We start from the raw sequence: 57671 nt of genomic DNA on the forward strand, positions 1-57671 counted from the left end.
AGGGAATTAAATACGTTGAAGAAGGTGGCGTTAAGATCGGAATCTACAATTCGATGTATGGAAAGATTGTTTTTGATAAGCGATGTATTTTTACCATCTACTGATTTTGAAACCACACTGACCGGATGGCCGAGCGCCGCCATTGCATGTGCAAGGTTGTAAGTGTGTGTGCCTATCCCTCCCCACCCGGTTTCCGGAGGAAATTCTTCCGATACAAGGCATATTTTCATAGCGGCACGATCATATACTTGACGAGTTCCCCACCGTCAACAAAGAATATGTTATATATGAAAAGAGTCATTTATCAATCATGCTTAACAAATTTACCAGCCAACCACCTTAAAGGAGCCGTCAGCCTCCAGCTCTTTGAATCATAAAGAGCATTGATGTGCTGATCCTTTTCTTCTATTCGAGCACTATGTTCTCTTATTCGTTGCTCTCTTTCATTAATTGCCTTATCTCGCTCGTCGATCCGCCTTTCTTGTTCCGCGATCACTCGATCTTTCTCAACAATTTGACGGTCCCGTTCACCAATAAGCCGATCTCTCTCGCCCATCTGTCTGTCCCGTTCACCAAGCAGTCGATCTCTCTCACTTATTTCCCTCTCCCGCTCACGAATCAACCGGTCTCTTTCCGTTATTTGCCTGTTTTTTTCTTCCAGTTGTTCATTCATGAAACGATTAATACGCTTATTCTCGTCAATCCGCCAATCGACATCTTTATGGTAATCGATGATATGGTTAGCGTAACTCTCAATGATATTGGACGCTCCGGCTGCACCTCCGTGCTTTAAAACCAATCTCAGGGTTGTGATATCGGATTCGTGCATCCATGCGGACGTCTTGGCGTTTTCGTGCCTCAAAGTCGTCGAAAGAATTGTTTCCGTTGTGGCAAACGTATATCTTTTTGCAATCTTGAGCCACAGATCCAGATCCATCGCCAGAGTCAGCGATTCATCCAATGGCCCGCATGAATTCCAGACCTCTCTCCTGAAAAAACAGGAGGGTTGCCAGAAATAATGATTGTACCAGCCGGATATGGATTCAAGATCTACTTTCTTTCTAACAGTCGTTGTTAATAACTGACCATTTTCACCCACATAATCCCCCCCACCCACCAGCGCTCCGGCTTCCGGATGGGCAGCGAACCCCTCTACAACGGCCTTCAGTGCCCCTGGATGATACCAGTCATCCGAGTTCAGCCAGCCAAAGATATCCCCGGTCGCCCGCTCAAATCCCTTGTTGATGGCATGGCTCTGCCCTCGATCCGGCTCGCTGATCCAGTAAGCCAACTGTTTTTCATACTTTTTGATGATCTCAACGCTGCCGTCGGAGCTGCCGCCGTCAATGACGATATATTCAATATTTGGATAATCCTGCTCAAGTACGGAAAGGATGGTTTTTTCGAGAAAACGGCCCTGGTTGAAGGAAGGCGTGACAACGCTGATTTTAGGTATATTTTTCATAGCACTCACGTTTGAACAGATAGTCAATTCATTATTCTTTTGCATATCTCCACAGATTTCATAATGCAGCCCTCATTAATAATAATTTCTTAAACATTTTTATTTGTGTTTTACAGTCCGTTTTCCAATGTTCCCTTAAGAGATAGCTTGTTAACCTGTCTGGTTTTATATCGGCAGGCATTTTATACATGCCCGTTCCCGTATAGATTTCCTGCCCCTTATAAATGTCATTCTCCAGTGTGCCACAATTAAGGCCGCTTCCATCATGTCCCATATTTCTGACGCGACTCACTGCCGGGAAAATAGAATACATGTTATGGGTAAACTGGTAAAGACAGATATAAACATCTTCATATAAACAATTTTGTTCGATAACATGAATCAAAGCAGGAACATAATGATTTGCTATTCTGTTCAGCTTCAGTACCGAGGTAAGATTAAAAAGAAACTTTCTTATGATACCAAAAGCATAATCTTCTGAAAAATTGATTTTATTCCACTTTTCTTTCCAGATCCCATTTCCCCAGGCACAGAAACCAAGCCATGCATATACGTCTTTCTTATAAATATCCGGAATATCGATAGGATCGGTATGGCCATTAACCGTTAAAATATCTTCTCGATCCTTATATACTTCAAGACCAAGATTGACAAACCTGAGAAAATCACTCGAGAATATATTGTCATCTTCCGATACGATCAATCTATCGTGATGTTCAAATATTTGTGATGCCGCATCAGACACATTTTTTGAAGGCCCATAGTTCTTATTTCTTTTTATGATATTCACAGAATTGAATCCATGTATATAATGAATATAATCGTTAATTTTCACATACCCTTCAAGTTGATCTTCCTGAAAGGGATAATCAAGTGCAATGTATAAATCTGTTTTATCAGCAAAGACACATGCGGAGAGTGAATCAATGCAATTTTTCAGGTGTAGAAATCTATTGAGAGTCGGTATTACTATCGGTGCAAAATTTTTCATCGATATTATTATTTTAAGATTTCACGATACCAATTAAGATACTCGTCGGCCATCCTATCGATATTAAATCTGCTTTTCGCATCTGCAGCAGCACTCCGCCCCATGGTTTCCCTCAATGACACATCGTCAATCAATTGCTGAATACGGAAGGCCATCATTTCCGGATCACCCGGAGGTGTCAGAAAGCCTGTCACTCCATCATTTACCTGTTCTGGAATGCCGCCAACCGAGGTCACCACGACGGGCGTTCCGCATGCAAGGGCTTCCGTTATCGTCAACCCCCAAACCTCAGCATTTGATGCATGGATGTAGATATCCGCCGCTTGGTGGTATTGGGCAACAACTGCTGGATCTTTTTGATATGGGATAAATTGCACCTCTGCCTCATCAATCTTTTCCGCTGGTGCATCAGCTCCAAGTGCAAGAAATATTAATTTGTGATCGTGCTTTCTCGCGGCAACCAAAGCCACTGCCTTCCTCATTGTCAGATAATCCTTAAAGACATTGTTCTGGATGCCGTTGGCTACGAAAAGCAGAACGACCGCTTCCCGCGGAAGCCCCAATGCAATGCGAACCTTCTCTTGATCGGCGGTCTTGAATACGGAAAGGTCCACACCATTTGGAATCACCCTGGCAAGAACAATCGACTGCGCCAGCATCGATTCCATAACTTTGTTCATCAGCCATTGGGACGGAACAACAACATAGAATCTACTTCTTGAATATATCTTTCTTTTTCTTCGCCAGTTGTATGTTGTAGCATCGCTTCTGATGGCCGGGTATATCGTCAGGTCAGGACATTTTCCACAGCCGGTCTGCCAGCGCTCGCAGTCAAAAGAATGAGCACAGTGCCCACTTAATAGCCAGGCGTCATGAAGCGTGAGAAGTAATGGAACCTGTTTGCTTATCCATGGAATCAGCCTCAGGTCAAAGTAGCCGCCATGAAGATTATGGCAATGAACAATATCTGGATTTATCGCTTTATGATCAAGCAGTTGCCTGGTACCCGGATACTCAAAATCTTCATATCCCTTTTGTATTTTTTTTTGCCTGATCGAATGGCGTTTTTTTTTGACAATGCTTTGAAGAAATCCGAGCCCCTTCAGAAGCATATTGCCGGACATGTATCTCAGGGGCGGATCGGCGTCTCGATAATCATCATTGGGAACCGAGAAGACATCCTCATCATCGCTGTGCCTGAAACCAACCGCCAGTTTTGAAAAATGCCCTTTCGCTCTGTAGGCCTGAAAAAGATTAAACGCAATCCTCTCGGCGCCACCGCCTATATCCCGCGTACTGACTTGAAGAACATGCATTGGCCTGTCAGCCATTGAAGAATTCTTCCAGTCGATGTTCAAATTCTTCATCCGACCAATTCCGTATCAGGCAACGGGGCAACTGAAAGGAATCGCTGTCTCTGGAGACGACTCCGGGGAAATTTGAACAGGCGCATTGAAATCCTGCCTGCCTGACAAGCGACACGGTATCATCCGTGTAATCGGTTTCCGTACCAAAAGGATATGAGAAACTATTCACCGGTCTCCCAATGATCTTCTCCAGTTGAGCCTTGTTTTCTCCGATATCCACCCGCTGCATGTCCAGATTCAGTTTCGAAAGGACGGGGTGTGACATCGTATGGGACCCTATTTCCGCAAGACGAGATTCCGACAGTCTCTTTATCTCTTTCTCTGAAAGGATGCCGTGTGTTGGCCTGCATATTGGTTCAGCACCCGCCCATTTTAAGAATTCATTAATTATTCCTTGACGTTCCGCATCACCTAAAGGTTGAATCAACTGGCAAATCGATCTGTAAATATGCTGGCGGCTGGTTGGAGCATCGCTTTCAAGTACATTCCAGAGACGGTTTTGCTGATAATCGCTTTCATTATAATATGTTGCATCATTTAAGGTCCAAGAATAGCTGCTTCCATCTATTTTCAAATCAAGGGTCCGCGGAAGCAACCCGGGCTGAAGCAGCACCCGGTCCAATTCGTCCCACCAGAATTCTCGTCCCCTGTCGACGTAACCTGTCGAAATAAAAAACGTAGCAGGACAGTGGCTTTGTTCGAGCAAAGGCAGCGCATTGTGGAGATTGTCCGAGTATCCGTCATCGAATGTTATGGCGATCGACCTGGCCGGAAGACTGCAGGAGGGAATCGCATCAGCAATCCGACGAAGGGAAACCACCTTTCCGTGTTTCTTCATCACTTGAAGATGTCGAGCAAAATTATCCCGCGTAACGCTCAGCAACTGAGGATCCGTACTCAGTTCCGTCACCCTGTGGTAAAGCAATATCACAGCCCTCCACTTGGTATCGCGAAACTGACGCCTTGTATAACTTGATAGCGCTTTGATCAAATGCACGTATCTTTGTCCTATTCCTCGGGCTTTACAGCCCTGACGGTAATCAGGACCTCGTAATCCGGGTCGTGAAAGTCCAGTTCATTGCTGGTGAGTTCTTCCGTCGCCAATCCATGAAGGAAAGAGACAGCCACGAGTACATTCCCGTGTGCCTTAACCTCGATCATCTCCGGCGGGAAAACATTGCCGAACATTTTTTGGGCGGACAATGTTGTAAAGCGCCAGTAATCTCCCCAGCGGTCCATGTCATAACGGCTGATCTGGCTGATACCCGGGAATGTAGCCAAAAGAACGCCGCCCGGTTTGAGTGCCGAATACACATTGGCAACTGCCTCCCGGACTTCATAGATACATAGCAGAGTTTGCGTTAATATCATGCAATCGAATGCACTTCTGGGGATGCCCTTGCCGGTGCTCAGATCACCGACGATTGTCGCCTCCGGATTCCCTTCAATCGCATGAAGCACATCCGCTCTCTCAACTTTGCTTCCTCCAAATTCGCGCGTGTACCCAGGGTCACCTATCTCCAGCACCCGCCCCTTGATATCATCGCTATGGCGTTTCAGAAACGATTCTATGTAATATCGGTCTATCGGCTTTCCTCGATCATAACCGAAAACACGGCTTACAGGATTGAGGCGACGCAGATTGCCCCACTTCAGATGATCTTTTGGGCATCGATGGATTATAAACTCTGTTGCTTTCCGCAGACTTTTGGGGATCATGGACATCCGCATTATCACCCTGTCTCATCCGGATTCATGTTCTTCCTGATATCTTTCCCATGAGCTACTGCCAACCGGATAATGTTGCAAATCGTCTTTATGCTCTCCGGGTCGATGGATGACCCTGTCGGCAGCACGAGAACCCTCTTGCAGATCCTCTCCGTTTCCTTCAACAGCAGACGGGCATGAGGGAAACAGGAACGATACGGTTCCATCCTGTGGCATCCCGGGTAGAAGTATCGCCTGGCCAGGATGTTCTCGGCCCACAGGACGTTCTGCAGTTCATCCCGGCTCAATCCGGCTTCTTCCTCGTCCACTTCCAGAATGATGTAATGGTAATTCCGCTTTTCTCCCTCGTCATATTCGAGCAGGGATATCCCGGGGATTCCATCGAGCCATGACCGGTAGCATTCATAATTTCTCCTGTTGGCAGCGATAAATTCCTCAAGGTTCGCCAGGTTCGCCAGACCCATGGCCGCCGAGGCCTCGCTCATCTTGCCGTTCGTGCCGATGTAGATAACGCTGTCCAGCCCGTCAAATCCGAAGTTCTTCATCAGGCGCATCTTGCCTGCCAAGGCGTCATCATTCGTGACAACCGCCCCGCCCTCCATGGTGTTGAAGAACTTCGTCGCATGAAAGCTGAAGACCTCGGCGTTCCCGAAATTGCCGATCATCCTTCCCCGATGCGAACAGGCAAAAGCGTGAGCCGCGTCAAACAGGAGCTTCAGCTTGTTTCTTTCCGCAATCTCCGACAAGGCCTCTATATCGCAGGGTCTTCCCCACGTGTGAACGCCAAGAATCCCGGTCGTTCTCGGAGTAATCATCTTCTCTATATGCGTTGGATCCAGGTGATGGGTGGCAGGATCGATGTCGCAGAAAACAGGCGTGATCTCCTGCCACTGAAGGGAGTGTGCCGTGGCAATGAAGGTAAACGACGGCACGATCACCTCCCCCTTCAACTCCAACGCGCGGATTGCTATTTCCAGAGCAATGGTTCCATTACACATGGCAACGCAATGCTTTATTCCGAGCATCGAGGCAATTCTCCGCTCAAACTCCTGCACATAAGCACCTTGATTGGTGAGCCATCTCCGGTCCAGCATGTCGTTGATCAATTCGAGGAAGCGCTCCCGATTCCCGATATTGGGGCGACCGACGTGCTGATGTTCGATAAATGATGGTTTACCGCCGAATATGCCGAGATCATTACAGGATAGTTTCATCTTTCTGTTCATACTTTCTGAAACGACGATCGACCAGTTAATAGTTTGTTTTTTCTTCTAATCGTTCCCTCCAAACAACATCTCTCGAAATGGACTCGTATTTTCTTCTTAATCCTAGGAAATACTCAACGTTCGGCTTCCAATCACTGTTTATACTCCGCAAATCTTTGTTGATTTTCTGAGTCGCAAATAAATAGCGAAAGGCTTCCTCAGCTTGAAGTTCATAAAAACGATCAGGCTTATCAGGCCAAAGCGCAATACTTAGCTCCTCCAATCGTTGGCCATCGGAATAAAATGGCTCAGTTGCCGCAAAAAACAATGATGAATGAACCTTCACAGGAGCGAATACAGAGGCAATGGTTCTTGAAATAATTTCTCGCTCATTTGCCCACATACTAAACACTCCATATGAGGATAGATGATTTTTTACAACTTCAAAGAACTGCTTCGAATGAAGATTATTACTGTAAACAGTTGTTACCAATAAGGGATCCGCAATAATGAGATCATACTTTTCCTTGGATCGCAACAAGTATCTTCGGCCGTCATCAATAACTAAATGAAGTCGGGGATCCATTAACATTTGATTAAATATAGATATTTTGCGTAAATTCTTAATAAGCGTTTCGTTAATTTCAACTATGGTTACTTTTTTGACTTCACCTAGTTTTAGAATAGCCTCTGTTGTGGATCCCGTACCATATCCGATGATTAGTACATTATGGACTCTCCGTGCGTGCCTGGCAGCTTCTATAGCCTGATAATAAAAGACATTGCCGGGGAAGCGGCCGCCATGAGCAACACCATGAATATAATTCTCTATATATTCTCCTTTTTTAAAAGTTCCGACTACTCCTTCAACTCCTTCTTCAAAAAATAAATCCATGTCCTTTCCTTGCGGGAAATACATTGATGAATACAATTGTCCCTGTTTTGGAAAAATCAGCAATACGATAATTATGATCAGGGCAACAAGAACCCTTTTTGAGAGAACCATCAGCCTGATGGCATTACGCCTCAATGATAAATAACCGAGCAGTATTCCAATTGTACAAAATCCGAGAAGTGTAATTTCTGTTCCCAGAACAGGAAACAGCACAAAACCTGTTATGATGCCGCCTGCCACATTACCTGCAATGTTGAAGAAATATACGTTTCCAATGCTGCGCCCTTCATTATCCTTTTTCCATAATGATAACGAAGCAAGTAATGGAAACGTTGCCCCCATAAATAGCGTTGGAATAAATTCGAAAAATAGAGGCCATAAGAAAATATCACACTGAAGGAATAGACTATCAGGTAATGCGATGGATGGGGGAATTACAGTAAACAGATGATTCATCCATGGTGGATGAACTTCTGTCTGAAACGACAGTCTCGTCAATTCGCTCACCAGAGTCATCTTCGTCGCATAATAATAACCGATGAAGATAATCGATACAGTAACACCAATCAGGAATTGCAGCTTAAAAAACAATCTACCCTGATCAACTATCGGATTCTTCCGAAGATACAGGCTCATGAAATAGCTTCCAAGCGCAATACCAAGAAGATAAACGGATAAAGCGCTGCTGAACGCATAGGGAGAGTCCTTCACCAGGAAGCTTGTTATTCGAATCCAGATCAGTTCATAGCCAATGGCCATAAACCCCGTGAGAAAGACCCACAAGTATGCCTTCTTACCCCAAGATGAAACCTTTTCCCCAGCCTTTGTTCTTAATATGCCTGACGTTTCTTGAATCGTCCCGACACTCGCACTCTTTGCAATATAAATACAAGCTGCCATGAAGATGTTAAGAGCTGCTGCAAAATATACAGCTGTATCCAGCCCCCAGAATGATATCAAGAAATAACTAGTAAAGACCGCCCCCAGAGCCGCACCTAGCGTATTAATAAAATACAGATAGCTTACAGTCTGAAAATAATCATTTATGTATTGATTAAATATCTTTGTAAGAAGCGGCAGGGTTGAACCCATTAGAATGGTAGGAAACAGTAAATATAACGATAGATAAATGCAAGTAAGCGGATATGGACTTCCCGCTGTACTTTTTCCCAATGCATCGAGCAGATATGGACTTGCAATACCAAAAACACCAAGTATAAGCTCAACGAGACAATACAACTCCAATCGTCTTTTTATCCGCTCGGATATTTGTCCACCCCATAAAGCACCCAACCCTAGCCCGGCCATGTAAATACTTATAATAAGGGTGATTGAGACGGCCCCAACGCCGTAATAGACAGTCAGCAAGCGTTGCCATACCATTTGATATATAAGAGCAGTAAACCCGGAAAGGATGAATATGATTGATAATACAGTTATTCGTTTGTTTATATTCACTTGATTCTATTGTTTCGGTTCATTTTTTTGCGATGAGAAGATATAGTATTATATATAAATTCATTTCTCCATAATAACATCGAATCTGTAATGAGAATTTATTTGAAATGGCGGTTGATCAAGTATCTGGCATTTCTTAAACCCAATAAACGAGGCCAGTTTCTCAAAATAATCTCTTTTAAACCACGTGCCAATAGACCTCCTTGTAATTATCGAATTGAAATACTCTTTTTGCCATTTTTTTGTTCTATAGAAAACAAACTTCTTATCTATATCCAATATATCACCAATAAAGAACAATCCCCCTGGCCTAAGCCAATTATAAACAGACTTGACAATTAAAATGGACTCTCGTTCACTGAAGTGCTGCAATGCAAAATATAAAATAGCCTTTGTATAGGAATCATTCTCGAATTTAATGTTTCTTAAATCACCTTCGATTTTCACAATATTTTTATATTTATTTGTGTCGATCCTGTCCAATAATTTCTTTGAAATATCAACAGCGATAACCTGTTTACATCTCTGTGCTAACGGAACTGAAAGCAAACCATTGCCGGAGCATAGGTCAATGATATTATCGTGAGCATCTAAATCAATTATCCTTTTTATATCTTCGACCGTCTTTTCCCATACATTTTGATCTACGGGAACTTTATTGATCGTTCTACCGATTTGCTTTTGCAAATTCTCATTCTCGATAATAGGATTATTATTCCAGAAATGGATCCAATAATCGACATGATTATCATCTATTTCCATACCATTCATTTCTCCTTGTAATACAAATATTCAGATATACTTCCAAGTAGCCTTCTTAAATCAACTATATCTATTCAATCAGGATATGATTTTTGTAGTATTACCATTTGCTTCATTGCTTTATCCTTTTGTCCGCTATAAATATATAATTTTGTGAGACTTATCATCAATACATATTCTTCAGGGTGGTATATTATTGCCTTCTCAAGATGCTTTATAGCATCATATATTTTCCCTTTCGAAATGAAAAGATCGTTTATTGCCCTGTTTGCGAACTCACTGCTACACAATTTTATCATAGGAATCAGGAATTGCTCCGCAATTCCATCTTGTCCCCCCTCCAAGAAAACTGCAGCGGCATCAAGATACACTTTCATATTGAGCGGCTCAGCTGTAATAATTGCTTTATACTCTTTGGCAGCCAAGGCATACTTCCCCTGAGATACGTAATATTCAGCCAGCTTGCGATGTGCATCTTGAAAGGATATCTCATTATAAAATACACTCATAGCCCAATTACCGGCCACTGAATCGGAAACGCGGTACTTCTTCGCACTGTTTGCCATAATGTCCCGCCTAAACGGCCAGCGATCTTTTAACTCCATTACTCTAAGTGCCACTAAATCGCGATCTAATTCTGTATTATCCCAAGTCTCTCTATAATGTGCATCCGACAAAACCAAGTCTTTATTCCACTGATCCTCTATAATTCTATGCAAATACATTGCTTTATAAAATGCATCACTCATCATAAATTGCCCGCTCTCATTTGGATGCACGTGTTCTAACATTAGCGTTTCCCCAATCAACTGATTCGGGGATGCATTCTCGAAGTATTGCTTCATTGGAACAAATATGGCATTATATTCTTCAGCAACTTGCCTAATAATCAGATTAAATTCCTCGGGTCCTCTAAAGCGCAACACATCAAGGTCTTTAGCCTTGTAATATGCGTCGCGGGCTTCTTGAATCCTATTTTCTCTTTCCAATTTCTGCGCTTCGGAATATACTAAACTTGCAGGCGGGTTATTAGGTGTGCTTAGCGACACAAATGGCGAAAGATCTCTGACATTACTGACTAATTCGCTAATCATAACAGGAACACCTGCATTTTTTGCTTTTTGCAATATATCTTTCATATTCTCACGAAATTGATTGCAACCATCAGAATAAGTAGAACTATTTAATGGAATGACTTTTTGTCCTACGACAACATTCATGAAATTATACTGATCAGCTCCATCTCTCGGTAGTTCCCGGCTCACCCATGTTTTTACATACAATATAATATCCCTCAGCAAATAGAACACTCGCAATTTTTGAAGCTTCAGATACATATTCACAATCCAACGAGACTTCCCAAATGAAATTGATGATCCTTGACCAAGAGCCCCATAGAATTCATTATGCCCTGCGTAGATCAACAAGACATCGGGTTTTTGCTCCAGCACCTCATCGATAATATCTAAAAGAGTGTATGTGTTAACTGCACCAATCGCTGTATTGATTATTTCGATCACTTTTTGGGGAAACGTATCTGATAACCTTTTTTCTAGAATTTTAGAAAATATCATATTTTCAGGATGAGGCCATCCTGCTGCAGTGGACCCTCCCATGATTACAATCCGACATCCATTCTTAGGCTTGTTTGATAAAAAATATCCATTGGGTGGTGTCGGAACATATGGATATTTGGGAAAGTAGCGTTCTGCTACCTTGGGATTAACCATCATGTATTTTTCAGCCACATTGTCTACCACAGCCGGTATAAAAAGGGCCGGCCTTTTACCATAATCAAGAATATAAAGGATACCCTCGACCAACAAAAATGTCAGGACTGGAATAAATAATATCGCAATAATATAGAAGAATGTTCTTTTCCGGTTAGACATTTCTTATAGAAGATCAACCTTTACAGAAGTTGATAGTCATCAAGCATTGCCCTGATTTCAGACGGCGTATTGAACATCATTACATCTATTATTGAAAGGGCCTCTTCAAAGATGCTCCTCCCTTGGTGATAGTTTTTTAAATTGACTTTTAGAAAACGTAAATCAATATGAGATTTATCATATTTTGATTTATCATAAAAGCTTTCGCCACCAGGAGGATTAATATATGTACTGTATCCAAGCGCTTTACAGGTATTAAGAGCCCATTCGTCAGCTTTCATTGCATCAGCTATGTCTAAATCGAGTTCAGAAAACCATTTACTGTTAAATGGAATATCAATATATCTGCATGTTTCGTCTAGTAAGTGAGTATTTAGAATGGAAATATTGTCTGTATTGAGGGACAAGGCAACATGCAGAAACGAGATTACTTGCTTATAATATGGTGCGATTCTTTTGTAATGTTCCAGTTGGCGATAGATTCGATCTCTCCAGGGTTCATCTACCCGAATTTCTACATCTTTAATCATTATTTTGTGGGAATGCTTAACCAATGGCACCCTAATATATTGCCAACCGTCTCCTGGCTTCAAAATTCTATTTCTATCAATCCACCCCCTTTCAATATACTGAAAAGAGTCCGCTATAATAAATAGATCACTTAGCTTAATGAGTGCAAAATATCCGAGATATGGGAAAAAATAGGGTTGCATCCCTGCCAGCATCATAATGTTCCCCAATAAATATATTTATTTAATCCATGATAACATAAAAATATTGGCATGGTGTTGGCATTCAACGCCCAACAAATTATTATACTTATTTATAAATAATGAATTGTCCTAAACTCCATGGTTACTTTGTGATGTCTATCAGCGACGATGTATTTTCAAAACAAGGATACCAAGGGAATCAATATCTTTTTCAGGACGTACAATGGTATTGAATCATTTTGAAAAATTAAGTCTTTTTCTCCCATATGATTCTTCTATCCATTAATTCATCTTTCATCCACTCGAGAAAAGATTGGTTTCCTGATTCATCATTCACTGAACATAACGCCGCATATATTCCTACGCACTGGGCAAAAGATTTATATACCATAGCAATAAAATCATTCATCAGGAAAAGGTCTACCTGATCATTTGTAATCTTGAGATACTCCATTGCTGTTTTCAGGAAATAGGTTACACCTCTTGGACCATTCAGGATAAGGCCTCTCGATTGATAGCGGTCGGGATCATTATTGTATTGCTCAAAGATCCGCTCCAGGAAAGAATCGAATTGTGGGTCGGTATATTCATTACGGATGAATAAATAGCGTTCAAGAGGCTTTGTCTGGCTCTCCTTCTTAATTTGATCGGCAATTGCCTCCAATTCAGAAACAGGAATGCATTCCCTGCCGGAAAAGATATCATCCATGCAGAGAGAAGAAATTGTTTGATATCCTGCGACGATATCTCCAACGAGTTCATTGTAATGGATCACGCCAGATTCAAGCTCTTCTCCGAGAATATCCGCAATTACAAGCGTATCGACATATGATCTCTTCAAATGAAAATAAGGTGGACGGTTGTGAGAATGAATAACCGGGTTCGAAGCCAGCAGAGCGATCTTCCTGCCATCAGCCAGCAGGCGGACCCCAAGATCCAGATCTTCCGCATAAATATGCCTGAATCTATATTTGAGGAAATCCTCCCTTCCTATGAGCAGGGCCACACTGGTAAGTTGGGCATGGCGACGAAGTGAGGCTGGATCGCGCTCATCCGGCATCGAATAGGTTTTATCCTCGTTGTTCGTTTTTAGAATGTGCTTTTCGTGCAAATATAGAACAACGCGAATGAAGAGATCTGCATCACTTCGGGGAATCTCCAGACAACTGACTGCAGTCACGCCATCCTTGTCAATTGCGGCACACATGCTGTAAAGCCAGAGATCCGAAGAGGGTAGCGCATCTGCGGATGTGAATAAAACAACATCATGAGAAGCGGATTCGGCACCCAGGTTTCGAGCGTATGAATATGTGAATTCATCAGGCTTTATTTCGACAATCCTGGCATCAAACTCCTTTGCCAGCTTGACCGTATCGTCTGTGCTCCCCGAATCCACGACAACAATTTCGATATTCTTGAATCCTTTCTGATTTCTAATCGCAGACAGAAGCCTTAGCAGATTCCCGGCCTCGTTGAAGGTCGGAATGAGAACGGAGATCCCCGGTTTTTCATCCAGAATGCATTCATCGTCTAACAGTGGAGAAACATTAAGAGAAGGGGTTTTTACAAGGAAAGGAACGTGGCTCGTGCTGACCGATCCGCCGTTCAAGGCGATTCGAATCGCCCCCATCGCACCTCCTATTCCACTCTGATCGAAATGATATTTCAGTTTCGCCATCGAGAGTCGATAATTCAATAGTGCGTTTAAAATCAACTTTCTCTTCGATCCATCCGGGAACAGTCTTCCATTAAAAGTGCTGCCAAATGCCTTCGGTGCGGTCAGGGTTTCCTCTCCTTCCGGCAAATAGACAGATTTTCCAGTGGCTGCACTTGCTAACTTACCATGATGAATCGCGGTTGACTGGTATTCCTGCAGATAGGCGAATGCTTCCTGTTCGGCAGTCAACAAGGCCTTTGGGCTGCTTTTAATTTTGTTCAATATAAACGGCTCTTCAATAATTTTGCTCAATACCTGGTACAAATGGTCGGTATCGCCCATGTTGAAAATGAAGCCGTTTTCACCGTCCCTGATTACCTCCGTCATTCCTCCTGCACTGGATACAACAACAGGAACGTTGCACGCCAATGCCTCCCTCATGACAATGGTGTTGTTCTCATGCCAGTTCGATGGGATGGTGATAACATCAACATCCTTCATTATTTCACCGACCTGGTTTTCCGAATACACACCTTTAAAAACGATTCGTGGATCATTTGCGGATATTTTCTTCAAATAATGTTCATGGTCGGAAGGCCCGGACCCGTAAAGGTTCAGTGTAACGTTTCCCGACGATATTCTTTTGAACGCCTCGATCAATACATGAACTCCTTTATGGTAAGCCAATTGGCCTGCATAGGTAAAATTCAGTCGGGCGGCATCGGTACCATAGCGCTTTGAATTCCTTTTTATCCACGTATAATCAATACCATAGGGGATATATCGCAGGTTGATGTCCGGAAATTCTTTCTGGAAGATTCCTCCGAGAAAACGGGACGGGGCGATCACGCAATGGGCGGCGGACAGAAGACGGCTTGATTTCTCAAGGCGGTGAACAATTGACTCATAAGAGTATTCCGGACAGTCTGCGCGACATGCATCCCCCCTCAACGGCCCACTGCAAAGACTTCCTTGCGACGTGAAGAGAATGGACTTGGGGCAAAGCATCCAGAAATCCGTAAGCGTAAAAACGTAGGGAATACAGGCACGAATAGCTGCATTCATGAATTCCGCGGTCCGCACAGGATGGGCGACGTGCAGCAGATCGGGTTTCTCTGCTTGAAGAATATCATCGGCAATCTCGGTCAAGTCATTACTTTCAAGTGCATAATCCATATCCGGCGGCATTTGCTTGTATTTGTATGCAATAACAGGAATCCCTTTATAAAGAAATTCATGTAACAGGATATTCCCTTTCGATTTTGAATAAAAAGAATCTTCATAAAAGCTGTATGTTATTACTTTGACGCTGTGACCATTGCGCTGGATTGATGATGACAGATTCAGCAGAAATTTCTCCGTCCCCGTATAATGCATCGGATAAAACTGGTGAATGATGTAAATAATTTTCATTTTCTTTGCCCGGTTAACCCAATAGGATAAAAGATAATTTCTGATGAAATCTATGCGTGACTTTCCATTGCAACGACATCGTCAAAACCTTGTCAAAGCAGCCCGATGTCACATTATTGGGCACTATACTTTCACTACCGGAGAAATGTAAAGTTTTTTTAAGTTAATCGTGCTATAAGGTCTATACGGTATTGGATGATATTATTATGTTTTAATCCGGAAAGTTACAGAGGCATCGTTTCATCAAAGGGGCCGGCACAGCCGTTGTTGATAACCTTTCAGGAGATGTGCAGTCGGGCATCTTGCAGAACCGTTTTTCGTCCGGTGTTATGACGGAGTCCGCTGTAAGATAAGGATCTAAATCTTCAACGGAATGCAATATCAAACATTACGGCACTCGAAATTTCTTGAGGAATAAACATGCGTCTCCTTGGCCCCATTTTTTCCCGTATATTCAGATCGCATTCAAAAAGGGAATTTCTTTCCATGCGCAGCCGAAAACGCGAAATTGAAGCAGCCATTGAAAATGGTATTCAGTTTCTCTCAAAAGAACAACTCGAGTCCGGCGAATTTAAATTCTTCGTATCAAATAAGTTTTTTTTCAGTCCAATGGAAGAAATAAAAGATGAAGACTGGCTTTATGATCAAATTGTATTTGGAACAAGCCTGGTCGGGAATTGCCTTCTTTGTCTGAAACATAGAAATAACGTCTTAGGCATGCTGAACAGGGCTCTGGGTTTTCTTGAATCACAGAAAGAGGAGCCCGGAGTATGGCGCTGGCATGGTCCAAAAGATCGAGACCCTGCCGCACATCTGGCATGGCCTCCGGATCTCGATGATACAGCCTATGCACTTATGTTTTATGAGGGGATGGGGGAAAAAACACCTTCTTCTTTATTAGATTTCCTCTCAGAATACAAAAACACCGACGGATTGTTCAAGACATATATGATCGAACTCTGGTGGCCTGATACACCTCCTGAGAAAAGACCCTTGAACAGTATGATAGCTCTTCGAAGGATGTTACTTGAAATGGACGATTATTCGTATGCAGCAACAAAAACAGACGAAGAGCTACTTTTAAATAATTTCGAGAATGATATTAACGAAGCTGTAAATGCCAATGTACTATCACTTTTTACCATGTCCGGTCTTCAATTGCCTGAAGTTGAAGATTTTCTCAATAATATAATCAGTTCAGGAAAATACCTGAATGGGTCCAGTTATTACCCTTCTCCGATGGCGTTTTTATATTTCCTATCAAGGGCTCATAAAGTCGGCGCCTCAAGATTAAACAAATCTCTTCCGATAATAACAGATTATTTGCTTTCACCAGAGAAATATCATCACGGGTTGTTAAGCAACCTGGAAATGGCCATGTCAATAACATCGATAATTCGCTTTGATTTAGAAAGCCGTCACGTGGAAAACAGAATTTCTTTATTATTGGAACACGTACAATCTGACGGTGGTTGGAAAAATGAACGCATTGTCTGGCCGAATGTGAAAGATATACCCACACCTAATTATGGATCACGATCCGTCAGTACCGCTTTTTGCCTTGAAGCACTTCAACATTATTATGAAACGATAAAAACATAGAATGAAATGATCGGCGGCGGGTCACCGGATCATCCAATTCATAATAAAGAGAGAGAATAATGGAAGAATTCCATTCACAAAGCGAAAGCATGAGAGCCGCCCTGAACAATGAAATGCGGACGATTCTAAAGGCAGATGGTGAAATGCCGGATTGTCTCCACGGCATGATCCATTATCATATGGGATGGCGCGCCCCTGACTTGGGCATTACAAACGTCAACACCGGCAAGCGAATTCGCCCTATGCTCCTCATGCTGGTGTGCCAGGCTTCGGGTGGCGACTGGAAGCAGGCCGTCCCTGCCGCGGCGGCGGTGGAACTGCTCCACAACTTTACCCTGATCCACGATGACATAGAAGACACCAACCCCACGCGCCGCGGGCGCGATACACTTTGGAAAATCTGGGGCATTGCACAGGCCATCAACACCGGGGATGCCATCTTCGCTCTCGCTCACATCGCCCTGATGCGGCTGGCTGAACGCGGTCTTCCGGCAGAGCGCGTTCTGCGCGCAATTCGCAGGTTCGATGAAACCGGCGTCAGCCTGGCAAAAGGCCAGCATGCCGACCTCTGTTTTGAACGTCAGGAGATGATAAGCGTAGATGACTACATGGAAATGATTACAATGAAGACGGCAGTCCTCCCGTCACTATGTGCCGAACTCGGGGCAATCATTGCCGGGGCGGACGATGATACGGTTGACCTCTACCGGCAGTTTGGTTTGAACTTCGGACTGGCCTATCAGATTATTGACGATATTCTTGGTATCTGGGGTGATGAATCCTTCACGGGAAAACCTGTATCAACGGACATTGTATCCGGCAAGAAAACCCTCCCCATTCTTTACGGGCTGGAGAAAAGCATCGAGCTTCGCGAACTATATAGAAAGAACGAAAAAGACGATGACTTTATTCGTAAGGTTGTGATTCTACTCAATCAGACCGGCGCTCGCAAGTTTTCCACTGAAAAAGCAGCCGCCTATTCCCGAAGCGCCGTTTCCTGCCTCGAGGCCGCTCGTCCTGAAGGCCCCGCCCGTGCCGCCCTTAATCAACTTGCGGATACATTACTCAACCGTAACTATTGATCAGGCGCAATCATAGAATTTTGTCGATTATTTTCTTCAGTTTCCACGTCTTTGAATTATAAATTTCACTTAAGGTCTTCTCATAGCTGTCAATATGCTTCTGTTTCAACTGATTATCACTTTCTAAGTATTGTATGTGTTGACCTTTTAGCCTGTTATCTTCTTCAACGCTTTCGATGTGCTCCTGTTTTAATCGATTATCGTTCTCGATGTTTCCAATGTGTTTCTGTTTTAATAAATTGTCTTTCTCAAGGTTTCGAATATGCTCCTGCTTCAACTGAATTTCACTTTCCAGATGTTGTATATGCTGCTGTTTCAGCCTGTTATCATTTTCCAAGTTTTCGATATGCTCTTGCTTAAGCATAATATCGTTTTCGATCTGCAACATATCCGACTTGCTTGCCGATAATTCAGACTGGATTTCCACCAATACAAGTTCTTTTTTCTTCAGGTCCTTGTACATGCTAACAAGATTATCAAGGTAATATAGTTCTACATCCTTATCTTTATCGTCGGCATTGATCACGTCACAATATATCGAATACACAGTCTGTTCATATTCTTTAATAGTCGTTAGATCGCCAACAAGCGTTGTGCACAAATTATTATAATAAGCTCTGTCGGTGATGATTGTTTCAAGTTTGTTCGCTAAATCATCGATATTGCCGATTTCGAAGAATACTCCACCTCCCGAGAGCCTTTCCTTGAATGCACCGAACTGCGGAACCAATACGGGCACCTTCAACTGGAAAGCTTCAGAAAGGGCAAAAGAGTATGTCTCGAGAAATATGGATGGGAAAACCGCCAGATCAATATTCCGGGAAAAAAGATCTTTTCGTTCGTATGGCCCGTAAAAAGAAACGGGCAATCCTGCGGCCATCTCTTTCAACATCACTTCATAACGTTTATCATAAGCAATCCCCATTATGATAACCTCGAAGCCACGCATTCCCTTGCTGTAAAGCTTTTTCACCGCCTCGATGAGCAGATGAACACCTTTGTTATATCTGACAACCCCCCAGTATCCGACAACGAATGTGTCTTTAACCTCCCTCTTTTCATTCATGCACTTAATTTCACCAACACCATTTGGTACAACAATTACATGACCTATATTATAAAGTTCTATCAATTTTTCTTTAACAAACGATGTCGGTACAATAATTTTCGAAATAATTCTTAATTCCTGCTCCATTATTTTTTTTCTTAATACGGAATCGCACTCGAAAGAATCTTTCTGTAAGCATTCACCGCAATCGAAATCATGGCAGAAGCCATATTGATCCCTCAGATTGTCGAATCTCGGGCACTTTACATAGAAGTCCTGCAGCGTCGCCACCGAAGGGCAATTATATTGGCGACATATGGCGGCGATATTACCGGTCAGATTATGCCAGTGATGGATATGGGCAATGTCCGGTTTCATCTCCTCAAGCAGCTTCCGGACAAACACCTCTACAAGCGGATTATAAGGCTCGGCTATTTTTTTCGGATCATATTTTTCGACGTGAATCCGATATATCTCTATTCCATCAATAATCTCAAATTCGGGAAGCCTATTTAATGTGGGCATAATGATTATAACTCGATGTCCCGAAGCAATCTGAGCCTTGGATAATTCATGAACATAGATCTCCGTACCTCCGACTGATTCCGGCAAAAATCCATGTATGAAATGAAATATAATCATTTTCCGAGACGTTCCTCTAATTGCCGATAAAATTCTACCTTCAGAGATTGCCGTTTCTCTGAAAAAGGAAGCGGCGGTTCATAAAAAAGAACGAAATCTTTTATTCTTTGCTTTTCTAATCTAGCCAACTTTGAATAGTACGGCCACAATCCCTTCAAGATTAATTTGTACGCCTTTATTCTAACCAGCCTGAGACTTACAGAAAAGGCATGGTATGGATCGAACCCTTTTTCAGGGTCACCCTGAAGGACCTTTTTGAGAATCTCCTTTTCCTCGGGGGTTCCACAATGATGAATGAATGATATAAAGTAGTTGTGCCTTCCATCCTCAATATTTTCAATGATATCGGATGCATCCGCCAGCATTTCGATGCCGACGCCGAACAGGCGGAAATTTTCCTTCATCGACGCTATATTAAACGGTGAACTTACCCTTAATGATTCCATAATCACCGTTATCATCTGGTCATGATACCCGCCTTCGGCATTGATCAGTCCATTTTCAATCTCTGAAGGGGGAAGGATATCACCCTTTATAAATTCATACTTAATTACCTCTGCTCCCATTTTAAACAAGTGATCGAATATTGCCCTCTGCATCTCTCCGATGTCTTTTTCACTGAAGATTCGTATGCCCCACTTCTTTTTCCGCCTGTATTCCCTGTAACAATCCTCCAGCACCTTTGCAGTCATCCACATCTGCGTGGCAAGAGTAAGGCGAGGATGCTTTAAGGGTATATCAAACGGAACACTCCATACGAACTGGCCATCCGAAATGTCATCGGCAATTTCCACCAAGGCGCCATAACAGTAAGTTATTTCGCCCAGGAGTATTCTTTCGTGGAGCGGTATTTGCAGCTTCTCATAAATATACTGCTTTAAAATATGGAAATATCGCCACCCTGTCGACAGTTGGTTTCCCTTTGACATTGACGTCTTGAAAACAACATTCGCTTTATTATAAATATCTTCCTCGATAGCAAGATATTCACTGATTGCCTGCTCAAGCTCTATCAGAAGAGACTCAACGGTTTTCTCGATTTCATTCGTTACAATTACCATTCGATTATTCGAGCCCTCTTTTTCATGCAATGAAGCATCAACTGGGGAAAAGTCAAATCATGCATTGCTCACATGCGGGTCGTAAAAAGTCCTGCCAATCAGGAAAAGATTCGGCTTTCACTTTACAAGGAAAAGCCCCCCACATGCATTGACAACGATTATCTTTTTGCCGATGATATCGAAAGGCCCGCCAAAAGGCAACAAGCGATTATAGAACCAATGAGAATCGGCACGTGACCCGACCATCTTTTTCAATTCATACATCGTCTCATCGTTATAAAAAGAAATCCACTTGACCTGCCATCATCTTCCTGATAGACAATATCACCTTAAAATATATAAGTTTTTTTGGCACAGACCCCCGATCTACGCAACATTGGGAAAATTGAAGTTGGATGAAAACACACTTTGCGATGAAAAGATCATCATCAAGTGTGGTCCCCTTTCCTAGTCCTATTATTCATAACGAGATCTGTATAATAAATCGAGAATAGAGGATCTTTCTATCAATGAAAACAACCCTTATGATTTTAACGGTGGCATTCTGTAACGTTCTCAGCCAACTGGTTTTGAAAAAAGGCGTAATCTCTCTTGGCATCGACCGTGTTGATTTGTCTTATTTACCAAGGGTCTTCACATCACCGTATGTTCTTGCCGCCCTGACGATCCAGGTTTTCAGTTATATTGTCTGGCTCTTTGTCCTCGCAAAGGCAAACCTCGGATACGCTGCAGGGCTTTCTGGGGCCTTGTTTTACATCATACTGGCAATGCTGGGATGGATGTTATTCAACGAACGGCTGACCCCTCTGCAATGGATCGGCCTGGCATTGATCTCGTCCGGCGTGTTCTGTCTCGTTACCAGGACAATCTGATCTGATAACCGGTCATGACAAAAAAAATCGCCGTTATCATCAGCCCCAATTATCTCGATCATGCCGTAAAATATCTGCCCGATTGCATCGAAAGCCTCCGGAGGCAAGACTGGAGAGGAGAAAAAAAGATCTTTATCACAGACAACCAGACCACCGATAAAAGCTATGAATTTCTGAAAGAAACAGCTCCGGAGGTCGAGGTTGTCCGAAACGAAGAAAATGACGGATTTGCGAAGGGGAACAACGATGCAATGCGGTTGGCTCTACAAGAGTCCTTCGATTACATTATTTTGTTCAACATGGATTCCGTCATTGCGCCCGATTGCATCACTCAACTGGTGGAAACAGCGGAAAGAAGCTCCCTGATAGGCGCAGTGCAAGCCAGAATCATGTTTTGGCCTGAAAAAGACAAGGTAAACAGCTTGGGCAATGTGTCTCATTTCTTAGGATTCGGCTATTGCGACGGATATGGAGAAGGTCTGCGCGACGTGTCTTTACAAGCCATGAAGAAAATCTGTTATCCATCGGGTGCAGCGGTCTTGTATAAAAAAGAGGTGTTGGAAAAGGTCGGTCTCTTTGACGAAGAGTTCTGGATGTACAACGAAGATCAGGATCTGGGCTGGAGGATATGGCTCGCAGGGTGGCAATGCGTTCTTGCGGAACGTGCGATTGTGTATCACAAGTATGAATATTCACGGAACACCGGCAAATATTATTGGCTGGACAGGAACCGCATCCTGGCAATGCTCAAGAATTACCACATGGTCACTCTCCTGTTTATTTCATTTGCCTTTTTTGTCATGGAGTTTGGTCTCCTGCTCTTTGCTTTCCAGAACGGCTGGCTCAAGGGAAAAATGAACGTTTATAAATATTTCCTGAAAAAAAGAACCTGGCAATACATCGCAGCCGAAAGGGAAAAAACACAAGCGTTACGAAAAGTTCACGATCGGGATATCATTACGATGTTCAGCGGACGTATATGGTATCCGGAGATTGGAGGCTTGCAACTCCGGCTGGCTAACCAATTTTTTTCTCTTTACTGGTTCGCAGTCAAAAGAATCGTGGCGCTGAAACCGGCATCTATTGACTGACCCATTGCCGTCCCTTTTCGGCCCGTCCCGCAAATCTGTTCCTAAGGAGATGTACAATCTGGAGAATTTATTTATAAAAAGGAAATAATTCCATGAATGCCAGAGCATGCATCATCGTTCCGGCTTTCAATGAAGAAAAGCAGATTGCCGCGGTCATTGAAAGCATAAGACTACACAGCCGTGCCGGTATCATCGTCATCGACGACGGTTCCAGGGACCGGACGGTGGAAGTGGTTAAAGAAACAGGGACACTCGTGATACGGCACCCTTTCAATATAGGGTATGGCGTCGCGGTTCAGACCGGATATAAATATGCTTTTGAAAAAGGCTATGATTTTCTCCTTCAAATGGATGCCGATGGCCAGCACCTTCCACAATATATACCCGATCTTTTTGCCATGGTTGAGAGTAAAAAGTGCGACATAGCCATCGGCAGCCGTTTTCTGGGAAGTAGCTACTTCCCGGTGGGCTTGCTGAAACTGATGGGAATCAGGCTGTTCAGGATCATCATTAAAGTTACAACCGGCCAAACCATAACGGACCCGACTTCCGGATATCGCTGCATGAACCGCAAAGTTCTTGAGAAATTTACCGAAGACAGTTTTCCTGTAGACTACCCCGATGCGAACATCATGATCTTTCTCCACCGGATGGGCTTCAGAATCGCGGAACTGCCCGTGACAATGGCTCCGAACCCGGAGGGAAGATACATGCATCAGGGATTGTTGAAGATATCTTACTATGTTTTCAAAATGTTTTTATCCATTCTCGTGATTCTTTTGAGAAAAAAAGAAAACCAATAGAAGGAGACGGATCATGACAACCCATCAAGAGATCTTCGCTGTTATCATGAGTGTGACGATCTTTGTGGTCATCATAACCCTGGTGAGGAACCGCAAACTAAAAGAAGAATTCTCATGGTTGTGGCTGCTGATTGGAGTCGCCGTTATCATTCCCGTCTTCTGGTACGATTTTCTCGTTAAATTGACGTCTTGGATAGGAGCTGTAGAGGCAACAACGACGCTGTTTATCTTCAGCATCCTGTTTCTTTTTTTTATTGCGCTCCATTCCGCAATAAAGGTGTCTCAGATGAGCATTCAATTGAAGAATCTTGCCCAGCAAATAAGCCTGCTCGAAGCCGAGAAAGATCGTATATCAAAGCACATTGAAGAGCACACATGAATCGCCTCGACCTGCTTTTTTTAATACCTGGATCTCATGATATATAAAATCACAATCAATATTATCAGGGATTGAAATTATAAATATGCACATTCAATAACGGGTGAGAGCTGACGGCCCCTCATATATATAAAGTTGGAAACATAGATGGCTTTTATAAAGGACGGTGATCTTCCATCAAACAGGACCAAATTCACATGACGAAAGGAGCCGGCAAGCTAATTAAAGGATTCGTAGAAGGCTGTCGACATCTCGGTGCCTGGCCCGGACTTGCAATCGTAGCAGCGGTTTTCGTGGCGATGGCCGCGTGGAGCTGGCGCAAATGGCCTGACATCATTGTCGACTATGGCATGCAGCTCTATCTTCCCTGGCAGTTAACCCAAGGGAAGGTCCTCTACCGCGACATAGCCTACCTCCCGGGCGGGCCGATCAGCCAATACTTTCACGCCTCCATCTTCGAAATATTCGGGGTTTCCTACTTCGCAATCATTATTACGAGCCTGTGCCTGCTTGCCATATTCGTCGGTGTACTTTTTCGCCTGTTTGAAAAGGCCGCGGATCAATTGACAGCCGTCATGGTGGCTCTGACCACGCTCTGCATTTTTTCCTTCAGCCAATACGCAACACAGGCAAACTACAACTTTGTCTCGCCCTATTCCTATGAGGCGTTTCATGGCTTGTTGCTTGCGACAATGGCGATTGCAAGTCTGTGTCAATTCTGTGCCACGCGGCGCCGGTCGTGGATTTTAGTTTGCGGCCTGTGTTGGGGAGCCGTGCTGCTGACGAAGCCTGAGATCTTCCTGGCACTTAGTGCAGCACTATGTGCGGGTCTCTGCTGTGAGAGGTATGCGCGTCCAATACCTGAACATACGCACCGGTTCGCATACGCATTTCTGGCCGTCGGATGGGTGCTGCCCGTCGCGGTCTTCTTCGTTTACTTCTCTCTTACCTGGGACTTCGCACATGCTTCTCATGCAGTCCTGGGTCCATGGGTGCCGCTCCTTTCCACACAAGCCGCATGGAATCCTTTTTACGCATGGTGTCTCGGCCTCGACCGTCCTTCTTTTCACCTCATACAGATACTGCGGTTCGGGGTGGGCTTTCTTGCGGCCATTGCGATTCTGGCTCTATTCACACGCACTTTGGGGCAAAAACGAGGACCTGACACCGTCCTTTTGGGTATAATCGTCGTCGGTTTCTTGCTTGCAGCCGTCTTCAAGCTGCAATGGGCAGAGTGCGGGTATGCCCTTTTGCCGGCGACGTTGTCAGGAAGTGTTTTTGTCTTCTGGACATGGCTGCGGGAACGGCGTACGGACTCCGGACGGTTGTTGATGTTCCCGCTCGTGTGGGCCGTATTTTCGCTCGTGCTCCTTGCAAAAATGGGACTTTTTACACGCATCTGGCATTACGGGTTTTACCTCGGCATGCCCGCGGCAGCGTTCGTGGTCTATTTACTGCTCTGGCTGCTGCCGCGCCGGCTTATGCAATGGCAGGTGCAAGTTCCACTCTTTCGCGCGCTCGTATCTGTTTTCATCATCGTTTCGATGGTCCGGCTGATCGGCATGTCGAATGCCGTCTACCAACTCAAAGACTTGCCCGTGGGTGACAGTAGCAACCGTATATTAACAATAGGGCCGCAAGCCGATCCCAAGGGCTCCGCGGTGCGGCAGGCTGTAAATTGGATCAAGCAGAAAACGCCGGCATCAGCAACCCTGGCTGTCCTGCCTGAAGGCGTGCTTGTCAACTACTTGACAAGGAGACTCAATCCCACTCCCTATGTCTTGTTTGCCGTTCCGGAGATTGCAGCGTACGGTGAAGCTGCAATGCTCGCCACCTATGTCGAGCATTGTCCCGACTATATCCTTCTCGTCCACCGAAACAGTATCGAGTACGGCGTGAACTTCTTTGGCCAAGAGCCTGGATACGGCTTCGAAATGATGCAATGGATCCATGCCAATTATAAACCGATGTGGCTCATCGGTAATGAACCGCTCAAGACCGATGCTTTCGGGATTATGCTTCTCAAACACAAGGAGCTCATCAACTCCTGAGGATCATGGGGCAAACGATCTGCTCTTTGTTATGAATTTGCATGTTTCAGTCGCAAATGCTTAACTTGTTCCGCCTTGATCCCTTTTCATTTGTTAGTGAAGTCGATGAACGGGACTTATTCCAACACGGCTGGTAAAGGCATTCATCGCAAGGGACACATTATGTCAATCGGGCACCGGCAGGAACACCTCTCGACACGAAGGAAGCACATTTTTGCCTTCGTCTCACTCTTCACTTTTATCTTAATTATATATGGAAACAGTTTCCATGGAGCTTGGCAGTTCGATGACTTCGACAATATTGTGAATAATCCGCAAATTCGCACGAATGAATTGACAAAGGGGAGCGGCAAGCAAACATTTTCACCCATTCATTACCTCATATTGTCAAGACCTGTCGCAAAGTTAAGCTTTGCATTGAATTACTCATTGGGTGGTCTGAATGTTTTTGGGTATCATTTGTTGAACTTGATCATCCATTTCACGGCTTCCTTTTTTCTCTATTTACTTCTTTATAATACCCTGAATCTTCCTCTTCTGAAAAAATCCTATGGATATTTGTCTTATGAGATAGCTCTGCTGGCTATGTTTCTCTGGGCTTCCAGCCCCGTGAACGTGAATGCGGTAACGTATATCGTCCAGAGAATGACGAGCCTTGCGGGCATGGGCTACGTTTTATCAATGTATTTTTATCTCAAGGCACGGACGTCTGAGGGAAGAGTCTGGAAGATCGCTTTCTTTCTAATCTGTGCCATTACGGGATGCCTGGCGATCGGGTCCAAGGAAAATGCGGCCACGTTGCCGGTCTCAATCTTTATTTACGACCTTTTTCTGATTCAGGGGACTACCTTCGAAAATATAAAAAAGCACACCCCGATTATAATCCTGTTTCTCACGATGGTCATTTCGGGAACGGTTTACCTCTTATTCTTTACTCCCATCGTAGATTATCAATATTGGACGTTTACCATGGGGGAGAGACTCTTGACCGAGCCGCGGGTCTTTCTTTTTTATATCAGCCTCCTCCTCTATCCTGTTCACTCTCGTCTTGCTCTTGATCACGATTTCCAAATCTCAAGATCATTTCTTGAGCCTTGGAGCACCTTGCCGGCAATTCTGATTATTCTGTTTCTGCTCTTCTATGCCTTCCGAATGTCCAAGAGACATCCACTCCTCTCTTTTTGCATTCTTTTCTTCTTTCTAAATCACCTGATAGAGGGAACGATCATTCCTCTGGATCTTGTCTTTGAGCATAGGAACTATATCCCTTCCATGTTCTTTTTCGTTCCTTTTGCGATTATCATAACCAAGGCATTCCATCACTTTAGCTACAGAAAATCTTTGCAATTGGTGATTTTCTGTTTCATGACATTCATCCTCGTAACCCAGGGATACACCGTTTCCGCGCGGAACGAAGTCTTCAAGTCACCGGATAGTCTCTGGAAAGACAGCGCTTTAAAATCTCCTTTTCTGAGCCGCCCCCGGGCTTCACTGGGATTTATTTATGCCGGTCAGGGAAATTTTCAGAAGGCGATAGAAGAAATTGAAACAGCCTTGCAGTTGTCGAGATATGCCGACCTGGAGCAGTTGGTACTATATCACGTGAGTCTCGGTTCGTTCTATTTCGTTGCTAATTATAAAGACGATTTATCACTGTCACATTACGAAAAGGCTCTTGAGATCAGCCCTCGCATTGCATCCCCATTGGTATACCACAACATGGCCTTCATAATGCTGAATCGTGGTAACCTTGGAAAAGCACATGAATACGGAGAAAAAGCCATATCCTATGCCCCAAACAATGAATTGGCTCACAGCAACTTCGCACGAATTCTTCTTAAGGAAGGAAAACTGAAAGAAGCCATCAATGAGGCGTCTCGTGCCCTTTCCATTCACCCTGATTTTCCCGCCTCACTTGCTGTGTTGGGCGAAGCCTATCGTTTAAATGGGAATTATGAACGTTCAGAACACTACTGGGAAGAATTTATTAAATTTGATCCAACAAACATCCCTGCTTTTCTCGCCTTGCTCGAACTATCTCATCTGCAAGGCAAGAAAGACAAATCTGCAGCTTTGATCAAGAAACTTCTTGTGCTCAGCCAAGGCAAAAGCATCCTCGAAGTACTCAAGCAGAGCAATGTTAAAAATTTTCCCTATACCCCTGACCCCCGGATCATATCGATGCTTTTCCAGAAATATCATAAAATCAATAATCCAGAGAATACCGGGTCATAGGACTTGTAAAAATATTCTTTTCCATTGAATCCATTTCCACGAGTCTGTACCTCGCTTCCTCGTTCCTTGGATTTATCTTCAGCAGCATTTGAAGGTGATGCTTTGCTTTTTCGATATTACCATTTCTATATTCAATAACTGCAAGGTCATCATGAGCGACGGGATGCATTGGATTGATATTCAGGGCTTTATGATAGTTATTAATACCTTCCTCTATCCTTCCACTTAGATACAAATGCCTTCCCAAGCGCCAGTATATATCCTGCCGATAACGGTCGTCTTTTAGCTTCTCTATCATATGGACAAACAGTGTCTCACTGTTTGTCCATATTTTTATTTGTTTATATGTTAACGTGGTCATCGACATTATAACAATGATCATCGATACTGACACCATTGCCAATACATGCTTTCTATTAACATTATATATAACAAAAGCAATGAGCACCGAAATACACATGGAGGCCAATATGGAATACCTATCTGCTGTATAGTGAGGATGCTCGAAGAACCCGAGCAATGGAATCATCAAGGCAATGTATGATAATACCAGTGCAAATCCAAGCGGCCATTTTGTTTTATTAATATATAAGATAGTAATTATAGAAAGGACAAACATAGCACTCAGTAAGAACGGCATAGATAGAGGGTTGAATGAAACGAGGGTATTATATACGGGCGACAAATCGAAAGGATAAAACGGTTTATATATGTAATAGAACAATACATACATTGCCTGCATGACGCGATCAAACAAACCAAACTTTTCTAACGGTACGGGTGGCAGCCAGACTCTCGGCGCATTCATGCGCACCATAACAGATATCAAGCCGAACATTATCGCTGGAAGTGCAAATATTATTTTTTCATACAGTATATTTCTTTGTTCGGTTGTCTTCCCCCACCCATTTTCTCCCCCCATCCTTTTAAAGAGATAAACATCAAGAATAACAAATATTAAAAAATACGTTATCCCGATTGCATATGAAAACAGGGACATTATATAGAATATCAAGGATAATACTATGAATACACGGTATTTTTGTCCGCCATATTCAGAATCATTGGCTTTCAAGTAACAGAGTGTTGTCAGTAGTAAGAAGAATACCGCCTGGCAATATGTTCGATCCGTCGCCCATGCGACCGGTTCTACCCGCAGCGGGTGAATCGCCCAGAACAGCGCTGCTGCAACAGCCGCAATATTTAAAGCCCAATTTTGTCTTCCGGGTTCACTACGCTTATTAACAGGGAGCCAAAGCAATATCTTTCTGATGATGAGAAACAATAATCCGGAGTTTAATCCATGCAAGAGCCAGTTTCCCATATGATAACCAAATGGATTCAATCCGAAATACTGGTATGTAATACTCCAACCTATTAAGGTTAACGGATTATAGCGCATCATTGTATCAACATCGGTAAAAGCAGAGAATATAAGATTAATACTTAACGGACCAAGCTTCGGATTTTTATATATGATCAGATCATCATCCCACATGACAAATTGGGCTGTCAGGACTTCTGAAAACACTGCACAAACGACGGTAGTTATGATCGCTGCAATGTAGAGGTGATAATAACGATTTGTATTATTGACTAGTTCCATCATTATCCGAAGATGTCGATTAAAGGTGGATAGTTATCATGACAATGCGATATATTATAAAAAGGTTCTCAGTCGATTTATTCATCATGAGTACGATAATAAAATATGCAGCTCGGAAGACTAAAACAACTCCTTATAGTATCTGGATATTCTAAAATTGTTAAATCTATCGTCATCATTAATTTTGTTTTTAACATCGAAACCATTTTTCATTGCCAGGATCAGATAGCTTTTACATTCCTCAAATCTTTGCTGCCTTGCAAATACACCTGCAATCCGAAACGCCGTTATTCCTCTGTCCAATGTCCCCATTTCATATATTTTCCGGTATTCAGCCAGCGACTGATCATATCGCCCGGTATTCTCATACATGATCGACAAATTAATCCTTGCCTGAATATCATTCGGACCATATTCTACTGCAAGTTGATAATGTCGGATTGCACCCTCTTTATTTCCGAGTTTCAACAGTACAGCACCGTATGTATTATGTGTTGCGCTGCTATGTGGATCAATGAGCAGGGCATGTTCAAGCAACTTCTTCGCTTCTTCAAGATTTCCTTGTTGATATTCATTAAAGCCATAATTCAAGTACGCTGGAAGAAACATTGGATTTATTGAAATGGCTTGGGTATAATATTTGGCGGCATTTTTATAATCACCTTTTCTCGTCAGACATAAACCATAATTGTTTTGTGCAAGCTCATACATCGGATTCGCTTCTATCGCTTTACGAAAATATTCCTCCGCTTCATCCTTATGTCCCAAATTATATAATGCATCGCCGATACCATTGTAAGCAATACAGTTCGGGCCGGTGACTGCAAGAGCTCTCGTAAACAATGCATACCCATTTGAGAAATACAGATTTTGCGTTCTTGTTATGGGAATCATCAAAGCAAGTATTGTCAGAAAGATAACATATTTCAAAACAGTAGAGTATCGGCCTTTCAATAATGCGTTGCATTCCCATACTAATAACAAGGAAAGACCGATCATCGGTATATACATGAACCGGTTTGCCATCTCGGGCCATAGCCCCGCCTGGACCAATCCTCCGGCAGGCGCAAGGGCAACAAGAAACCACAACCAACCGACTGTCAGCCAGGGACGATTTCTGCGCAAGAAAATAGCCGCGATCGTGATTATGATAATGCCCGATAATGATAGCAGAAAATATGACAGGGGAATATTCCCGGGAAACGGATAATATATCGCATAATCGAAAGGCCAAAAATAATTCTTCAAGTATTTAATAATCGAAACAAATAAATTATAGATTCTTAAATCCAGCGGTATTCTATTATGATCGATGACGATGCTTGACATCGAAATGAGCGACAAATACGACGATATTAAGGACAGCACTACAAAGGGAATCTTTTCCGCAACAACAAAAACGAACATTCTTGATTTTACTACACGAATGATGGAATGAATCGAAATTCGTTGAATCTTATCTTGACCATTGTCAATACGTGACATCATAGCCGCACTGAATCTTTTAAGAGGCCAGTAATCTAGAATTAGAAGAAGAAAAGGGAACGATAAGATACTTGGCTTGCTCAAAAGACCCAAGACGAAGAGAATCAAAACACCGAAATAAATCAAGATACTTTTATCCTTCACATATCTTATATAAGCGTGAATCGATATCAACAAAAATAACGTACTCAAAAGGTTCTTTCGCTCTGTAACCCATGCTACAGATTCGATTTGAATGGGATGAACTGCAAACAGCAGAGCTACCGCTCCCGACGCATAGGGTGCACCCGTCATTCTGAGAATAAGCCAATATAAGAGGAGCGCGTTGAGAATATGGATGATCAGATTGGTCAAATGATGTTTTCCAGGTGCAAGGCCATACATCTGGTAATCCAGCATATGAGAGATCCAGGTTAAGGGGTGATAATATGCAATACCGGTGAAACCGAACGCCCATTGGACACTCTCGGGAGTCACACCTTTTTGGACGTTTCTATTAGCCGAAACGTATTCCTTGTCGTCGATGTTAAGAAATTGATGATACCGGACGTCACTGTAGGCAACAATAGTCAGAATCATGATCGCAATCGGAATAATCAGCTTTGCGATAGTGGCTTTTTGTTTATTACCAAGCGGTTTCATCAGAATACCTGCAAAGAAAAATAGCTGACCAGTATACTGGTCAGCTATTTTGATTAACCTGATTAATTTTCGTCACAGAATGCACGAAATCTTCTGATTCACACAGTCATGCCAGTCTCAGACAGACTAAAACAGCTTAAACGTTTTAATCGAATAGGTTGTGCTGACCCCCGTCATGTAATCACCAGTCGGCCCAACCGTGACGGTAGCCGTGTAAGTACCGGCTGTGCCCGCGATCGTTCCCTGAAAATCTCCGACGGTGACCGGAGACGTCGCGGTGAAACTGGTTGCGCTCGCCGTCCCCTGAAGCAGTTTCTGTCCATATTCCATCGACGCCGCGGAGATCAATCCCGAAAGCGCACCCGCAACGGCCTTGTTCTTGGCATCCGCCTGCATATCGAGGTATTTCGGAATGGCGATTGCCGCGAGAATTCCGAGAATAACCAGAACCGCGATGATTTCGATCAGCGTGAAGCCCTTCTGATTCCTTTTTTTCAGCATCTTTCTTCCTCCTTCATGTTTTATATTAGTAGGTTCATAGAATATCCCGCTCAAGTCTTTGACAGATGTGTGTCTTCACCTCCCTTCAGCAATAAATAAATTCTAGATGATTATATGCATACAACATGCCAGCATGGCACCATGCCCGCATTATCATCAAATAAGCAACAGGTCCCTCAAACTATAATGATCAACGGACATTCCGAAGCAAGTTTCAAAGAGGATGAGCCCTTTTGAAGGCCGTTTATTCCCCTGCAAAGTCCCTGATTCAAAATCATGATGGTTAATCTACAAATTTTGTAGCTTTCTTTATCGCAGCTGCGTCTATGCCGTATTTCCGGATCCGGTGCCAAAGGCTCCTTTGGTTTATTCCCAGAATCTCTGCCGCCCGAACCTGAACCCCTCCCGCCCTGGTAATCGCTTCGATGATCATCCCTTTTTCAATCTCACTGAGCCGGTCGTCAAGTGTATTTCCTTCTGTTACGGAAAATTCCTGCTTGAGTTGAATTCTGCTGCTCTCGCCTCTCACCTCGGGAGGCAGGTGCATCATTTCGATATCATTCTCTGCGATCACGGCCGCTCTTTCTATCACATTGCGTAACTCCCGCACGTTTCCCGGCCATGAATAACCAAGTAGAACGTTCATCGCCTCCGGTGTAATCTTCTTTGCTTTTTCCTTTGCGTTCAGAAAATGATCCACCAGTGCTGGAATGTCTTCCTTGCGTTCACGTAATGCGGGGAGCCATATTGAAAATACGTTTACCCTATAAAAAAGATCTTCGCGGAAGGTTCCTTCCTTCACCATTTCACGCAGATCTTTGTTTGTAGCGGCTATAAAACGAACATCCACTTCGATCTGTTTCGTACCACCGACTCTCTCGAACACCCTCTCCTGCAGGACTCTCAGCAATTTTGCCTGCGTTGCCAGGGGCATGTCTCCTATTTCATCGAGGAAGATTGTTCCCCCATCAGCCAGTTCAAATTTACCTTTCTTTTGCGCGATTGCTCCCGTAAAAGATCCTTTCTCATGGCCGAATAGCTCACTTTCAAGAAGTCCTTCCGGAATTGCAACGCAATTTATAGTAATAAATGGTTTTTTGCTACGCGTGCTGTGTTCGAAGATTGCAGTTGCTACAAGCTCCTTTCCCGTTCCGCTCTCCCCGGAAATCATGACTGTTGATTCCGTCGGCGCCACTTTCACGATCTGGCCGAAGATCTCGCGTATACTCCTGCTCTGGCCGATGATTCCCGGAAATAGCTCTCTTGCTTCAACTTTTGATAGGATGTTTGTAACTTGAGACAGGACGTCTGAATATCGTTGAACTTCATCCCTCTGTTTTTTTTTCGGCACCAACTCGTTTTCAGAAGGTGGCGGCAGCAGATTGAGGCTTTCCGTCTTCTGGACGAATTCCTCGACCGGTTTCAGAATCGTCCACAAGATTAAAAATGCTACAACAAAAGTAACGGCCCCCAATGAAGCCGCCCAGATTAGTATCTGTGTAAAATCAACCGAACTCAGTTTCTGCTCATACGTGATGAGCCTGTATGTCACCAATATGCTTATGATCGGAATACCGCTGAATATCAAAGGAATGATGACATATAAGCTTACATTTATCCTTTTCCTCTGCTTGATCTGCATGATGCGCGCACATTTTCTGTATCTCTATTTGGCAAGCTTCGTCATATCCCACATGGGCAGGAATACTGCGAGTGCAAAAAATCCAACGACCACGGCAAGTCCAACAACCAGGATCGGTCCTATCAGGTCCGAGAGGCGTTTGACCTGATATTCCACCTCTTCGTCGTAATGCTTGGATATGACCCTCATCATTTCTTCAATATTCCCGGATTCTTCGCCAATTGCCACCATGTCTACTACCATGGGAGGAAAATATTTCGCCCTTCTCAGCGGCTGGGCAAGCCCCAAACCCTGCTGCATCATTTCCTGCACCCTTGCAAACTCCCTTGCAATGGCCGAATTGCCGATTGTTCCGATCAGAACCTTCATGGTCGTCAGGATCTGTACGCCACTTGATTGAAGGATGGAAAAGATGCTGGCAAACCGGGACATGGACGCCTTCTGGAAAAGAGACCCTAACAGCGGCAGTTTCAATAGAAACCTGTCTCTTGCCAAAGCACCTCGTTCTGTCTTGAAGTAATAGCGTAGACCGAAGATGATCAGGAAGACGGCTGCAATAATGATATGCCAATAGTTGTTCAGGAACTGATACAGCGTCATGGCTGCTTTCGTCGGCCATGGCAGTTCAATGCCTGCCCTCAAAAAAATCCCTACGAATCTTGGAATCACGAATGTCAGAAGAACAACAAAGGCGATGCTCAAGGCTACCAGAACGATAATTGGATATTGCAGTGCTGCCTTCACGTCCGATCTGATCTTGTGTTCATGTTCCAGGATATAGCTCAAACGCTCCAAGACATCCGGAACCGTCCCGCTGACCTCTCCCGCATGGATCATGCTGCGGTACAGGGGGATGAAAACCTTCGGATGCTTTTCCATTGCGTCTGTCAGGGTGGCTCCCCCCTTGATGTCCATGTCCATCTGGCCGATGGCTTTCTTCAGGATCGCACTCTGAGTTTGCGCCTCCAGAACCTGAAGCAGCCTGAGAATCGGAACCCCGGCAAGAAGGAGAGTCCGGAACTGCTTGGTGAAGAGAATCAATTCCGGGGGACTGACAGAACCAAAGGTAGCGTTCAATTTGGCCATGAAGCCTTTTTGTGTGCCGGCATCCGCAGAGGTGACCTTGGCGGGGATAAAACCCCTGGCCGCAAGGATGTTATTCACCATTTCCGGTGTGTCCGCCTCGATGGTTCCGGAAACGGTCACTCCGTTTTCATTGATCGCCTGGTAGGCGAAGGTGGGCATGAGAAACCTCCCTTGGTATTTATACCATGACGGATGATGCCGCCTCTTCCAGTGTTGTGATCCCTGCCAGAACCTTGGCTGCTGCGTCTTCCTTCAATGTCCGGAGTTTACCCGCCGCTACTGCAGCTCGAGTGATGTCCTGGCTCGATTCCTTTCTCAGGATCATCTCTTGGATCATCTCGTCATTAACCAGGACCTCGAAGACACCAGTTCGTCCCCTGTATCCCGTGTTCAGGCACTGATAGCAACCCTTCCCCCTCGTAAAATTGGCATCTCGGGCATTCTCCAATCCCCACGCCTCGAGGGCCTTGCGGGGCGGCTGATAGGATTCCTTGCAATAGGGGCATACCGTCCGAACAAGCCGCTGGGCAAACGAAACGAGAAGGATCGAGGATACGAGAAACGGTTCGATACCCATATCGATAAATCGTGTAATCGCCCCGGCTGCATCGTTCGTGTGAACCGTACTGAAGAGGCGGTGTCCTGTCAGGGCTGCCTGAACTGCGATGGAGGCGGTCTCGGAGTCGCGGATTTCACCGACCATGATGACATCCGGGTCTTGCCTGAGAATGGAGCGGAGACCGCTCGCGAAGGTCATGCCGGCTTTGCGGTTTAGCTGAACCTGGCGGATGTTGTTCACCCGGTATTCGACTGGATCTTCCAGTGTGATGATATGAATGTCGGGTCGATTGATTTCGTTCAGAATTGAATACAGGCTGGTGCTCTTGCCGCTTCCGGTGGGTCCCGTGCTGAGGATCATTCCGTATGGTTTCTGGCTCATGGCCTCGATCTTCAGGCGGTCATCCTCGCTCATGCCCAGGCGATTCAGGGTATAGATTCCCGTTCTCATATCGAGGAGACGGAGCACCACGTTCTCGCCGTAGATGGTCGGCATGGAGGAGACGCGGACGTTGATCTCCCGGTTTTCCATCTTGAGTGTAAAACGTCCATCCTGAGGCATTCTTGTGACTGTGATGTCCATGCCTGCGAGGATCTTGAGCCTGGCAGTGATCGGAAGTCCCAGGGACTTTGGTGGCGAAGGCACCTCGTATAGCTTGCCGTCGATGCGAAACCTGAGCGAGATATTGTGCTGCTGGGGGCTGACGTGGATATCGCTGGCGCCTTCCCGAATGGCCTGGGAGAAGATCGAATTCACCAGCCGGATAACCGGGGCTTCCACAGCCATGTCCTGCAGGGTGGACACCTGGATATCCTGCTGGGCGGCTTCCTTTTCCTGCTCCAACTCTTCCGTTTCGATCGTGTCGAGAACCGTGCTCAAACCGGTTTGCGCGCCGTACATGGTGTTAAATAGCTGATTGAACTCCCGCTCCGTGCAGATGACCGGCTCTACTTCGGAGTCCGCTGTGATCTCGATGGCATCCAGCACATTGATGTCCAGCGGATCGGTCAGCGCAACCGTCAGAAGGCGCCCCCGTTTCCTGATCGGGACGACCTGGTTCTTCTGTGCGAAGTCTGAAGGGATCAGGATGGCCAGGTCGATATCAATGGGGTACTGTTCCGGACGGTACTGCTCTATCTTTAGCTGACTGCTAAGCAAATCGATCACCTGGCTCTCTTGCACAATCCCCTGTCGTGTCAGATATTGCCCCAGTCTGACACCGGACTTCTTGTGCGAAGACAGCGCCTGTGAGAGTTGATCCTCTGTGATAAGCCCGTTTTCCACCAGCAATTCACCCAATTTTTTTTTCACTCTCATGTCCGTCCCCTTTTCCATTTATAGCTGAGAGAAAAATACCGTGTCGGACTCCCACTTTCCGTTCAATACTTTAACTCCCGATCGGATCGAAGGTGGGAGTTTCCGGATATAGATGATCGCCGATGCCTCATCGATGAAATGCTCTCCCGATACAACCGAAAACACGGTTCCTTCACGACTGTTCCAATAGGCAAGCATCTTCAAGTCTGTGATCTGTTTCTGCCGGTCACGCAGAATCCTGTAGGCTTCATCCAACGTATGCCCGCTTGCGATCTGGACCCAGACACCTTTGTTGGCAGTTGGATTCGCGGCCTGAACGGCGGGGAATTGAAGGACCTTTCCCGCCGGCACCCGGTTCAAATTCTCAATGTCCGGGTTCGCTTTCTGAAATGCCTGGTAGATTCCCAGGTTCCACTGGCCATAGACGTCACTCAGGATCCACCAGACCGTTCCTCCTTGACTGATGGCAATGCGACCGAGCGTTACCGGTATTTTGGCAGCCTCCACGAGCTTTTCTGCAGGAGGCTGCCTGGAAGCTTCCGAAGCCACTGCTTTAACGGGCGGATTGACAGCCACGACCGCCTGCGCAGGTTGAGAAACCTCCGGGATCCGTGCAATGGATTGCTTCTTCGCGTCAACGCCGAAGGTTCTCACGAGGTCCGGTGCCTGGATCAGCAGACCGCCGACAATCAGCAGCATCAGAACGGCAAAAGCCACCTTCAGCGTCTTGCCCCGGAACCGGTCATACATTGCAAGTCGCTTTGCACAGGCCCAGACAAGGGACGAGTCCGCTTTTGCACGATTCTGAATGATGAGAGCCAGAAGGACTTCATGGCATAGCGTAATGATCTTCCGAGGAAACCCGCCCGTGGCAAAATGTACGGCCCACAGAGCCGGTCGGGTAAAGAGCTTCGGGATCCCATCTTGACCGCTGGCCCGGGCAATCCTGAATGTAACCATGGCCTGGGTCTGCCGGAACCGGAGGGGCTGGAGGCGATACAGGAGGTTGATCCGATCCGTGAAATTGGGATGATTCTTCAGGATCTCTTCGAATTCGCTCTGGGCGAAAATGACAATCTGCAGGAGCTTGAACTCGTTTGTCTCGTAATTTAGAAACTCCCGGAGAATCTCGATGGAGGTGGACGACAGCTTCTGTCCCTCATCGATGATCAGGACAGTGATCTTCCCTCCGTCCACTCCCTGCTGATACAGGTAATTCTTGATGTTCTCCCGGAGTTGCCACTCCGTAACCGGTCGTTCCGGGATCCCGAGTCCGAATGATTCGGATATCGTGGTCAGACATTCGATGGCGCTTCCGAAATCGGGGTCCAGTATGAGGTGAGTGGCAATCCTGCCCCTGTCTTCATCTGACGACCCCAGGCGCTGGATCATGCGTCGGCACAGGGTGGTCTTGCCCGTCCCGACGTCACCAATGACAACATTCAGGCCGCGGCGCAGGCGGATGGAGAGTTCCAGTCGCTGGAGGCACCCCAAGTGCTGGTCGGACTCGAAAAAAAAATCCGGCTCCGGCGAGTTGGAAAAGGGCTCTCTCTTAAGATGTAGGATCCTGAAGTAGTCCATAGCGCACTACCGCCCGTACATCCGTGTACGAGCGGCCCGTGGTTGATATCCCGATGGATGAGACTTCTGCCTACTTGACCGGTTTTGTATCTTTTGTTTCCACCTTCCATGAATCAACGCTGGAGGTCTTCTGGTACTGTGGCAGAATCTTCGGGGTCACGAAGACAAGCAGCTCTTCCATGGCATCGCTCTTGTTGTCGCTCTTGACGAGCCACCCCAAGACAGGAACGTCCTTCACCCATGGAAGCCCGGTATCCCGATTGTCAACTCTCTGTTTGCTCAAGCCGGAAATGACGATGGTTTCTTCATTACGGACAATCAGGTTTGTTTCCGTCTGCTTTTTGATAATGAACGGGTAGCCCGATCTCGTGGTCCGAGTGAGATCCACTTCATTTTTCTTGACGTTGATTGACATCTTCAGGTGAACATCATCAATCACATGGGGCGTAATTTCGAGCCGCAGGACCGCATCTTCCCAGTTAACCGTCGTGGTGGAAGTTGATCCTGTGGTGCTGGTCGTTTCGTAGGGAACCCGCTCTCCGCTTTCCGTATAGGCCTTCTGGTTGTCCAAGGTCGTGATTGACGGGCTCGAAAGGATGTTGACCTTGCCGTCGGTCTGGAGAGCATTGAGCTGAAGTTCCAGGATATTCCCGCCGATGGTTCCATACATCAGCCCGAGAGCGCCAAAGCCTCCGGCTGCATTTGAAAGGGCCGTACCGGGAAAATTCAATCCTATGCCCTGTCCGGACAGCCCGTAGCTTCCGATATCTCCGCCAGTTCCCCCCGATCCGAGAGGATTATACCCGCCGGCTATGGGGTTTGTCGGCAACGTGCCCACCGTATTGGTTCCGCCGGGAGTGACCCAATAGCTCTCTTTGCCGAATGTATTCTGATAGCCGCCGCCCCATTGAACACCGAGACGCCGGGCAACATCCTTCGTCGCCTCTACAATATGTGCCTTGATCAGAATCTGCGGGGTAGGCTTGTCGAGCCTTTTGATGATGGGGATCATCTTTGTCAGGTCGTCTCGAATGGCCTGGATGATCAGGGAATTCGTATGCTTGTCCAATTTTACGGAACCGCGGAACGTCTTGCCGTCCTTTTCCTTCGTCAGGAAGGTTTCAAGATTTTCCCTCAAACTGTTTGCGTCGGCATAATCGACCGGCACAACCACGTTCAGGAGAGGTTCGACCCGTCGGACATCGCTCTCCTGGGTCTTTCGCTTGAGGTCCTGCTCCTTGTCCGCTTCGGTCATGACCCGGATGACGTCCCCTTCCCAGACGTAGCTCAATCCGTGCGTATTGAGGATGCTCTCGAACGCCCGGTCCCAGGGAGTGTTGTGGAAATCGACGGTGATGTCCCCCTTGATGTCGTTTTTCACCAGGATGTTCCGGTTCGCCGCCTTGGCAAGTGACCGGATTACCGCTTTGACCTCCGCCTGGCGCATCTTCAGGTTGACTTTCATCTTGGGGAGATGGCGCCCTGCCGTCGCACGCACCTTTTCATCAGCCAGGCGAGCCTCTTCCTTGGCCACGAGTTCATCGAGATCGAACTCACGAACCCTCGGCGTCGGCGAATTCCCCGTTGATTTCTCCGATAGGGTCTGCCACTTTTCAAAGAAGGGGTCCTGCTTGACGTTCAGAGGCTTTGAGCAGCCCGTCAGGGCGAAAACAAAAAGCAGGATGAAGGCGAACCCGAATAAGGAGCTTCTCATCCCGGGAGCCAGGCTCCTCGGAGCTTTTTCCGCGATCCGATCATTCCTGTATGAGAACATCAAACTTCACTCCTTCCAGTTTTTTTTCGATAACCACTTTAGACTTGTCGATAGCCCTCAACACATACCCCTCTTCCACCAGCGGTTCACCCGCAAAATATTCAACCCCGTTGATGATGGCCACCTTCCTCCTGCCCGAGTCCAGGTATCCGGTATAGGCAAAGGTGATCGTTTTGCCGGCCTCGGCAGCCTTGGCCTTCACGAAGCTTTCCTGAAGTGAGGCGTATTCAACATAACCGGCACGCTCAAAGAAAGGATCCCTTCCCCATGGCGTCTCAGCCCGAATGGCGGCGTAAACCTCAAATTCCCCGGCCGCATCCGCGCTCAAACCCGTATTCACATCGGACACGAATTTCTTGACGTCCACGGCGGGGGCTGCCATCTCGGCAGGGCCTTTCGTAGCCAGCCTGGGTTTGAGAAATTCATAGGCGCCATAGAGAATGGCTAAAACCATGAGGGCCAGGATAACGATCTGTCTTGTGTTCAGTTTTGGCATCGTCCGCCCGCTCGCTTCCTTAAGATTATGAGGGTTCTCAGCTTAATGCAACCATGAGGCTCATTTTCAGTTCAAGCCCGGTCTGGGATGGCCTAACCTCAATCGCATCGAATCGCTCGACGTAGGACAGTCCTCCGAGGGCCGTGATAAAATTACGGAACTGGGGCATCCCGCCACGCACAATGACAACCACCGGTGCAATTTTCGCGTCCCCGGGTATGGACCCGAGTTCCGGATTGACGGACATGACCTCCAGTTGAGAAGCCCGGGCCAGCCCCTTGACGGTTACGGCAGCCTGATCGACCTGCTCTTTTGACAACCTGGTACGAGCCGGCATCGGCAGGGTTGTAGGTATCTTTTTGTCGGACATCTTCTTCTGAAGCACCTGGTACAGCGGTCCCAGCTGTTCCTGTTCTTCGATCTTCAACACCAGGTCTTTCTCCTTGCCATCGAGTGAGGTCAGGAAATACCCCATCGGCAGGAGGACGATGATGATAATGAGGGCAACCACACCAAGGCAACCAACCATATACCTGAAGCTGCTCTTGGGCATCCGAAAGGTTTTTTTCTCTTCTTCCATGCCTTCACCCGATCTGCATGCTGATGATGAAATGGAGGACCCGCCCTTTCCGGAAAGGCTCCAGATCCTGTTTCTTGACGGTTACGCTCTTGAAAAGTGGAGAGTTTTCAAGGGCCACGCGATAGCGGAACAACTGGGATTCAAACGTCGCGGCATCACCGAAGATCAATCCCTCAAGCAGCATTTCTTTTGCCGCGGTTCCTGCTGCAGCCGGCGCACCAGCCTGTGGAGGTGGTGGGGTGGCCGGAGCCGCCCCCTGAGCTTGTGGCGTGGAGGCAGTTTTGGCGGCGACAGGATAATCCAATCCTGATTTAACGGAAAGGAGTCTGATATCCGGTGGAGTCAAGGCCGTGAGTTCCCCGATGATGGCCATGCCGAGGTATCGCACCGAATAATCATGGAGGACGTCGCGGCGTTGCTTCATGGAAGCGAGAAGATCCGAAACCATCGACTGCGTCACCTGTGGGGAAAACTGGGCAAGTTTTGCCTCAAGCTTGCCTATGGCATCCTTCTTCTGGCTCATCTGCAGGAACTGATAGCCGAAGATGAGAGCGCATACGGCAAGGCCGGCTATGAAACCACCGAAGATGAAACGGTTGATCTTTTGTATCTGTTCCGCTTCTTCTTTTTGCTGATAGGTAAAAATGACGTTGGGCGTATGAGCGTTGTCGGAAAGTGCGACGCCGAGGGCCGGCATGAAGGCGATTCGTTCGGAAGGAGTGAGGTTCAGATTCGACGGTATGTCGGCGAATTTCGGATCCAGGGGATCGAAAATATCCCGCTCGATGGCCAACTGCTCGCCGACATAGTCCAGCATCGGCCGATAGACATTCATGACGCTGGATACAAAGATTTGCTCGACCCTGTCATTGCTGACATTCGTCATGAAATACTCAAAAGTCCGTTCCACCTGGCGGGCCAGTCTCTCCAGCGCCGGTTCGAGCATCTTGAATACATCCTGCTCGGTCAATCCCGAGCGTTCCCGTTCTTCTTTCGTCGGCGACTCGGGGCTCAATCCGAATACAATCTGGCGGGCTTCTTCGAAGGTCATGACCCGGCGGCCCGAAGGTGCATCCGGATCCGGGCGGCGCTCGTCATTGTATGTCTCCATGAGCGCCTCAACCATGCTCCGGACACCTGTCTTGATGCCCCGGGACATGACGAGGTTTCCCTTGGAATAAACGTCGATACGGGAGAATTCGTTGCCGATGAAAAGGCTGGCTACCGTTTCTTTGGCAGCGGCCATCCATCCTGTCCGGAAGATATTCTGCACGGCAAACGGCGTAATGACCATTCCGTCGAGAGGAATCCCCGCCTGGGCAAACTGCCGCCGCGTTTCGTCCACCACTTTCTTCGGCGCTGTATAGGCCATCACGGACAGTTTTGGTATGCCCTGATCGATAACCTCTCCCTGGACCTCGAAATCAAAAATGTTCTCTTTCTCGTCGAAGGAGTATTCCTTGCGCATTCCCCAGTAGACGGCGTTTGCGATCTGCTTTTTGGCGACTTTGGGGATTCGGATGTGGCGGACTTCAACCTCGGCGGCGGACATGATCATCCATAGCCCGCAGTTATCCTTGGCAGAGCAACCAAACTTCGCTAGTTCATCCCGCAGGAAAGTGATCAATTCCGGGGTGCCTTTCGTCACACCGACAGGGTAAGGCAACTTCCGGGCATCGAGGAGCTTCCATTTTCCGTCGGTGGTTCTTACTGTCTTGACGAGCCTGATAAATTCATGGCCGGCGTCAATGCCGACGTTCATGGTGCGGGATCCCGACTTTTTGGGGGAGAAGGCCACGACGTTCTTCTTCGGCACCTGAACTTTTGGGGGAGCCGGGGATGGCGATGGCGCCTCGTCTTTCTTGTCCCTGATAACGTCGAGGAGTTTTTCCGTGGAGGTGATATCGTTGTTCCGGGCCAAGGGATGCCCTCCTGAATCCGGGCGCCATACCGCCCTTATTTTGGATGGTTTATCGAAGGCTCCCTGTCAGGAAAGGGGGCCAAATCGTGCAATCCTGTCTTTACGGTACCCCTCGAGGAACTTTCTGGCATCACGCAGATACTCCCGGGGATAATGCCTCAAGACGCGAACTCCGTACTGAATCTCCGGAGGTGGAGGAATGATCCCCTTTCGGATGTAATCTCCGACCGTTTTGGCTGATACACCCAGGGCTTCCGCCGCATCCACCACCGTGTTAAAGGCTTGGCCATTGATTATGACCATATAGAAGTGCCGATCCCCCCGATAAATAACTATCCCACGGTTCGTATCTACCGGACCTTCCGAACCGTGTCAATGCGAATCTCACAAAAAGGTTTGTAATGATCGGGAATATCGCAAAAGATGACTATTGTCTGCTTAAGTAGAGGTTTTTATAGGTTCTGTCAAGTATTATTCTTTTGACAGATTCCCCATAGGCGAAACAAAGTTTTTGTTAGCCGATTGAGCCGCGCTGAACATTACCTGAATGATTCAAATTGGTTCGGATGTTTGAGCAGGAATTTCCAAGGAACCGCTTTTCCTTTACAGCGGGAAAAAGTATAAGGATCTCGAAGAACCGGAAAAAGATTTCAAAACGAACCGAAAGGAGAGGCCGCCCTCGATGGAACAAATCCTGTCCGAATGGCTGTCGGCCTCCCTGCACGGCTCCTTCCTGGTGCCGCTCCTCGCCGCTTACTTAGGCGGAGTCTTGGTCAGCTTCACTCCCTGCGTCTATCCCGTCATCCCGATCACGGTAGCTTACATTGGAAACCAGGGAGCCGGATCGCGACGCCGGGCCCTGCTCCTGTCCATTGTCTATGTCACGGGCATGTCCTTGACATACAGCGGGTTTGGCGCTATGGCGGCCCTGTCGGGCAGTCTGTTCGGCAGGATGCAGTCCAATCCGTGGGTTTCCTTTGCCGTCGGCAATCTCTGTCTGCTGATGGGGCTGTCCATGCTGGATGTATTCTCCCTGTCCTTCCCGGTGCCCCAATGGGTCGGAAATCTGCAGACCGGCGGACGGATCCGGGGCATGGCCGGCGGCCTCCTAATGGGCGTGACGGCCGGTTTCATAGTCGGCCCCTGCACGGCGCCGATTCTGGCCGTCCTGCTCGGTTACGTCGCAGCGCAGCAGAATGTCCCCTTCGGCATGGCCCTGCTTTTTGTTTTTTCCTTCGGCATGGGCACGCTGCTGATTCTGTTGGGGACGTTCTCGGCCCTGCTGGCGGGCCTGCCGAAGTCGGGCCTGTGGATGGAACGGATCCGCAGACTCCTCGGCTGGATCCTCGTCGGGAGCGGGGAGTATTTCCTGATTCAGGCCGGCATGTTCTGGGGGTGACAAGAATCGTATGAGAGCGCTTCATAAATATAAAAAAAAGTTGCAGAACCCTTTTCTTCTGTTCCTGATGGCGGGCATTTTCCTCCTTGCCTCCTGCGACGCCCCGCCTCCGCCGGTCCGGACCGGCCCAGGGCCCGCGGAGGGACAAGCCCCGGATTTCACGCTCCAGGATGTCAACGGACAGAAATTCAGTCTCCGCGACCAGCAGGGGAAAACGACCCTGATCGTCTTTTCCACGACCTGGTGCTCCAGTTGCCGGTCTGAAATCCCTTACTATAAAGAGCTTTACGCCCGATTCCAGCCTAAGGGACTGGTCATGGTCAACATCGACATTCTCGAGTCGAAGAGCAAGGTGTCCCGCTTCGTCTCCCAGTACCAGCTCCCCTACAGGACTCTGCTGGATGAAACAGGACAGGTGGCGGAGTCGTTCGGCGTCCGGGGCGTTCCTTCCCTCGCCGTCATCAGGCCGGACGGGGGACTCGCCTGCATGCCCTGCAGGAACCCCGAGGAGACCCTGGCCTCCCTGGTGGGGAAATGAGAGGAGGACTGCCAATGACGAAACCCACCATCCTGTTCATGGGCACCCCCGAATTCGCCACCCCTTCCCTGAAGGCGCTGATCCGGGCCGGATACCCCGTCGTCGGAGTCGTGACGCAACCCGACCGACCCAAGGGGAGGGGCAAACACCTCGCCCCGCCGGCGGCAAAAGTGAAGGCGGAAGAACTCGGCATCGAAGTCTTCCAGCCCGAGCGGGTCCGGGACGGATCCTTCCTCGACACGCTCCGCCGCCTCCGCCCGGACCTGGTGGCCGTGGCGGCCTTCGGCCAGATCCTGCCCAAGGCCGTCCTGGAAGCCCCCCCTCTGGGCTGCCTTAACGTTCACCCCTCGCTGCTCCCGAAATATCGCGGCGCGGCGCCGATCAACTGGACCCTCATCCGGGGCGAGCGTGTCACCGGCGTCACCATCATGTTCATGGACGAGGGGATGGACACCGGCGACATCCTCCTCCAGGAAGAGACCCCCATCGGAGCGGAGGAGAATGCCGGGGAGCTCCACGACCGCCTGGCCGTCAGCGGTGCCGGCCTGCTCGTCCGGACGATTGATGGCCTACTGGCCGGAACGGTCCGCCGACGCCCCCAGGAATCGAACCTCGCAACGCTCGCACCGCGTCTGACCAAAGAACACGGCCTGATTCGCTGGGAGCAGCCAGCTGCGGAGATCGTCAACCTGGTCCGCGGCCTAGCCCCCGCACCCTGCGCCTATACGTGGCTGGACGGGAAGCAGGTGAAGGTTTTCTCCGCCTCCGCGCAAGAACAGCCCGCCACCGAACCGCCCGGGAAAATTCGAGCCCTCGTGGACGCCGGGCTCGCGGTTTCCGCCGGTGACGGTGTCGTCCTCCTCAAGGACATCCAGATGGAGAGCAAGAAACGCATGCCCGTCCGGGAGTTCTTCCGGGGGTACCGCCCCCGAAGCAGCTTCCTGACGGACTCCCCAACGGCACGGACCGCAGAATGAATGCCTCCCCGCGCCGGGCTGCCGTCGAGATTCTCAACCGCGTTGACACCACCGGCGCCTTCGCGGAGCCGCTCCTCGACGAGGTCCTCTCCGGCCGCTTATTCACCGAACCGGCCGACCGTGCTCTCCTGACTCAGATCGTCTATGGGACTCTGCGGATGCGGGGCTACCTGGACTGGGTGATCCGGTCGCTCTGCGAGAAGCGGTCACCCGCCGTCTCCACAACGGCCAGAAACATCCTGCGAACAGCCCTTTATCAGATCCACTTCACGGACCGGATTCCCGACTATGCGGCCGTGAACGAAGCCGTCGGCATCGCGAAAAAACTGGATCCCCGCACGGTACCCTTTGTCAACGGCCTGCTCCGGAACGCCGTCCGCCGCAAAGACGAAGTCCCCCTGCCTTCGGGAACAAAAGACCCGGCACGCCGGGTCTCCATCGTCCATTCCCACCCGCTATGGCTCGTCAAGCAGTGGATCCGCAGCTACGGCCTCGAGGAAACCGTGGATCTCTGCAGAGCCGGCAACGAAATCCCGCCGCTCGCCGCCCGTGTGAACGCGCTGAAAGCGAGCCGCAGGGAAGTACGCGAAGAGCTGGCCGCGGAAGGAATTGAAGCAGCGGATGCGCCATGGTCTCTCGACGGCATCATCCTTTCTCATACGGGCCGGTCAGCCCGTGAGCTTTCCTGCTGGAAGGCTGGACGGATCACGATTCAGGACGAGGCCTCCCAGTTGGTGGCCCGCCTGCTCTATGCGCGACCGGGCGACAGGATCCTCGACCTGTGCGCAGGTACAGGAGGAAAAGCAACCCACTTGGCTGAACGGACGGGTGACGGAGCGTCGATCGTAGCCATGGATTCCAGCCCGGCAAAGCTCCGGGAACTGGAGAAGAACGCGGCCCGGCTGGGGATCCGCTCGATACGGACGCAGCCGGTGGACGCCACCGCTGAACTCGGGGAGCACTTCCACAATTCTTTCCAAAGCGTCCTGGTGGACGCGCCCTGCTCAGGCCTGGGCACGCTGCGCAGGAATCCCGAGATCAAGTGGCGTATCGGCGTATCGGATGTCCCCCCCCTGAGCGTCCTCCAGAGTAGGCTCATGGACCGGGGAGCCCGCTGTGTCTCGCCCGGCGGGACCCTGGTTTACAGCACCTGCACGCTCCTCAAGCAGGAAAACGAAGACGTCGTCGCGGATTTCCTCCGCAGGCACGGGGATTTCCAACAGGTTCGGGAAATCCATGAAATCCCGAAGGAATTGCTGGACATGAATGGCTTTTTCCGCACACTCCCCCATCGCCACGGCACGGACGGCTTCTTCGCGGCGGTTCTCCGGAAAGCGACCCGTTGAGCACAACAACCACCGCCCATAAGGCCTTCCCGGTGGCTGCAGCCGATCGATCAGAGCACCCAAGGCGGACCATCCCGTCCGGCGGCCAGCGGCGGCACCCCCTTGACAGACAAGCCGAAAGTCCCGGGAAAAGGCCATACTGCAGAAGAAAACAATCCGAATTTCGCCTTGACAAGGGGTTGGTTTTTCACTAAAAGGCTCTTTCCCCAGAAAACTTGCTGGGGGATCGTCTAGTGGTAGGACACAAGATTCTGGATCTTGCTACCGAGGTTCGAATCCTTGTCCCCCAGCCATATGGTCCCATCGTCTAGTGGTTAGGACGCTGGCCTCTCACGCCGGAAGCCGGGGTTCAACTCCCCGTGGGACTACCAGTATAGAAAAGGGGTTACGGCACACGCCGTAACCCTTTTTTGGGGAGCATCAGCAAGATACCGATGTTTCGCTGGAGGTTTCGGGTCTACCCATAACTCTGAAAGCCGTTTTTTGCCGTCCGGAGATCAATCAGTGGATTCAGGGGTATCTTCAGAAAAGGGTCAGGTTCTGTGCTGCAGGCAATATTCGCGGCGCAAAAACAACACACCATCTTTGCCATCATAAGCAAGGCACCAGTCGGGCTCAGCAGCAAGCAGAACACGGATTTTGGAGTCCGATCTCACCAGGATCATATCATGGGGATATTTCTCCAGAAAATCCCTCCAGTTATCCCGCGCAAAAATGAAGTTGAAATATTCAGTGGATACGGAATCTCGGTATACCGTTTCATAACGCCCGTCCATGCTGACCCTGTTATCGGGATACAATGTCCAGATCAGGTACTCACCCCACTCAAACCAGGGCAGAATATTCCCTTTCAGGTTGTTCTTCTGAATCATTTCAACGGCCCCCACAGGGTAGTAGACTCGATAGATTCGGAGCTCCAGCGGGGACCCGACGATGAATTTGAATAATGAAGATCCAACAGTCCAGGACGTGATAACAATGATCAGCATCAGACCGATCATCCGAAAGCGTGAATAGCGCTTGATGATTTTCGGGTCACTTTTTAAAGCTTCCCAGAATTCCTTCATGATAACGGGGGAAAAAGCTGCAAACGCCAGTGCGAAGAAAACCGTGTTGCGAATACTCAGCAAACCCATGATCAAAGTTGCTGAAAGAACTATTATCGTTGTCAAATCGCGCTTCGGATACCAGAAAACGAGGGGTACGGACAGAAGAAAAACGATCGTGTATTGTACACCGTAACTCCTGTATTCATCAGAGAAAACAGTTGCGAAGACATTCTGCCACTCGCCGATTTCCGGACGCGGCATCAGAACGGCACCAGCCATGTACCTCCAGTATTCGCAACCATACGGGTTGACAAGGGTTATCAGAGCAGCGGCGAGAAGAATCGCTGCATATGGATAATATTTTCGACCGGAAACGGCTTCGCCCACGGTGTAAATGCCGATCATACTCAGACCAACCACAAACCCGCCATGAAGGTTACACCAGAGCAGTTCAACGGGTACCAGCCACCATAAATATTTCCAATGCTTGCCTGCCCTGGCCTGATCAAGAAGATACAAGGTTAAAACAAAGAATAAATAGGTAAATACTTGCGCCCGAACGGGCGAATAGCCGGCTTTGATCAAATTGCCGGCCACTATCAGGGCCAGAAACACGAAAAATGGAGTCGCTTTCCTCCTGACAGCGGTTACACAGACAAGACCAACCGTCACCATCCCCAGCAGGTACTTCAAAAGCTGCAAACCCGCGGCGCCAAAATTCTTATAAATGGGGAAAAAGATAATGCCGGTCAGCCATTCATGGTAAACCCAGAGGGGCTTTGTTGGAGTATATGAAAAGACATCCTGGTAGGGGAAAGCACCCGTTTCCCAGAACAGACGGCCGAATGCGAGATATCCCCACAGATCCCAATCGATGGTGTTGTTACAAAAAATGCCAAGAAAAAAGGCGGCAATCCCTGAGTAAACGAGCAGCGAACGTACGTTGTAATTCGCTTTCGCAATCATGACTTTATTGAATTCGAAGACATGCTTTCAGAAAGATTCATATTGATATCGATCTTGTCATTCTCTCCGTCTTACGGGGAAACCGGATGCACAGCACACGCAAAAGGGGTCGGATTGATTTTTGCGGTCCAGAAGTAAATATGACTCCTTTTCTTTTCTTACTCCCACTCGAACACAACGGGCTCCCGAAGGATCGCCTCCCGGCCCTTTGCCGCCAGCGCCGCCGTTTCCGGGTGGCTCTCGCGGAGCGACATGATCTGCCGGAGGTTGTCCGCCGTACGGAGGACCAGCATGGCCAGGTCCCCGTCGTTGATCCCGCTCCGGCGGACAATGTCGTCCCATGGAAAGCCGCGTGCCCAGTCGTACACCACGAGGGCCGGCCAGAGACGGAGCGGCTGGACGGGAAATCCGGCGGCCTTCATCCGGTCCAGCAGAGGCTTGAGGACCGCTGCGACCTTACCCACGGCATCCCGGAATTTTCGCGGGATCTTCTTCGACTCGAACTTCACATCCTGGTCGCCGTCGTAGACGAAAGGCGCGATGGCGGCGGCGAAGAGCTGCTCGTCTTCCGCCGGAAACGCACCCCGCCGGAGTCCCTCGGCGATCAGGAGCGGATGGTCAAGCCGCAGCTTCGAGGCCCAAAGGCCGTTCTCCGTCAGCCGGTCGTCTTCTCCGACGAATCCCTCCGCCTTCAGAAAATCAAGGTGCCGGAGAAAGCCCTCCCAGAGTCCCCGTCCCGGTTTTTTCCCTCTGGCGGCGGCCTGGTAGGCGGCGAAGGACCGCTCGAAGATGACCCGCACATCCTCCGGCGTCTGGGACAGAAGCAGGTTCAGGACCATGGAGAAGTCGTTGCGGATCCGGCTTTCGATGGGCTCGGGCTCCCGGAAGAGGAGCCGCCGTATGTGGGAGACGTCCAGGAAGCGCCCCGGGACGAGGGCCAGGAAGCCGATCTTGTCCTGCCCCCGGCGACCCGCTCGGCCGGTCATCTGGTGGAAGGCCGTTCCCGTCAGGGGATTGAAGGAGTGGCCGTCGAAAATGTCCGAGTTGAACAGGACAATGGTCCGGGCCGGGAAGTTCACGCCTGCGGCAACCGTAGAGGTGGCGAAGATGGCCTCCAGGTGGCCCTGCTTCATCATCCGTTCGACCAGGAATTTCCAGGCCGGCAGCTGACCGCCGTGGTGGGCCGCCACGCGCCAGCGCTGGAGGTCGTGAAGCTGGCGGTGCTGCTCCAGATAGGGGAATCGGGCAAACTGGTCCTGCAGATCGTCCCGGAAGGCCTCGCCGGCATGAACGCCCGGGCCGCTCCGGCAGGTCTTGAGGGCCCCGTCGCACTCGGACCGGGACTTGAGAAAGAAAATCGCCGGCAGGAGCTTGTACTCCCGGAGCACCCGGAGGATGTCGCCGAAATGGGGCGGACGGCCGCGGCTCGCCGGAGTGCTTCCGCCACCGACAAACTCGGCCACTTTCCCGTAGAGGCGCCGCTGGTCGAGAAACGGCATGACCCGGCCGGAGGGATGCAAAAAAAGGGGGTGGAGGGGAACGGGACGTCCCGTCTCCCGGACGACCCGACAGGGCTTTTCCCGCAGGGAAGCCAGCCAGGAGGCGATCTCCTCGGCATTGCCGATCGTGGCGGAAAGGAGCAGGAGGTTGATCCGCGTCGGCAGGTAGATCATGATCTCTTCCCAGACGACACCCCGGTCCGGGTCCCCCAGGTAGTGGGCCTCGTCGAGAATCACCAGGTCGCAGGGCAAATCCTTTCCCTGGTGCATCGCGTCATAAAGCTGATTCCGAAGGATCTCCGTCGTTCCGACGATGATCGGCGCATCTGCGTTTTCTTTCGTGTCTCCCGTCAGGATCCCGACATGATCGGCCCCGAAGCGCTGGCCGAACTCCACCCACTTGGCATTCGTCAGGGCCTTGAGGGGGGAGGCGTACCAGGCCCGGCCCCCGCGGCGAAAGACGTCCTCGATGGCCTCCTCGGCAATCCAGGTCTTGCCGGATCCTGTGGGCGCCGTGACGAGGCAGTCGGACTGCCGTACCGCCTCCAGCGCCTCCAGCTGGAAGGGATCGGGAACGAAGGGGGCTTCCGGGGGCCGGCCGATGCGGGAAAAAACGCTCCGGAGAAGCGGGTCCGCTTCGGGCTTCATGCGAAGGGGCGTTCGTTGGGAACCGCCGGGGCGGGTCCCCCTGCGCCTCCTGGATCGGGAAAGGGAAGACTGCATATTCCTCCAGTGTTTATCCGTTGATGGTCCTAGCACAGAAGGGACATGCCGTAAAGGAATGGCGGCAACCTTTGGTTGACAGGAAATCCGATTCCGCCTAAGTGTTGCTGCTCCGGGGCGATTCCGTCGAACACCCCGGAGCAAACAAACCCGGGATCCCCGTGGAGCCGGAAGGTCTCCGCAAGGGTCCGGAAAGAAGCATTGGATATCCATGAAACGCACTGCAATCTACTGGGGCTGGTACGTGGTCTTCGGGGCCTTCGTCCTGATGGGCCTCAACCACGGCACAACCTATTGTTTCACCATCTTCGTCAAACCCGTCACGACCGACCTTTCCTGGTCCCGTTCGGCCATCTCCCTCGCTCCGTCCATCACGATGATCGTTTACGGAATCGGCGGGATCTTCTCCGGCAGGCTCCTGGACCGGGTCGCCCCCCGCTGGGTCATGACCTTCGGAGCCGTGACCCTGTCAGCGGCCCTCTTTCTGACGGGATTCGTCCGGGAGCCCTGGCATCTGTACCTTACATACGGACTCCTCGGCGGGATCGGCACCTCCTGCCTGGGGGCGGTCGTGGGCAGCTCCACCGTCGGCAAATGGTTCCAGCGGAAGCGGGGCATCGCCATCGGCATCGCCTCCATCGGTATCGGCATCGGCAGCATGCTCCTCGCCCCGCTGGTCGGTTATGCCGTCAAGCACTGGGGATGGCCCTGGGGATTCTGGATCCTCGGCGGCCTCGTCCTCGTGCTCGGCGTCGTCACGGCGCAGACCCTGATGGGAAAGACGAGGCCGGAAGACTACGGCATGCATCCCGACGGGGAGGCACCCCCTTCGCATCCGGAACGGACACCCCCGCCTTCAACGGCGCCCGGCGTTCCGATGACTCAGGTTCTCCGCGACCCGCAGTACTGGGTTCTCAGCCTGTGCTTCACCTTCGCCCTTGTGGCCCAGATCTCGGCCTTTGTACACCAGACGGCCTTCGCCATGGAACTCAATATCGACCTGATGCAGGCGGCCCTCCTGCCGGGATACATCGGGTTGGCCAGCATCGGGGGACGCTTTTTCTTCGGGTGGCTTTCGGATCGGCTCCGGGACGCAAAATATGCCGCATGCCTCGGCTTTCTCTTTATGGCCTCCGGCGTGGCCGTTCTTCTCATGGCCGCCACGATGAACCACATGATCCTGTACGCCCTGCTCTTCGGCTTCGGCTACGGGTGCATCGCTCCCCTGATGCCGTATCTCCTGGCGGATCGCTTTGGCAGCCTCGTACTCGGGGCCTCCTACGGCCTGTTGACATTTTTTGTCGCCGGCATCGGCGGCAGCGTGGGGGCAATCATCAGCGGCATGATTTACGACCGCCTCGGGTCCTACACGGCGGCCTGGTGGATGGACCTGATCCTCCTTCTGGCGGCGGCGCTCCTGGTGGCTTCCCTGAAACCATCCCGTCTGAGAACCGAAAAACCTTGACCCGCGGGAATCCCTGCATATATTTGCCGGGAAAGATTCTGGCACGGTTTCCCGGACTTCCGGGCGAAGACGCCCGGAACCGCTGATTTTCCCGAAAAGGCCCTGACGCATGAAGGAAGAAGGGGTTCCTCTCTCGACACTCAAGGAAGGCGATGCAGCGTACGTCCATGCTCTCACCGGCGGGAACGCCTTCGTGTCGCGTCTTGCCTCCATGGGGATCGCACAGTCAACGCGGCTGAAAGTCTTCCGCCGCGGCGGAGGAGGACCGATCATCGTCCAGGTCGGGGACGGCCGGGTCGCCCTGGGAACGGGAGAGGCGGACAAAATCCTGGTCCATGTCATTCCGGGGCCTCCCGAAGAGCCTCCCCCGGAAAAGGAGGACAGCCGACGGCTTCTCGTCGCCCTGGCGGGCCAGCCCAACATCGGCAAATCCACCATCTTCAACATCCTCACCGGGCTGTCCCAGCACGTGGGAAACTGGCCGGGGAAAACGGTGGAAAAGAAAGAGGGAATCCACCGCTCCGGGGAAGTGGAGATGCGGATCGTGGACCTCCCCGGAACGTACAGCCTCACGGCCTGCTCCGAGGAGGAAAAGGTCGCCCGGGATTTCATCATCCACGAGAGCCCCGACGTGATCGTTCTCCTGGTCAATGCAGCGGCGCTCGAGCGGAGCCTTTACCTGCTGACGGAGCTCCTGCTTCTTGGCCCCCCCGTCGTCATCGCCCTGAACATGCTGGATGTGGCGGAGGACCAGGGGATCTCCATCGATACCAAGGCCCTCCAGGACTCCCTGGGTATCCCCGTGGTCCCCATGGTGGCCGTGAAGAACCGCGGCGTCCGGGAGCTGGTAACCAAGGTGATCGCCCTGCAGAAAGGGGAGGTCCCCTACCACCCCAGCATCCCTGGCGTCTCCAGGGACCATCGCGCCATCTACCGGGAGATCGCTGATCTGGTGAGCAAGCACTTTCCCGAGTCACTCCCCGCAAACACCTGCGGGTACAATGCCCAGTGGGTGGCCATCAAGCTGATGGAGGGGGACCCGGAGATCACCCGCCTTGTGGAGGCAGAGATCCCCACCGACATCCGGAGCCGGATCCAGACGCTCCTGATCCAGCATGAAGACGCCCTCCATGCCGTCGTCGGGGGACGCTATGACTGGATCGAAGAGGTCACCAGGGCGGCCATCTCCCGGTTCCGCATGGGCGAGGTCGTCCTGACGGACCGCATCGACCACATCCTGACCCGGCCGGTCTTCGGCATTCCGATTCTGCTGGGAGCCTTCGGGCTGATTTTCGGCGCCACCTACCTGATCGGGTTTCCTCTTCAAAAACTTCTGGAGGAATTGTTCTCCTCCGCGGCACAATCGCTGGGGACCTGGATGGGCGGCGCCCACCCCTGGCTGAAGGGTATCCTGGTCGAGGGCGTTTTCGGCGGAGTGGGATCGGTCCTGACGTTTGTCCCGATCCTGTTGATTTTCTTCCTGTTCCTTGCCGTCCTGGAGGACGTGGGATACATGGCCCGGGCGGCCTTCGTCATGGACCGGTTCATGCACCTGATCGGCCTCCACGGGAAGAGCTTCATTCCCCTGTGCCTCGGCTTCGGCTGCAATGTCCCCGCGGTCATGGGGGCCCGGATCATCGAATCCCGGAAGGAGAGGCTCCTGACCATGTTCCTCTCCCCCTTCGTCCCCTGCACGGCGCGTCTGGCGGTCCTGACCTTCGTCTCCGCCGCCGTCTTCGGAACCCGGGCCGCCCTGGTCGCCTGGTCCGTCCTCACGGCCAACATCCTCCTCCTGGGAATCGTGGGCATGACGGCCAGCCGGTTTTTCCTCAAAGGGGAGCCGATGCCCTTCATCATGGAGCTGCCCCTCTACCACAAGCCGAACCTGCGGACGATCTTCGCCGTCGTGTGGTTCAGGATGGCCGCCTTCATCCGGAAGGCCGGGACGATCATCCTGGCCGTCTCCGTGGCGGTGTGGATTCTCTCCCACTGGCCGGGTGCAACCGTGGAGGAGAGCGCCCTCGCCTGGATCGGGCGGCTGCTGGAGCCCTTGGGCGGCCCCCTGGGACTCGACTGGAAGCTGATCGTCGCCCTCCTGACGAGCATCGTGGCCAAGGAGAACGCCATCGCCACCCTGGGCGTCCTCTACGGCGTCGGTGACGCGGGGCTGGTCAACGTCCTGCCGCAGGTTCTCGCCCCGGCCTCCGCCCTGGCCTTCCTGGTGGTCCTGATGCTCTTCGTTCCCTGCGCGGCTACCTTGGCGGTGCTGCGCCGGGAGATGGACAGTTGGCGGTGGTTCTCGGCATCGTTTGCCGCCATGCTGGTTCTTTCCATTGCCGCGGGGATCGCATCCTTTCACCTGGCCCGGATGCTCGGCCTCTAATCCGGAAGACAGGCCGCGGCCGATTCTCGTCATTGACAGACCCCGGGAAAAAGGCTAATCACGTGCAGACCCATCCTGTTTCCCCTGAAGGCGGATTTCTGGTCGAGAAACTGATCAAGGCGACGGCGGCGGGCCTCGGCCTGGGATATTTCCCGGTTGCGCCCGGAACGGCGGGGACCTTGCTGGGTATCCCCCTGTTCCTGGTCCTTTCTCCCCTGTCCCCACCGATTTTCCTGGCGGTCCTTTTCGGATGCACCTGGGGGGCTTTCTGGATCACCGGACGGGCGGAAAAGATCTTTCAGGAGAAGGATTCCCCGAAGATCGTCCTCGACGAAATCGTCGGTTTCCTGTGGACCATGAGTTTCATTTCCCCCACGCCGGCCCACCTGGCAGCGGGGTTTTTGCTCTTCCGCCTCCTTGACATTACGAAGCCCTTTCCCGCCGGTTACCTTCAGCGAAAGGCGCCCGGCGGATACGGAGTCGTACTGGACGACGTGGCGGCGGGCATCTATGGAAACATCCTCCTTCACCTGGCGATCGGTGTGTTCGGGCAGTAACTCCCTGCACCCGCCATTGCCCCGACCCGGCGGTTCCGGATCATCAAGGTCATGAAGATAGCCGTACTTACCATTGGAAACGAGCTGACGGGCGGACGGATCCGGGACGCCAACGCCGCCCTGATCGCCCGGACCGCCAAGGCCCGGGGCTGGCAGGTCCCGGTCATGATGAGCGTAGGAGACCGGGCGGACGCAATCGGCGGCGCCCTGAAGCACGTGCTTTCCCTGGCCGATGCCGTGATCGTCACCGGCGGGCTCGGCCCCACGGCCGACGACATCACGACGGCGGCCGTGGCGCAGGCCTTCGGTCTCGATCTGTACACCGATGAGGCGGTCCTGGCGCATGTCCGGGGCATCTTCGAGAGATACCGCCTGAGATGGACGGAGAACAACGCGAAGCAGGCCGTCTTCCCCGCCGGAGCGGAGGTGATCCCGAACCCGACCGGGACGGCCGCCGGATTCGCCGTCCGGACGGACGGGAAGATTGTCGCTGTGATTCCGGGCGTTCCCGCGGAGGTCCAGCGGATGCTCCCGGAGGGAGTCCTGCCTCTCCTCGCAAAAGCCTTTCCCGGCAGCGATCCATTTGTCAGGAGCAGGACCCTCAAGGCCTTCGGTCTCTCGGAAGCGGCCGTGGATCAGGCACTGGCCGACCTGGATTTTGCGGCTCGCGGGGTCGATGTCGGCTTCTACCCAAACTTTCCCGAGAACCACATCGCGCTGACCGTCCGGCACGAACGGAAGGAAGAAGCGGACAAACTCCTGGAAGCGGCGGTGCGGGACGTCGAAAGCCGGCTTGCCCGGCACATCTTCGCCCGGGACGACGAGACCCTCGAAGGAGTCGCAGGGGCTCTCCTGACGGAGCAGAAAAAGACCCTCGCCGTGGCGGAATCCTGCACGGGCGGGCTAATCGCCGACCGCCTCACCGATGTCCCCGGCAGTTCCGTCTATTTCGAGCGCGGCCTCGTAACCTACAGCAACGCCGCCAAAAGGGATCTTCTGGGGGTGCCGGACGACATCCTCCTGCGGCACGGCGCGGTGAGCGAGGAGACCGCCCGCCTCATGGCAGAGGGGGTACGGCGGATTTCGGGAACGGACCTGGGGCTGGCCTCCACGGGCATCGCCGGCCCCACGGGAGGAACGGAGGATAAACCGGTGGGGACGGTCTTC

At 49.4% G+C, this 57671-nt stretch carries 43 protein-coding genes and 2 tRNA genes (2 of these 45 only partly in view); 18 read left to right on the forward strand and 27 right to left on the reverse strand.

Going from position 1 to position 57671, the window contains the following annotated elements; translation table 11 throughout:
- The 12 genes from HPY65_12610 to HPY65_12665 form a co-directional block, all read right to left on the reverse strand.
- Positions 1-230 carry the start of a glycosyltransferase family 4 protein gene (locus HPY65_12610; protein NPU85312.1) on the reverse strand. 1021 nt of this gene lie to the left of the window's left edge, so 230 of the gene's 1251 nt are visible here — the first part of the coding sequence; the start codon lies at positions 228-230; the stop codon falls past the left edge of the window.
- 74 nt (positions 231-304) lie between these two features.
- Positions 305-1465 (reverse strand): glycosyltransferase, encoded by a 1161-nt coding sequence (locus tag HPY65_12615; GenBank protein NPU85313.1) that lies wholly within the window; start codon positions 1463-1465, stop codon positions 305-307.
- A 58-nt stretch (positions 1466-1523) separates the two neighbouring features.
- Complete coding sequence (locus HPY65_12620) at positions 1524-2456, reverse strand: hypothetical protein (GenBank protein NPU85314.1); 933 nt, start codon at positions 2454-2456, stop codon at positions 1524-1526.
- An 8-nt stretch (positions 2457-2464) separates the two neighbouring features.
- A complete protein-coding gene (locus tag HPY65_12625) occupies positions 2465-3823 on the reverse strand; it encodes a glycosyltransferase (protein ID NPU85315.1) in 1359 nt (452 codons plus the stop codon).
- Positions 3780-4820 carry a polysaccharide deacetylase family protein gene (locus HPY65_12630; GenBank protein NPU85316.1) on the reverse strand — a complete coding sequence of 347 codons (1041 nt, stop codon included), beginning with the start codon at positions 4818-4820 and terminating at the stop codon, positions 3780-3782. The genes HPY65_12625 and HPY65_12630 overlap by 44 nt, the downstream gene beginning before the upstream one ends.
- Positions 4821-4831: 11 nt before the next feature.
- Positions 4832-5410, reverse strand: a complete 579-nt coding sequence (locus HPY65_12635) for a methyltransferase (protein ID NPU85317.1) — start codon at positions 5408-5410, stop codon at positions 4832-4834.
- 146 nt (positions 5411-5556) lie between these two features.
- A complete protein-coding gene (locus tag HPY65_12640; GenBank protein NPU85318.1) occupies positions 5557-6765 on the reverse strand; it encodes an aminotransferase class I/II-fold pyridoxal phosphate-dependent enzyme in 1209 nt (402 codons plus the stop codon).
- 37 nt (positions 6766-6802) lie between these two features.
- Positions 6803-9109, reverse strand: a complete 2307-nt coding sequence (locus tag HPY65_12645) for a fused MFS/spermidine synthase (GenBank protein ID NPU85319.1) — start codon at positions 9107-9109, stop codon at positions 6803-6805.
- A gap of 60 nt (positions 9110-9169) precedes the next feature.
- Complete coding sequence (locus HPY65_12650; protein ID NPU85320.1) at positions 9170-9871, reverse strand: class I SAM-dependent methyltransferase; 702 nt, start codon at positions 9869-9871, stop codon at positions 9170-9172.
- A 74-nt stretch (positions 9872-9945) separates the two neighbouring features.
- Positions 9946-11763, reverse strand: coding sequence for a hypothetical protein (locus tag HPY65_12655; protein NPU85321.1), 1818 nt, complete (start codon positions 11761-11763; stop codon positions 9946-9948).
- 20 nt (positions 11764-11783) lie between these two features.
- The gene (locus tag HPY65_12660) at positions 11784-12491 is read right to left on the reverse strand and encodes a WbqC family protein (GenBank protein NPU85322.1); all 708 of its coding nucleotides are present in this window, start codon (positions 12489-12491) and stop codon (positions 11784-11786) included.
- 232 nt (positions 12492-12723) lie between these two features.
- Positions 12724-15546: a glycosyltransferase gene (locus HPY65_12665; GenBank protein ID NPU85323.1), complete on the reverse strand. Its 2823-nt coding sequence runs from the start codon at positions 15544-15546 to the stop codon at positions 12724-12726.
- A 486-nt stretch (positions 15547-16032) separates the two neighbouring features.
- Between HPY65_12665 and HPY65_12670 the strand changes: the two genes are divergently transcribed.
- Both HPY65_12670 and HPY65_12675 read left to right on the forward strand, forming a co-directional pair.
- Positions 16033-17148, forward strand: a complete 1116-nt coding sequence (locus HPY65_12670; protein ID NPU85324.1) for a hypothetical protein — start codon at positions 16033-16035, stop codon at positions 17146-17148.
- 59 nt (positions 17149-17207) lie between these two features.
- Positions 17208-18230 (forward strand): polyprenyl synthetase family protein, encoded by a 1023-nt coding sequence (locus HPY65_12675; GenBank protein ID NPU85325.1) that lies wholly within the window; start codon positions 17208-17210, stop codon positions 18228-18230.
- A 10-nt stretch (positions 18231-18240) separates the two neighbouring features.
- Here the strand turns inward: HPY65_12675 and HPY65_12680 are convergent, their stop codons facing one another.
- A complete protein-coding gene (locus HPY65_12680) occupies positions 18241-19920 on the reverse strand; it encodes a glycosyltransferase (protein NPU85326.1) in 1680 nt (559 codons plus the stop codon).
- Entirely contained in the window at positions 19917-20981 is a 1065-nt protein-coding gene (locus HPY65_12685; GenBank protein ID NPU85327.1) for a hypothetical protein, read from the reverse strand. Before HPY65_12685 ends, HPY65_12680 begins: the two co-directional genes overlap by 4 nt.
- A 509-nt stretch (positions 20982-21490) precedes the next feature.
- Between HPY65_12685 and HPY65_12690 the strand changes: the two genes are divergently transcribed.
- The 6 genes from HPY65_12690 (at position 21491) to HPY65_12715 (ending at position 28412) form a co-directional block, all read left to right on the forward strand.
- Positions 21491-21853: a hypothetical protein gene (locus tag HPY65_12690; protein NPU85328.1), complete on the forward strand. Its 363-nt coding sequence runs from the start codon at positions 21491-21493 to the stop codon at positions 21851-21853.
- A 14-nt stretch (positions 21854-21867) separates the two neighbouring features.
- Complete coding sequence (locus HPY65_12695) at positions 21868-22944, forward strand: glycosyltransferase family 2 protein (GenBank protein ID NPU85329.1); 1077 nt, start codon at positions 21868-21870, stop codon at positions 22942-22944.
- Positions 22945-23036: 92 nt separating this feature from the next.
- Positions 23037-23747 (forward strand): glycosyltransferase family 2 protein, encoded by a 711-nt coding sequence (locus HPY65_12700; GenBank protein NPU85330.1) that lies wholly within the window; start codon positions 23037-23039, stop codon positions 23745-23747.
- 13 nt (positions 23748-23760) lie between these two features.
- The gene (locus HPY65_12705; GenBank protein ID NPU85331.1) at positions 23761-24126 is read left to right on the forward strand and encodes a DUF2304 domain-containing protein; all 366 of its coding nucleotides are present in this window, start codon (positions 23761-23763) and stop codon (positions 24124-24126) included.
- A 197-nt stretch (positions 24127-24323) separates the two neighbouring features.
- Positions 24324-26177: a hypothetical protein gene (locus tag HPY65_12710; GenBank protein ID NPU85332.1), complete on the forward strand. Its 1854-nt coding sequence runs from the start codon at positions 24324-24326 to the stop codon at positions 26175-26177.
- Positions 26178-26282: 105 nt separating this feature from the next.
- Positions 26283-28412, forward strand: a complete 2130-nt coding sequence (locus tag HPY65_12715) for a hypothetical protein (GenBank protein ID NPU85333.1) — start codon at positions 26283-26285, stop codon at positions 28410-28412.
- On the opposite strand, the gene HPY65_12720 is transcribed toward HPY65_12715, so the two are convergent.
- From HPY65_12720 to pilM, 11 genes are all read right to left on the reverse strand, one after another.
- Positions 28384-30021 (reverse strand): tetratricopeptide repeat protein, encoded by a 1638-nt coding sequence (locus HPY65_12720; GenBank protein NPU85334.1) that lies wholly within the window; start codon positions 30019-30021, stop codon positions 28384-28386. The two genes, HPY65_12715 and HPY65_12720, sit on opposite strands and share 29 nt — an antisense overlap.
- Before the next feature lie 117 nt (positions 30022-30138).
- Positions 30139-32145, reverse strand: a complete 2007-nt coding sequence (locus HPY65_12725) for a tetratricopeptide repeat protein (GenBank protein ID NPU85335.1) — start codon at positions 32143-32145, stop codon at positions 30139-30141.
- Between the two features lie 126 nt (positions 32146-32271).
- Complete coding sequence (locus HPY65_12730) at positions 32272-32646, reverse strand: prepilin-type N-terminal cleavage/methylation domain-containing protein (GenBank protein NPU85336.1); 375 nt, start codon at positions 32644-32646, stop codon at positions 32272-32274.
- Between the two features lie 283 nt (positions 32647-32929).
- A complete protein-coding gene (locus HPY65_12735) occupies positions 32930-34288 on the reverse strand; it encodes a sigma-54-dependent Fis family transcriptional regulator (GenBank protein ID NPU85337.1) in 1359 nt (452 codons plus the stop codon).
- 24 nt (positions 34289-34312) lie between these two features.
- Positions 34313-35533 carry a type II secretion system F family protein gene (locus HPY65_12740; GenBank protein NPU85338.1) on the reverse strand — a complete coding sequence of 407 codons (1221 nt, stop codon included), beginning with the start codon at positions 35531-35533 and terminating at the stop codon, positions 34313-34315.
- Positions 35534-35552: 19 nt separating this feature from the next.
- A complete protein-coding gene (locus HPY65_12745; protein NPU85339.1) occupies positions 35553-37250 on the reverse strand; it encodes a type II/IV secretion system protein in 1698 nt (565 codons plus the stop codon).
- A gap of 18 nt (positions 37251-37268) precedes the next feature.
- On the reverse strand, positions 37269-38831 hold the full coding sequence (locus HPY65_12750; protein NPU85340.1) for an AAA family ATPase: 1563 nt from the start codon (positions 38829-38831) through the stop codon (positions 37269-37271).
- A 70-nt stretch (positions 38832-38901) separates the two neighbouring features.
- Entirely contained in the window at positions 38902-40545 is a 1644-nt protein-coding gene (gene pilQ, locus HPY65_12755) for a type IV pilus secretin PilQ (GenBank protein NPU85341.1), read from the reverse strand.
- Positions 40546-40585: 40 nt separating this feature from the next.
- Entirely contained in the window at positions 40586-41101 is a 516-nt protein-coding gene (locus HPY65_12760; protein ID NPU85342.1) for a hypothetical protein, read from the reverse strand.
- Positions 41102-41138: 37 nt separating this feature from the next.
- Complete coding sequence (locus HPY65_12765; GenBank protein ID NPU85343.1) at positions 41139-41681, reverse strand: hypothetical protein; 543 nt, start codon at positions 41679-41681, stop codon at positions 41139-41141.
- A gap of 4 nt (positions 41682-41685) precedes the next feature.
- Positions 41686-43602, reverse strand: a complete 1917-nt coding sequence (gene pilM, locus HPY65_12770) for a pilus assembly protein PilM (GenBank protein NPU85344.1) — start codon at positions 43600-43602, stop codon at positions 41686-41688.
- Between the two features lie 682 nt (positions 43603-44284).
- Between pilM and HPY65_12775 the strand changes: the two genes are divergently transcribed.
- From HPY65_12775 to HPY65_12800, 6 genes are all read left to right on the forward strand, one after another.
- Positions 44285-45001 carry a thiol:disulfide interchange protein gene (locus tag HPY65_12775; GenBank protein ID NPU85345.1) on the forward strand — a complete coding sequence of 239 codons (717 nt, stop codon included), beginning with the start codon at positions 44285-44287 and terminating at the stop codon, positions 44999-45001.
- A 10-nt stretch (positions 45002-45011) separates the two neighbouring features.
- Positions 45012-45539 (forward strand): redoxin domain-containing protein, encoded by a 528-nt coding sequence (locus HPY65_12780; GenBank protein NPU85346.1) that lies wholly within the window; start codon positions 45012-45014, stop codon positions 45537-45539.
- A 14-nt stretch (positions 45540-45553) separates the two neighbouring features.
- Positions 45554-46516 carry a methionyl-tRNA formyltransferase gene (locus tag HPY65_12785; GenBank protein ID NPU85347.1) on the forward strand — a complete coding sequence of 321 codons (963 nt, stop codon included), beginning with the start codon at positions 45554-45556 and terminating at the stop codon, positions 46514-46516.
- Positions 46513-47862 (forward strand): 16S rRNA (cytosine(967)-C(5))-methyltransferase RsmB, encoded by a 1350-nt coding sequence (gene rsmB / locus HPY65_12790; protein ID NPU85348.1) that lies wholly within the window; start codon positions 46513-46515, stop codon positions 47860-47862. Before HPY65_12785 ends, rsmB begins: the two co-directional genes overlap by 4 nt.
- Before the next feature lie 219 nt (positions 47863-48081).
- A tRNA-Gln gene (locus HPY65_12795) sits at positions 48082-48155 on the forward strand.
- A gap of 3 nt (positions 48156-48158) precedes the next feature.
- Positions 48159-48233, forward strand: a tRNA-Glu gene (locus HPY65_12800).
- Positions 48234-48395: 162 nt separating this feature from the next.
- Here the strand turns inward: HPY65_12800 and HPY65_12805 are convergent.
- Positions 48396-49877: a hypothetical protein gene (locus tag HPY65_12805; GenBank protein NPU85349.1), complete on the reverse strand. Its 1482-nt coding sequence runs from the start codon at positions 49875-49877 to the stop codon at positions 48396-48398.
- Between the two features lie 158 nt (positions 49878-50035).
- On the reverse strand, positions 50036-52024 hold the full coding sequence (locus HPY65_12810) for a DEAD/DEAH box helicase (protein ID NPU85350.1): 1989 nt from the start codon (positions 52022-52024) through the stop codon (positions 50036-50038).
- Positions 52025-52310: 286 nt separating this feature from the next.
- Between HPY65_12810 and HPY65_12815 the strand changes: the two genes are divergently transcribed.
- The 4 genes from HPY65_12815 to HPY65_12830 all read left to right on the forward strand — a co-directional run.
- Positions 52311-53564 carry an MFS transporter gene (locus tag HPY65_12815; GenBank protein NPU85351.1) on the forward strand — a complete coding sequence of 418 codons (1254 nt, stop codon included), beginning with the start codon at positions 52311-52313 and terminating at the stop codon, positions 53562-53564.
- A 109-nt stretch (positions 53565-53673) separates the two neighbouring features.
- Complete coding sequence (feoB, locus tag HPY65_12820) at positions 53674-55947, forward strand: ferrous iron transport protein B (GenBank protein ID NPU85352.1); 2274 nt, start codon at positions 53674-53676, stop codon at positions 55945-55947.
- A 110-nt stretch (positions 55948-56057) separates the two neighbouring features.
- Entirely contained in the window at positions 56058-56504 is a 447-nt protein-coding gene (locus tag HPY65_12825) for a phosphatidylglycerophosphatase A (protein ID NPU85353.1), read from the forward strand.
- A 51-nt stretch (positions 56505-56555) separates the two neighbouring features.
- A protein-coding gene (locus HPY65_12830) for a competence/damage-inducible protein A (protein ID NPU85354.1) crosses the window boundary here: on the forward strand, positions 56556-57671 show its 5' portion. 141 nt of this gene lie beyond the right edge of the window; only the first 1116 of its 1257 coding nucleotides appear in the window; its start codon is at positions 56556-56558; its stop codon lies off the right edge, out of view.

This window comes from Syntrophaceae bacterium, from assembly GCA_013177825.1.
GTDB lineage: Bacteria > Desulfobacterota > Syntrophia > Syntrophales > PHBD01 > PHBD01.

What these genes read in the sequence shown, in the direction of transcription:
- HPY65_12655 (NPU85321.1), bottom strand. Translation starts at nt 11,763, where the DNA reads ATGTCTAACCGGAAAAGAACATTCTTCTATATTATTGCGATATTATTT.
- HPY65_12690 (NPU85328.1), top strand. Translation starts at nt 21,491, where the DNA reads ATGAAAACAACCCTTATGATTTTAACGGTGGCATTCTGTAACGTTCTC.
- HPY65_12775 (NPU85345.1), top strand. Translation starts at nt 44,285, where the DNA reads ATGGAACAAATCCTGTCCGAATGGCTGTCGGCCTCCCTGCACGGCTCC.
- HPY65_12760 (NPU85342.1), bottom strand. Translation starts at nt 41,101, where the DNA reads ATGCCAAAACTGAACACAAGACAGATCGTTATCCTGGCCCTCATGGTT.
- HPY65_12710 (NPU85332.1), top strand. Translation starts at nt 24,324, where the DNA reads ATGACGAAAGGAGCCGGCAAGCTAATTAAAGGATTCGTAGAAGGCTGT.
- HPY65_12725 (NPU85335.1), bottom strand. Translation starts at nt 32,145, where the DNA reads ATGAAACCGCTTGGTAATAAACAAAAAGCCACTATCGCAAAGCTGATT.
- HPY65_12720 (NPU85334.1), bottom strand. Translation starts at nt 30,021, where the DNA reads ATGATGGAACTAGTCAATAATACAAATCGTTATTATCACCTCTACATT.
- HPY65_12650 (NPU85320.1), bottom strand. Translation starts at nt 9,871, where the DNA reads ATGGAAATAGATGATAATCATGTCGATTATTGGATCCATTTCTGGAAT.
- HPY65_12620 (NPU85314.1), bottom strand. Translation starts at nt 2,456, where the DNA reads ATGAAAAATTTTGCACCGATAGTAATACCGACTCTCAATAGATTTCTA.
- feoB (NPU85352.1), top strand. Translation starts at nt 53,674, where the DNA reads ATGAAGGAAGAAGGGGTTCCTCTCTCGACACTCAAGGAAGGCGATGCA.
- HPY65_12815 (NPU85351.1), top strand. Translation starts at nt 52,311, where the DNA reads ATGAAACGCACTGCAATCTACTGGGGCTGGTACGTGGTCTTCGGGGCC.
- HPY65_12805 (NPU85349.1), bottom strand. Translation starts at nt 49,877, where the DNA reads ATGATTGCGAAAGCGAATTACAACGTACGTTCGCTGCTCGTTTACTCA.
- HPY65_12715 (NPU85333.1), top strand. Translation starts at nt 26,283, where the DNA reads ATGAACGGGACTTATTCCAACACGGCTGGTAAAGGCATTCATCGCAAG.
- HPY65_12685 (NPU85327.1), bottom strand. Translation starts at nt 20,981, where the DNA reads ATGGTAATTGTAACGAATGAAATCGAGAAAACCGTTGAGTCTCTTCTG.
- HPY65_12705 (NPU85331.1), top strand. Translation starts at nt 23,761, where the DNA reads ATGACAACCCATCAAGAGATCTTCGCTGTTATCATGAGTGTGACGATC.
- HPY65_12665 (NPU85323.1), bottom strand. Translation starts at nt 15,546, where the DNA reads ATGAAAATTATTTACATCATTCACCAGTTTTATCCGATGCATTATACG.
- HPY65_12640 (NPU85318.1), bottom strand. Translation starts at nt 6,765, where the DNA reads ATGAAACTATCCTGTAATGATCTCGGCATATTCGGCGGTAAACCATCA.
- HPY65_12680 (NPU85326.1), bottom strand. Translation starts at nt 19,920, where the DNA reads ATGATTATATTTCATTTCATACATGGATTTTTGCCGGAATCAGTCGGA.
- HPY65_12765 (NPU85343.1), bottom strand. Translation starts at nt 41,681, where the DNA reads ATGGAAGAAGAGAAAAAAACCTTTCGGATGCCCAAGAGCAGCTTCAGG.
- HPY65_12695 (NPU85329.1), top strand. Translation starts at nt 21,868, where the DNA reads ATGACAAAAAAAATCGCCGTTATCATCAGCCCCAATTATCTCGATCAT.
- HPY65_12700 (NPU85330.1), top strand. Translation starts at nt 23,037, where the DNA reads ATGAATGCCAGAGCATGCATCATCGTTCCGGCTTTCAATGAAGAAAAG.
- HPY65_12740 (NPU85338.1), bottom strand. Translation starts at nt 35,533, where the DNA reads ATGCCCACCTTCGCCTACCAGGCGATCAATGAAAACGGAGTGACCGTT.
- HPY65_12810 (NPU85350.1), bottom strand. Translation starts at nt 52,024, where the DNA reads ATGAAGCCCGAAGCGGACCCGCTTCTCCGGAGCGTTTTTTCCCGCATC.
- HPY65_12780 (NPU85346.1), top strand. Translation starts at nt 45,012, where the DNA reads ATGAGAGCGCTTCATAAATATAAAAAAAAGTTGCAGAACCCTTTTCTT.
- HPY65_12670 (NPU85324.1), top strand. Translation starts at nt 16,033, where the DNA reads ATGCGCAGCCGAAAACGCGAAATTGAAGCAGCCATTGAAAATGGTATT.
- HPY65_12735 (NPU85337.1), bottom strand. Translation starts at nt 34,288, where the DNA reads ATGCAGATCAAGCAGAGGAAAAGGATAAATGTAAGCTTATATGTCATC.
- HPY65_12745 (NPU85339.1), bottom strand. Translation starts at nt 37,250, where the DNA reads ATGAGAGTGAAAAAAAAATTGGGTGAATTGCTGGTGGAAAACGGGCTT.
- HPY65_12625 (NPU85315.1), bottom strand. Translation starts at nt 3,823, where the DNA reads ATGAAGAATTTGAACATCGACTGGAAGAATTCTTCAATGGCTGACAGG.
- pilQ (NPU85341.1), bottom strand. Translation starts at nt 40,545, where the DNA reads ATGAGAAGCTCCTTATTCGGGTTCGCCTTCATCCTGCTTTTTGTTTTC.
- HPY65_12660 (NPU85322.1), bottom strand. Translation starts at nt 12,491, where the DNA reads ATGATGCTGGCAGGGATGCAACCCTATTTTTTCCCATATCTCGGATAT.
- HPY65_12615 (NPU85313.1), bottom strand. Translation starts at nt 1,465, where the DNA reads ATGAAAAATATACCTAAAATCAGCGTTGTCACGCCTTCCTTCAACCAG.
- HPY65_12785 (NPU85347.1), top strand. Translation starts at nt 45,554, where the DNA reads ATGACGAAACCCACCATCCTGTTCATGGGCACCCCCGAATTCGCCACC.
- HPY65_12730 (NPU85336.1), bottom strand. Translation starts at nt 32,646, where the DNA reads ATGCTGAAAAAAAGGAATCAGAAGGGCTTCACGCTGATCGAAATCATC.
- HPY65_12750 (NPU85340.1), bottom strand. Translation starts at nt 38,831, where the DNA reads ATGGACTACTTCAGGATCCTACATCTTAAGAGAGAGCCCTTTTCCAAC.
- HPY65_12675 (NPU85325.1), top strand. Translation starts at nt 17,208, where the DNA reads ATGGAAGAATTCCATTCACAAAGCGAAAGCATGAGAGCCGCCCTGAAC.
- rsmB (NPU85348.1), top strand. Translation starts at nt 46,513, where the DNA reads ATGAATGCCTCCCCGCGCCGGGCTGCCGTCGAGATTCTCAACCGCGTT.